This is a genomic window from Gilliamella sp. B3892 (assembly GCF_026536305.1).
Lineage (GTDB): Bacteria > Pseudomonadota > Gammaproteobacteria > Enterobacterales > Orbaceae > Gilliamella.
Map to the genome: position 1 here is coordinate 1 of NZ_JAFNOK010000002.1, position 57,671 is coordinate 57,671.

A 57,671-nucleotide genomic window follows, 5' to 3' on the forward strand; every position below is an offset into this window, starting at 1 on the left:
CCATTAGCCAAACAATAATCTTTAAACTTAATAAATTCGGTATCCAAATTGATATTTTCATTTAACGCTATATCTCGATGATGTTCGTTTGGTTTAAAATTATCTGGCAACTGACAGGCTCGTTTTGGCTTTTGCGGTTTAACCGTAATATTATTTGTAGTAGTCTCTGTAGTAGTCTTTGTAGTATTCTCTTGATATAACGAACTTGACTTTGTAGTCGCCCCGAACGCTACATTGTCGAGTTCGGGAGAATTACTTTCTTTACTTCGTGATGATTGATTAATAGATTCGGCGAACTTAGCTAAAATTTCATTAACTTTCCCATTATCAATTTTATAAAACGTTTTATGGTCTAACCGTTTTTCAGTCACAATTAAAACGCCTTTATCTTGTAGTTTTCTGATAGCTGTTCTCTGTTCGTTATGAGATAAACCAGTTTCTTCTTCAAGCTCATCACGGGTTTTATATACACCTAAATCAGATGTAGCTTTATCTTGCCAATAAAACAATTGTGAGAATAAAACAGCAGGATTAACACCGCCTAACAGTTTGGCTAATTTGGGGTAATAAGCGTTTGGACGCCCTATTAATTTTAATGTTTCAACTGCGCTCATGGTTTACCCTCAAAGAATATTCAGCGTATTTCTTACCGTTTTCAGCTCTAACTATTCGACTATCAATTGAGTAACCATCCTGTTTTAAATCATAAATACGAGCACCTAATCTGAAGCATCCGTATTGATTTAATGCTTGTAATGGATTAATTGATTTACCACTTAGTAAGTGTTGTAAAATATTGGCACACTGGCTTTGTGTGTTTTCATTGTTTAACGTGCTCATGGAGACCTCACTAATTAGATGGTTTATGCACTACAAATGTTTCTTGATGTGTTGTAAGTCGTCTTTTTTACTATTGATTTACATAAATTATTCAACACAGATTGTTCATCACTAGTAAAAAATCGAGTCCCTTTGTTCTCATAAAGACGATCTTTAAAAACAGGAAGAGAAATGCCTAAGTAAGATGCTGCTACAGCTTGGCCAGCTTTAATGTAATTGAGAATTTCAAATACAAGCTCTCTTTGGTTTGCCATCTTTTTTACCTTTTCCGTTGGGTTACTTTAAAAAACTTGTTGTATATATAGTGTTAATCAGGTTGATCGTTAAAGATATCAGGTCTAAGTTCACTTGCTTTTACCATTCCATTAGTTGCTTGAACTATGGAATTAACATATTCAGCAGAAACTCTCTGCCCTTTTAACCATTTACAAATAGCAGGTTGAGAAACATTACAAGAAATTGCTAATTTTCTTTGACTTCCTACAATCTGGATGGCTCTAGCAATAGGCTCACTCATATTCACCTTCCCCTTTAATAACTTTTATTATTAATAATAACCAAAGTTATTGAATAAATCAATAACTATTGTTATTTGATGAGTGATAACTTGAGTTATATAATTAATAAATCAATAAACCGAGAAGAAACTATGACTACATTTACAGATAGACTAAATTTAGCATTAAAAGAATCTGGGCTGTCTCAGCATCAACTAGCCGAGAAAGTAAAAATTAGCCAACCAGCTATTCAAAAATTGCTTTCAGGAAAATCCAGTACATCACGAAAAATATTAGAAATCGCTAACGCATTAAACGTTGATCCTATATGGTTAACAAAAGGCGTTGGCCAAGCCAAAGAAAACAAAAATAAATCTAATGCGACAGTACTAGGAACTATCGAAGATTGGGATAGTAAAACACCACTAGATGATGATGAGATTGAAGTACCATTTTATAAAGATGTACGGCTGGCAGCTGGTGATGGTTTCACTGATGATATCGAGGATTATAACGGATATAAATTACGCCTATCCAAATCAACAATGCGAAAATATGGAATTGATAAAGAATGCACTGTATGTCTAACTGTCTATGGAGACAGTATGGAGCCTGTATTTAGAGATGGAGCAACAGTAGCAATAGATCAGGCAAATAGACATATCCGTGATGGTAAAATTTACGCAATAAATCACGACGGATTATTAAGAATAAAGATTCTAGAAAAAATACCAGGCAACCAAGTTAAAATCAGAAGTTATAATATTGGCTATGATGACGAAATAGTATCTCAAGATGAAATAACTATATTAGGGCGTGTTTGGTGGCAGTCGTCTATATTGGATTGAGGATAAAGATATAAAAATAACCGCCTAGGCGGTTTTTTGAGAGTGAAATATAGATAACCGGAATAGGGTAGTAATATATCATGATAGAAGAAATTATAATTAGAAAGTACTTAAAATTACAGGATATTAGTTTTAAATTTTCAAATAACATCAATGTTATTTCCGGAGGGAATGGTACATGCAAAACGAGCATTTTATACATCATAAGTAATTCATTTAAACAACCAAAATTAAAAAATAATCCAAGTTTAAAAGTTATTAAATCATTAAACCAACTTATAAATCCAAAAATTGAATCTTTAGCCAAAGCGGGATTAGTAACAAAACAAGATAATAATGAAGGAAAAGTTTTTGATATAAAATATTACGACCGTTCCAATCCAATCCCTTTTAGAGTGAAGGATGATGGAATGTTAAATCGTTATAGAATTATCCCCAATTATGCAAAACCCAAAAAAGAAAACTTACCGGAAATACCTATAATTTATTTAGGGTTACCGAGGCTAATTCCAACTGGAGAAATTCCTGATGACACTGATGTAATCACTATAAAGAAGTTTTTACCACAAGAATATAGGGATAAGTACAATGAATTGTATAATGATTTATGTAATATTGAAATAGCCGAGATTTTACCTCAAGAGAACATTGCAAACATAAAAAAAAGGCCAACATTTAGAAGCAATATCAGAGGGATTGATTCAAACACAATATCAGCAGGGCAAGATAATATACAAATACTATTAACAGCATTACTGTCTTTAAAATACTATTATGAAAATAGTAACCAAAATAACAAATGCGAAAGCGTGTTACTAATTGATGAGCTAGATGCTACATTACACCCAACACTACAATATAAAATATTGAAAATAATTAATGATTTTTCGAGTAATTATAAAATACAAGTTTTTTTCACAACACATAGCTTGTCTCTTATTGAATATTCAATAAAAAGAGCATGTAATATTTTATATTTGATTGATAACACCACACCTAAAACACAAAATGGCTCTATAATACTGTTACCTGATCCGACATTACAGAACATATCATTATTTCTCCAAAATAAAATTGATGACGGGAAATACAAATTAAAAAAAATCCCTGTTCTAACTGAAGATGAAGAAGCTAGAATTTTTTTAAAAGAAATACTTAATTTCAAAAGAAAAGAAAATGATGATTTTTCAAAAATAGAAACCGCATTACACATGGGCCAATTTAATATTGGCGCACAAACACTGAAACAAATGAATAATGATGAGTTTTTTTTCCGTTCTTTAACCCCTTCAATAACCATTCTTGATGGAGATGAGAGGCCTTCTAATCAAGATCCTGAAGCTTATAAACAACTTAAAACAAGTTATAGCAAAAAGAACATTATTTTTCTCCCAAGTAATAAAAGTCCTGAAAAATTATTATTCGACTATTCATTAGATATTTATGACAACGATTCTGATTTTTGGATTAGTGATGATGTGTTAAATGCACAAATAACAAAAGAGTATTATAGAGAAAATATAAAAAGAGAAATAGAAAAAATAAATGAAATAGAAAAAAAATATAGAGAAGAAAATAAATCATCAAATGGAGAAATTAGAAAGAAAAGAAAAAGCCATTTTAATCAGAATGAAATATTTTTTAAATTATTACTTCGACACTGGCTAGCAAATGACAAAAATAAAACAGCACTAGATGAGTTTATCCATGATTTAGAATGTTCATTTAAACGAGTTTGTACACCTAATGGAATTAATCCAAATATTTGGCCAAATTAAAATTTAGTTCTGGCCAAGAAAATATAGTTGATATACACTAATAATCATATTCACTATTCGGATACCATCATGCACTATTCACCTTTAAGATATCCTGGAGGAAAATCTAAGTTTTCTCCTTATATTAAAAATATAATAGAAACCAACAATATTGTTGGTTGTGACTATTATGAAATTTATGCAGGTGGTGCTGGTGTTGCTCTTAATCTTCTAATTGATGGCATTTGCAAAAACATTCACATTAACGATGCTGACCCGGCTATTTATTCATTTTGGAAATCAGCTATATATGATACTGAAAATTTTTTACGTTTACTTAATGATACGCCTATAACAATGGATGAATGGTATAAGCAAAAAGAAATCATAAATAATCCATTAAATAACTCTGAATTAAACCTTGGATTTTCAGCTTTTTTCCTAAACAGAACGAACCGCTCAGGAATTTTAAAAGGTGGGGTTATTGGCGGTAAAAAACAAGATGGAATTTATAGAATAGATAATCGATTCAAAAAATTAGACTTAATAAAAAAAATTCAATTAATTAGCGGTTGGGCCAAAAATATTTTTGTTACCAATCTAGATGCATCGAAATTATTAACTCAAATAAATAAAACTAATAATAAAAATGTTTTTATTTACTTAGATCCGCCTTACTACATCAAAGGGCAAGGGTTATATAGAAATTTTTATAATCATGACGATCACGTAAAAATTAGAGAAATCCTTGATAAGGCAAGATTTCATTGGTTAGTTTCATACGATAATAATGAGAACATAAAAGATATATACAAGCAATATCGTCAAAGAGAGTATAGTTTAAATTATAGTGCTCAATTAAAAATGAAAGCTAAAGAAATTATTATTTACTGCGATTCATTAAAAATCCCCACTAACTAATCACTAAATTCTATTTAAGAGCGAGTTAATTCGCTTTTTCATGCCTAAAATCCATATCATCCCCTCTAGATACTGTCCCCAAATAACCACCGATAAATTCACTCTTACCAATAACTTTTGTTATTGACATTAATGATAACTTATATTATTATCACATCAAAACAAATCAACTTAACAACAAAGTTAAACAAGACTACGAGTTATTTAACAAGTTAAAAGGATTCAAGTAGCTAGCTGAGGCATATGAAAGTACAGCGGTTTTGGAATCACAGCAGTACGCATCGGGTGAGCGACTAAATCACTCCTAGCCTCGATAGAGACCGACTAGCCATCAAGTTCTTTAGTAAATAAGGATTGCGATTTAAGTTCAAATCAAAGCGCATTCACAGAGTGCGTTTGAGTTTGATGTTATTTACAACATCCACCTGCCAAAAATGCAAATGCTTTTTCTGGGCTTGTTAGTTTTATTTGTTGTTCTAATGGCACGTTTAAATTTTTTTGAGCTAGCAAAATTGCAGGATTCTCAAGTATTGACCATGGAGTTTTATCTTCCTTTTCAATATTTAACAAGTTATTTATAAGTTCATCATCACTATACTTATAAGCTAGCATTGATAATTTTTGATATTTATATTGTTGTGATAACGAGAAGGAAGATGTTTCACCGAATCGGTATTTACCTTGAATACCTGTAAGAAAAACAATGCACAAACCAAAAAAAGTTGGATGAAAATTAAAGACAATTGTCGAACCACAAAACAAACATCAGTAATAATATTAATTTATCTATTCTCCCAGTTAATCTTGCAAATAAATTTTCAAGATATAAAGAATAAGTAATTCTGTCGATGGTTTCTTCTCTTGTCATTTTAATCTCCTATTCCTTACCTCCACCATTATTTTGTGCTGGGGGTGGCGGCATTCTAACGCTTGTTGGTTGTTTATGGTTATTAATGATGTCACCGATGGGCTGCCTCACCATATTCGTTGGTTTGTGATCATTAAGAATAACTTTATTTTTTTCATTCATAATCAAATCCTTATATGTACGTGGTTATACATATTCTAAATCCTTGTACATGGTTGTCAAGGATGCACGAGCCTGAGCGTGTTGCAGTATTACTCAGGCATATTCCTAAGCGCTTTTACGAGAGTTCTTACGAATACTGATAACTCGGAAAGACGAGTACATCGTTACATCCTATGCCCTCACTTGAGTGCTTTTTTTTTCGAGGTGATTATGACAAATAAAGATTTTGTTAATGAGAAAATCAAAGATAGATTTCACTAGGATTATGATTTAACAGATAGCGAAATTAAGTTTGTCCTCTTTTGCACATACTTTGTGATTTTAGGTGGATTATTTGGCTTGTTCTACTGGATGCTACAGATTGCTACGAGGTGAGTTATGCAGTTACATAAATTGGTTGAAAATGGTTACGAAAGGGCATACTGCAATATGTTAAACAATATTGAAATGCAAGGCGCTAAAGAAGAATGGATTGAAAAAAGAGCAGAAGAACTAATCAAAAACTTTGGTAATGAAAATGATTGGCAAATTATAGAACTACTAAAAATCAAACTGGAAAGTAAGAGCATTGATGCTGATATATATAATCAATTTATTGTTGATATCTGTTATTCACAAGCTCAATTTGAGTATAACAACCAATTTTATTGAGGAATTAAATATGACAGAAAAAAACATTTTAAGAAAGCCTTTAAATCACCTTAGTTAAGTAGCGCCGATATTGTGGAAGGAATTAATCTAACAATTGCGTACGTAAAATTAGAAGCTGATAAAACAAAGTAAACAAAAGATTTATTTAACACAGCTTACTTTGTTGAAAAAGAAATAAGAAAAGGGGAGCCTTTAAAACCTATAATTTTAAATATAACTAATGGTAAACATGTAAGAAAAATCACTAATTCACCATTGATTGACGATTGGGTAAGTGTTCCAGTTTATGTTAATGTTGACACTAAAGTTCAAATGCTGACGGTTATAAAGATGTGACGGACTGGGCTAATTTACGAGCATTTGGTAAAATTGCTGAGAAAATACGTGATAAAGGCAAAGGCGCACTTATTCGTGTCACAACTCGATATAAGACAGATAAATGGCAAGACCAACAAGGGATTGCAATTTATTTTATAGTTGATAATTTTGAAGAGTTAACATTCGATTAAAACAATGATCAACAATCTAACCCAGTTAAATCGTCAACACAAACTCAATCCGAAGATTTAATAGATGGCAACATTCCATTTTTAAAATCAATTATTTATCAATGTAGCTGTCTAGATCTGTTTTACCCACTAACTCTGTTAATAACTCGTTTGATATCTACCCTATCCCATTAATTTAAATTCAATTATCACGCTGATTATTTGGTATGTAATGAACTAGTATCTAAAGGAAATGATTATGAACATCGAACCAGTAATTGATGTATGTTGAGGCTCTCGTATGTTCTATTTTGATAAACAAGATGATCGAGTATTGTTTTGTGGAAAAAGAAAAGAGAGTCACATTTTATGTGATGGACGAACATTAGAAATTAGTCCAGATGTTCAAGTTGATTTTACAAACTTACCTTTTTCTGATGAAACATTCTATCAAGTTTGTTTCGATCCACCACATTTAATTAAATATTGGCCCAAATAGTTGGTTAGCAAAAAATAGGGATAACTCGATAAAACAACGTGTCAAGAAGATTTAAGAAAAGGCTTTAGTGAATGTTTTCGTTTTCTCAAGAAAAATGGTACGTTGATTTTTAAATGGAATGAAACAGATAGACCAGTTAAAGATATTTTATTACTAACTGAAAATTAACCACTTTTTGGCCACATCAGCGGTAAATGCTCAAATCCAAATTGATATCGTTTATTAAATAAGAGTTAGGAAATGATTATGAAGCTAAATAAGACGCAAGATCATCTAAAAGAATTAGATGGAAAAGATGCTGGTGATACTGGCAAACGATGTAATCAAGTTTCTTTAACAGTTAAATTGCAACCTGACCCATACGCACACGAAATCCACGATGACAAGACCCTATATTTTATGTGTGATGATTGCGCATATAACAGTCTCAAGATATCTAATAAGGATTAAAAAATGACTAAATAATTAAAATCCTGCCCGTTTTGTGATAGCGCAGATTGAAAGACGAATGTATAAATAATATTGAGTTAGGAGATGAACTGTGACAAAAAATTACACAATTGAAGGTCATAGATACAGCAAGGCTCAAGCTTGTGCGTATATGGGTGGGTTAGATCAACTACGTTAGATAAATGGGTGGCGTTGGCAAAGATTCCAAAACCTAATTTATATCTCGGCAGAGATCTTATCTGGAAGCTATCCACCGTCAACGCATATCTATCTCAAAAAGAAGAACAATACCAATCATGCAATTAAACCATACATATAATCCGCATACCACTGCATCATCTCACGCCTCCCTACAAATATTGTGAGAGGTTATAAATTCCTCGCACACTTGCTTCCTCATGATTTAATTGTTTCTCTATCCAATCACGATTAAACCCATGCTCATTTAAAACACTCAAAAATTGATGCCTAAAACCGTGTCCGCTTGCATAGTTAGCAAAACCTAATCGCCGAATAACACGAAGTATTGCCCGTTCGACATCGGTTTTGATGGGTGATTTCTATTCGGAAAACAAATTTACCATGTCCTGTTATTGGCTGTAAAAATTTTAATATTTATATCGCCTGAGTAGCTAGTGGTATTAAATGTACCCTATCTTTTTTAACAACTTCTTCATCAATCGTTGCCAATTTCTGCTCAAAGTTAATATTAGACCATTTTAATGAAAGATGTTCTATTGTACGCGGGAAGGTATATATCAAAAGCATAGTTGCATACTGTGTTAAAATATTACCGGAATAACCCTGTAGAGCCGCTAAAAATTCTGACATTTCGGCATCAGTAGCTAAAAAAGGGAAATTTTTTGACTGAGTTTTAGCTATTGCGCTTGATAATCCAGCTGATGAATTAACCTCCGCCCGGCCAGTAATAATTGCATATCTAAAAACACCCCCTCAGCGCATTCTGGCTTTTTTCGCTATTTCTAAAGCGCCACGACTTTCTATAGCCTTCAATACCGTTAACATTTTCAGTGGTTTGATTTTACTAATTGGCTCATTACCAATATATGGGAAAATATTACGCTCATATATACTAATAATTTCATTTTTATATTTTTTACCGTGTCAATTATTAAGATGAATGCCATTCGCTTGCAATTGATTTAAAAGTATTGTCACTTTCAACATTAGAGCTAATAAAGCACTTTTTTGCGTTCAAAGCTTGTGTCTTTACCGTGAGCCAATAGTTGTCTAGCAAGTTCTTTTTCATTGCGAGCGTTGGACAAACTGATATAAGGATATTTGCCAATCGTATAGTTTTCCTTTTACTATAAAAAGGATAATCATAGCGACAAGATTTTGTGCTGGACATTGTAATATGCAAATACAGACTTTCAAAGTCTGGCAACTTGTAAGGTTTATCTTTGATTTTATCGGATTCAATAGCTTTAATAGTTAGTATAATTACGGTATTTTTTGTTGTGGCATTAAAATATACCGTATATATACCGTTTGCAGGTTGTCGTTATCTACCGTTTAAAATTGTACTAGGTGGGGTAAAAAACTCTAAAAATCCAGGCTGGAGAGACTTTTTTCGTTATCGGTCGTAACACGTCGTTGATGAAATGGCGTCCCCTACAGGATTCGAACCTGTGACCTACGGCTTAGAAGGCCGTTGCTCTATCCAGCTGAGCTAAGGAGACAAAGATATGATTTGTTGATTAGACGCAGAGTATTATATAAAGCTATTTCGATCCGTCAATGATTTTTAATCGTTTATCTGGTTAAACATACAAAATATCATCAATTTATTTTTTATTACACAATAAATTATATTTTCACGATTGTAGCTACTTTGAACAAAGTGCTTTTCGGATATTTATAATGTATTTTTTATATACCCATTAATCGATGATATTTGTTATAACCAGTAAAATTTAATTATTTCGCATTGGCAATTTGCGCTTTTAACATGGCGAGTCTGCTTTGCCCTTGTTGCATTTTCTTTTCTGGTGATAGTTCATTTCGTTGATCTTGCCACTCTAAATCATCTTGTGGAAGCTCCAATAAAAAACGGCTTGGTTCAACATAAACCGTTTCGCCAAATTGTTTACGTTGGCGACTAAATGAAAAAGTGAGCTCATGTTGTGCACGTGTAATACCAACATAAGCAAGGCGGCGCTCTTCTTCTATATTATCTTCATCGATACTCGTTTGATGAGGTAACACCCCTTCAGACATTCCCACCAAATAAACATAAGGAAACTCTAAACCTTTTGAGGCATGCAAGGTCATTAATTGCACTTGATCAAGCTCTTCTTCCGTTTCATTTCGTTCCAACATATCACGTAACGTGAATCTGGCAACGGCTTGCTCCAAAGTCATTCCTTCATCAAGATCGTCACCATTTAGCATATCATTCAACCAGCTAACAAGCTGTTCCACGTTTCGCATACGCATTTGACCTGCTGTGGGTGAAGCAGATGTTTCATAGATCCAACTTTCATAGTGAATACCATGCAACAGCTCATGGATAGCTTCCATTGGTTCTGATTGTGATTTTCGAATTAAACTATCAAACCACTGAATAAACTGTTGTAATGACTCCATGCGTTTACCAGATAATAACTCTGTCAGTCCCATATCATGACTTGCTTGATATAAACTCACTGCCCGATGATTTGCCCACTCGCCAAGCTTTTGAATTGTGACCGGGCCAATTTCACGTTTAGGGGTATTAATGATACGGATAAAAGCATTATCATCGTCGGGGTTGGTTAATAAACGTAGATAAGCCATGAGATCTTTAATTTCAGTTCGAGCAAAAAACGAAGTTCCTCCCGATATTCGGTAAGGGATGCGATACTGCATCAACATTTTTTCAATTAATCGAGCTTGATGATTACCTCGATAAAGAATCGCATATTGCCCAAATTGGCTATTATTGGCAAAGCGATGGCCAATCAAATCATTTACGACTTTTTCAGCTTCATGTTCTTCATTATCGGCAGAAATTACTTTGAGCGCTTCACCATATCCTAATTCTGAAAAAAGTTTTTTTTCAAAAATATGGTGATTGTTTTCGATTAGAATATTGGCAACTTTTAATATACGGCCTGAAGAACGATAATTCTGCTCTAACTTAATGACTTCAAGAGTGGGAAAATCTTGCTTAAGTAAAACTAAATTTTTAGGACGAGCACCTCGCCAAGAATAGATAGACTGATCATCATCACCAACCACAGTAAACTTAGCGCGATCACCGACTAATAACTTTATAAATTCATACTGGCTGGTATTCGTATCTTGATATTCATCGACCAATAAATACCGAATTCGGGTTTGCCATTTATCCCGTACCTCTTCATTATTTTTTAATAGCAAAGTTGGGAGTAAAATCAGATCATCAAAATCAAGAATGCTACAAGCTTTCAATTGTTTTTCATAGAGTTGATAACAGTGAGCAAACAATTTTTCTTTATTGGTCTGCGCTCTTGCCATAGCAACAGTTGCATCAACAATATCATTTTTCCAATTTGAAATTGTTGAACGCAATTGATTGATAAGATCTTTATCACCTTCTAACCATTGCTGAGTAAGCTCAGTGAGCAATGCAGTCTGGTCATGATCATCAAATAACGAAAAGTTAGCTTTTATACCAAGATGTTTATATTCACGACGAACGATATCAAGACCTAACGTATGAAATGTCGATATTTTTAGCCCTCTTGCTTCTTGTTTACTTAAAGAATGGCTAATACGCTCTTTCATTTCCCGAGCAGCTTTGTTGGTAAAAGTTACCGCAACAATTTGACGAGGCAAATACTCTTTTACACGAATCAGATAAGCTATTTTATTGATGATAACCCGAGTTTTTCCAGAGCCAGCACCGGCTAAAACCAGACAAGGCCCGGAAACATATTCAACCGCTTGTTGTTGACTTGAATTTAAACGCACAGTATCAAAACCATAATGAAAATTGCCCGATAGTATATACCGATTCGTAATCAGCGCGCAATTACGCACTGAAATTTGAACATTTAAAAAATATTTTATTGGATAAAAGTTAAAGCCTGTTCAACAATTTCTAATCCGGCCCCCTTTTTGTGCGCATTTTCGCTAAGATAACGCCGCCATTGTTTTGCGCCTTTCCTTCCATTAAATATGCCTAATGTATGACGCATAATATGATTTAACTGAGCGCCTTGTACAAGTTGTTTTTCAATATAAGGATAAAGAGCTAAAATGGCTGATTTAGCGTCAATAATTGGCGTTTGTAGGCCGAAAATTTGCGAGTCTATTTGGGTTAGTAAAAGAGGATTTTGATATGCTTCTCGCCCTATCATTACCCCGTCAACATAATTTAAGTGCTGTTTTATTTCATCAATCGTTTTGATTCCACCATTAATGGCGATAGTTAAATGAGGATAATCTCGTTTAAGCTGATAAACACGCTCATAATCGAGTGGTGGCACTTCACGATTTTCTTTTGGGCTTAACCCTGACAACCAAGCTTTGCGGGCATGTACAATAAAAGTATTGGTGTAACTCGATACTTGTTCAATAAATTGACATAAAAAACCATAACTGTCTAATTCATCGATACCGATTCGGGTTTTAACTGAGACTGGGATATCAACTTGTGCTTGCATTGCCGCTACGCAATCAGCAACCAATTTTGGCTTAGCTATTAAACAAGCACCAAACATACCATTTTGCACGCGATCTGAAGGACATCCAACGTTTAAATTGATTTCATCATAACCACGTTGCTCAGCTAATTTAGCACATTTTGCCAGCGCTTTTGGATCGCTCCCACCTAATTGTAAACAGACTGGATGTTCCTGAGAATTAAACTCTAAATAATCACCTTTACCAAACAAAATCGCACCTGTGGTCACCATTTCAGTGTAAAGCAAAGTTTGTTTCGTTAAGATTCGATGAAAATATCGACAATGCTTATCAGTTAAATCGAGCATTGGGGCTATAGAAAATTTATTTAAGGTTGAATTCATTGATACACCAGTGTTTTATGCTGTTTTAAGTGATTTTTAAATAATATTATTTTGGGTTATTTTATCCTATTTTGTTATATTTTTTCATTATCAGGATCCCACACAGGATCCCATGACGATAGGACAAAAATAATTTTGGTTTAAAGCTATGTCTCATTATATCATAGAAAAAGAGAGCAATTATATGCTTGTCACCTTTGCTAGGTGATGCATGGGCTATTGTGCAATCGCAACTAAAACATCATAAATTTATATTTCCGTTCATTTCTAGCTCAATTACTGCTGGCTTTCAACGTGTCTGAAACAGTTTAGGAAAAGCTAATTAAAGATATCACGATCTATGACAAAAAGATGCCAGGCAATTACTTGAGAAAAGTTTTTCAATTGAGGAAGTGGCGCAGATTACCGAACACAGAAATTTATTTGCTGATAAATATTGTTAGCGTGGAATTTTAAATTGATGATGTTGTTTGGTGTGTAAAACCTGAAGCCTTTCAACTGTTCGATATGAACATTCGTTTACTACCTGTTGGATTTACTGTTGTAGTCCCAGTGAGATTGTATTGGGGCATTGTGGTGCTACTTTCGGCATAAAATGATTACAAAGGTGATGAAAACATTCTAACTGATATTGTGCTAATTTCGCTCTAGTTTATGGCTTTACTCGATTAGCTTCAATACTTTTAAATGGTTTTCGAAATTTATGTTTAGGGATTGGGATTTAAATTGCTGTTTAATTATTGATGAACGTGTTAATTCATCAATAATTAAAAAACTCGTTATAGAACGAGTTTTATTCAGGTTCAGCGCTACTTGGCGGCGGCAAAGACTCGTTATAATCATCCGACTTAGTTTCAATAGGGTCGGAAATACCTTGTCTATTCATCTCTTCAAGAGTTTGAGAACCCTCTAAAGCTGATGTTTTAATATCAGTTACGATACCCATTTGGTCAAAATGAATAGAATAAGTAATTTGACTTAATTCACCATGTTGTGGTTGTTGACGGAAAACATAGTACCAAATATTATCCCCAAAAACTGAAGTTAACATTGGTGATCCCATTATAAAAACAACTTGATCTTTAGACTGACCAACTTGTAATAAATCAATGGCTTCTTTAGTTACATAATTACCTTGGTTAATATCCGGGCGATATACCCAACGATCAACCACAGAACAACCAGTTAAAAATATACTAGTGACAATTGCAAGTGCGGTAAATTTACGAAACGGCATCTAACATAATCCATCTAAAATAAAATATAGCCATATTATCGCCGATATTTTAGCTAAGCGCTAGCCAAAATAATAAATTCTTTCATAATTATGTAATCGTAAAGTAATTCCAGCCTGGAAATAATCATGATGACTTGACAATTAAACTCGCATCAAACACTTTAATAGCTTATTATTGATAAACACCACAATTCAACTTTTAAAAAGGTAAAAAATGAAATTAGAATCGATTGAGCAAAAAGCAAGTTATGCTATCGGGCTTCAAATTGGGCAGCAATTAAAAGAATCCGGTTTAAAAAATCTGGATTTAGATGCATTAAAATTAGCGATGCAAGATGTTTTGGCAGGAAATCAACCAGCATTACCATTACAAGAATTACATGATGCATTGCGTCATATTCATGAGCAAGCTGCTAAAGAAAAAGCGCAACAAGCGGAAAAAAATGCACAAGCGGGTAAAGATTTTCTAGCTGAGAATCTGAAAAAAGCAGGCGTTAAGTCCACTGAATCAGGTTTACAATATGAAATTATTACCGAAGGTAATGGCGCAATACCGAAAGCAACCGATCGCGTGCAAGTCCATTATACCGGACAGTTAATTGACGGCACTGTATTTGACAGCTCAGTCCAACGTGGACAACCAGCTGAATTCCCGGTTAATGGCGTTATTCAAGGGTGGGTTGAAGCATTACAACTTATGCCAGAGGGATCAAAATGGCGATTATATATTCCGCAAGAATTAGCTTACGGCGCCCAAGGTGCGGGGGCATCTATTGCGCCATATAGCACATTAATTTTCGATGTTGAATTATTGAAAGTGCTTTAAAAAAAATTGGACGCATTACTGCGTCCAACTTTATAAGCATCTGCCGTTAAGCAAGCAAATAAGCATTATTCACAGCAATTAGTCATAGAAAACATACCATATAAAAAATAAAAAACAGCAACACCAATTATTATAAGCCAATCCTGTTAATTAATATTCATTTATTGCCCCAATTTGATGACCCAAAATGCTAACACAACAAGCAAAACAATAATTTTTATCCCTTAAAACATAGCAGCAACTAGCTCAGAAAGTGACAATGCCCGTACTAAACCCCTTAATATACCAGCGTAACGATTACCATTTAATTTAATCAGCACTGATGCCATAAAAGCTAGCCTTTTAGCTTTAATAGATAATAAATAAAATATTTTTTTCCAGCAGTTGAGATAAATAGCCTAAAGTTAACCGACTAAAAATAGCAGCAACATTGAGCAAAAATACGCCATATTTAATACAGTTAAACGATTAAAAGTATATCAATTTAAACTTACGCAGTGTATAACTCGGCTAATTTCAGCTATAATTACTGCTTTTCGACAATGATAAAAGTGTAAGGAAAGAGATATGTCAACAAACATGATTCGAATCGCCATTGCGGGTGCAGGTGGCAAAATGGGGCGCCAGCTTATCCAATCAGTCTCCGAAATAGCCGGAGTGGAATTAGGTGCTGCATTTGAACGCAAAGGTTCTTCACTAATAGGAAGTGATGCAGGAGAACTTGCCGGTATTGGCGTTTGTGGCATAACGATTACTGATGAACTTGAACAAGCAAAAGACCAGTTTGATGTATTAATCGATTTTACTCGTCCGGAAGGCACGCTTGCACACTTAGCATTTTGTATTGAAAATAAAAAAATGATGATTATCGGTACGACCGGTTTTGATGATGCAGGAAAACAAGCAATTGTTGCAGCGTCAAAAAAAATTGGGATCGTTTTTGCGGCAAACTTCAGTGTCGGCGTCAATTTAGTCTTAAAACTGCTTGAAAAAGCCGCAAAAATTATGGGTGATTACAGTGATATCGAAATTGTTGAAGCACACCATAGACACAAAGTCGATGCGCCTTCAGGCACAGCGCTTGCTATGGGGGAATCGATTGCTGAAGCATTAAATTTTGATTTAAAAGATCGTGCAGTCTATTGCCGTCAAGGACATACCGGTGAAAGACCTAAAGGCGCCATTGGATTTGCAACAATTCGAGCAGGTGACATTGTTGGTGAACATACAGCCATTTTTGCCGATATCGGTGAACGTGTCGAAATCACCCATAAAGCTTCGAGCCGGATGACATTTTCTAATGGCGCTGTTCGAGCGGCATTATGGCTTGCCAAGCAACCGGTTGGCTTATATGACATGCGTGACGTACTTAATTTAAATAATTTATAATATTAAGCCATGTCTGATGAGTACTGGATGCAACACGCAATCAAGCTTGCTAATCATGCCGAATCTATTGGAGAGATCCCTGTCGGTGCAGTGATTGTTGATGAGAATAATCAAATTATTGGTGAAGGTTTTAATCAACCCATTTCAAAGCACAACCCTACTGCACATGCAGAAATGATTGCTATTGCACAAGCCGGCGAGTTTTTAAAAAATTACCGTCTGGTCAATACGACACTTTATGTCACGCTTGAGCCTTGTATTATGTGTGCTGGTGCCATTATCCATAGCCGTATTAAACGGGTAGTATATGGTGCGAGTGACTTGAAAACGGGGGCTGCCGGCTCCTTCACTAACATTTTATCACACGAAGGTATTAACCATTTTGCTCAGGTAACAGGTGGTGTGTTGGCACAAGAGTGTAGCACATTGCTAAGTAATTTTTTCAAAAAGCGTCGGCAACAAAAGAAGTTACTTAAAATAGATTGTAAAAAAGTTTCAGATTAAGTATACGTTTAAGTAGGAAGTCTAAAGATGATTTTCTAATCGACATTAATTAAATAAGCTTACTTATTCTTTTTATCAGGTAAAATTGTTAAAATCATACCTAATTTTAAAATATCAACTTGAGTTATTAGTAATGAAGAAACACACATTGGAAATGATGATATCAGCGGAAGATATACAAAAACGCATCATCGAACTAGGTCAGCAAATTAGTCAAGATTATGCGCATAGTCAAAATGAACTTATTTTAGTTGGCTTACTACGTGGGTCATTTATTTTTATGGCCGATCTTAGCCGAGCAATCACTGTCGGTCACGAAGTCGATTTTATGACAGCCTCGAGCTATGGCAATGCGGTAATCAGTAATCGAGATGTCAAAATATTAAAAGATTTAGATGAAGATATTCGTGATAAAGATGTGTTAATTGTTGAAGATATTATTGATACAGGTAATACTTTAAGTAAAGTGCTGGCGATATTAAAGTTACGTCACCCACGCAGCATTGAAATTTGTACGCTATTAGATAAGCCGTCACGCCGTGAGGTTTCTGTACCGGTTAAATATATCGGCTTTTCTATTCCAGATGAGTTTGTAGTTGGTTATGGCATTGATTACGCGCAACACTACCGTCATTTACCTTATATTGGTCATGTAACATTACTTGAATCTTAAAATTATCGAGGTGCCTGTGTCACGATTGTCCGGTTCATTGTGTTTACTTTTAGCGATAACCACAGCATCAAGTTATGCTGATATGAAGTTATCTATCAAAGGATTATCCGGCGAACTTGAAGATAATGTTGATGCTCGCATTTCATTAATTACCCCAGATCAAATCGATAATACCCCTAATTTCAAACGTTATTTTGAAAGTGAAACCAAAAAAGCGTTACGAGCTTTAGGTTATTATTCGCCAACTTTTCGATATGATAATCAGGATCCTAAAGTATTAGTTGTGCACGTCTCACCCGGTGAGCCGGTTAAGATTGAAAAACTCAATGTAAACATTACCGGTGAAGGACAAAATGATGCCGATTTTCAAGCTTTATTATCACAAGACTTACCTAAAATTGGCGATACATTAAATCACGGCGTTTATGAATCGTTCAAAAAAAGTTTACAAAGTATATCACTTAAAAAAGGCTATTTTGATGCCGATATGACCAAACATCAATTAGCTGTTGCCGATATGTATCATCAAGCATTCTGGAACATTGATTTCAACACCGGACAGCGTTACAAATTTGGTAAAGTTAATTTTCATGATGCCAAAATTCGAAAAGATTATTTAGATAACATCGTCCCATTTAAAGAAGGCGAAGCATATACTGCTGAGCAATTATCCTTGTTGAATCGACGTCTGGCATCAACCAACTGGTTCAACTCAGTGGTAGTTTCTCCGGATTTTCCACATCTTACGGCTGATAAAGCCCTACCCATTGATGTTGTCACCACTCCACGCAAAAAAAATTCAATGGATTTAGGTCTTGGATTTTCAACCGACAATGGCGTACATGGAAAAATTGGTTGGAATAAACCTTGGATAAATAGTAGAGGGCAAAGTTTTCAAAGCAATCTATCACTTTCATCCCCGGAACAACTCATTACCATGAGTTATAAAATTCCACTTAAAAAATCGCCGCTTGAACAGTATTATACAATTCAAGGTGGATATAAAAAGATTGATAATAATGACACCTACTCACGCTCCTACACTTTTGGAGCACTGCGAAACTGGGATAATTTCAAAGGTTGGCAAACCGCCTTGGGTTTTAATCTATTAAGAGACGATTTTACACAAGGTGACTCAAGTTTTAGAACATTTCTTTATTACCCTTCCCTCAGTATTTCGCGCATCCGTACAGACGGTAATTTATTAGCAATGTGGGGAGATTCCCAACGTTATTCTATCGAATTAGCATCCGAGTCACTTGGCTCAGATATTAATTTAGTTCGATTTCAAGCCCAACAAACTTGGATTCGATCCTTAAAACAATCACACCGATTTATTGCAAGAGGTAACTTTGGCATAATACAAGCTAGCAATTTTGATAGAGTACCACCTTCATTTAGATTCTTTGCTGGTGGTGATCGCAGTATTCGTGGCTATAGTTACCAATCCATTTCTCCTGAAGACAAGAAAGGCAAATTAAAAGGGGCATCGAAGCTCATCACTGGCTCAGCCGAATACCAATACAATTTTACCGGCGCATGGTGGGGAGCGATGTTCATTGATACCGGTGAAGCGATCGATAAAGTCGATAAAGCGAAATTTTATACCGGTACTGGTGTTGGCGTCCGCTGGGCTTCCCCTGTTGGCCCAATAAAAGTCGATTTAGCAACACCATTGAATAGAAAAGACACTGGCTCAATACATCTTTATATTGGTTTAGGAAGTGAATTATAATATGGCTAAAAATCCAATAAGAGTAAAGAAAGCTAACAAAATAAGAAAAAGACGCAAATGGAAAAAACGTAGTATTATTCTACTCTCCATTTTTGTTTTTCTTATTACCTTCATTATTTCAATCATTTACACCAGTTTAGGGGTAAAGCTGACAACGTTTGTGCTAAATAAATTCCTTCCGGAGCTTAAAATAGCGCAAATTGAAGGAACATTTCATGATCTGCATATCAAAGGTTTAACCCTTGAACTACCGGGTATCTATGTTCACGTCGATGATGCAACGTTTAAATTATCCGGTTTATGTTTACTGCAAACTAAGATATGTGTCGATCAATTTAACGCAAGTGACGTAACGGTATCGATAGACACCGATAAACTTGAATTATCACCCGATAAACCTATTCCGGAAAAGCGTGAAATTATCAAAACACCTTTACCAATAGAGCTTAAAAAAACCCATTTAACCAATATCAAAGTCAATGTAAATGATATGCAGTTTGGCATGTCAGATTTTACCGGTAATGGCAGATGGGTAAATGAAAAAATCTATGTATTTCCTTCCGTAGCAAAAGATTTAAGTGCAGTCTTTGCCGATAATCCGGCATTACCTCCTGCAACGCTATCGCAGCAAAATGCATTACCACTTAACGAACAAATTAATCAAATATTTAACCAGCCGTTAATTAGTTCACTTCCTCAAGTCAGTATTCCATTAGATTTTAATGTTATGAGCTTAAGCGGGAACAACTGGTTACTGCATATCGGTGGACAAGATTACCGTTTTAATAACGTCACCATTCAAACTGATATGGTTGACAATCATATCATGGTCAAAAAAGTCGATACCGATGTCTTAACGCCTTATGCTAATGGGCATGCATTTATCACTGGCGATATAACACTTGGCGATGATTGGCCACTTAAAGCATTAATCAAAGCTGATACAGAACAAAATCATTTAAATAGTCAGATTGCTGGTCATTTACTTGGTCAACTCGATACCAATACACAAATAGAAGGCTTGAATCAAATAAAATTAAATGGCCATATCAATTTTATTGAGAAATATTTACCGGTAATGGCTAAAGTAACCGGTAATCATATTCAGTGGCCAATTGAAGGTAAAGCACAATATCAATTAAATCAGTTTGATTTTGGCATTGACGGCAATGTCCAACAATATACTTTAGCAGCTAAAGCCGCTGTCGAAGGTGAAAACCTACCCGACACAAGTTTTGATATTGCCGGCAATGGTACTAATCAATCCGCTACCTTCGATCATGCGAATATTAAATTGCCACAAGGTGAAGTTACTGCATCTGGTCAGATTGATTGGCAACAGGCGTTGAAATGGGATGCAAATGTCCAAATAAATAATGTTGATTTAACCAAACAATACCCGACCTACCCTATTCGCATTGCCGGTCAAGTTAAAACCAACGGTATGTTAGCTGGTGATACATGGCAATTAAATCTGCCACAATTGCAATTAAAAGGCAGTATTAAACAAGCACCTTTCACCGCTAGTGGTGATATTTTTGCCAACTCAAATAATGCCATATCTGCCAACAATTTAGCAATTAATTGGGGCAAAAATCAGATCAATATCGATGGCTCATCAGATAAAGGCAATTTAAATGCTAAACTGAATTTGGCGTCATTATCGCTTTTGGTAGATGATATCAACGGCTCAATCGAAGGCAACATAAAAATGAGTGGTACCGCCACTGCGCCAATGATTACGACCAACTTAAATGTTAATAGCTTAAGTTTAAATAATCTATCTGTTGCTAAAGCTAACCTTATCGGTAAAGTACAATATCAAAATCAGATTAGTGGTGAGATAAAACTACTGGGACAAGGCATTGAACTCGCCAATGAAACGATCAAAAAAGCCACTATCGAACTTTCAGGGAATGAAAGCCGGCACACATTAACGGTTGATCTTAACGGAACGCCAGCATCATTTTCCACCTCATTAACCGGTCAAATTAATCATGAACGCACTAAATGGACAGGCGATCTACCACAGGCTTTATTAAAGTTAGGCGATAACAATCAGTGGCATTTAACCCATACATTACCGCTATCTTATGATTTAACTAAACAAGTACCAACGATTGGCGCGCATTGTTGGCGAAACAACAATTCAACAATCTGTCTGGATAAACCACTAATCATCGCCCCTAACACCGATACAAGTATTACTCTTAAAGATATCGACTTAACTCGATTACCCATCCCGAATGACGGTGAAACCAAATTAGAAGGCTATATCAATGGCACGGTAAAAATTAATTTTAACAACAGTAGTTCCATACCGAATATCAAAGCCAACATCAACAGCAATAAAGTTTTTGTTAAGCAAATGATTACCAATCAAGCACTACCTATCCCTTTTAATCTGTTTAACATCAATGCTGAATTTAATGAACAACAAGCGAAAGTCGATTGGAATTTTGGGTTAAATCAACTAGGTAAAATCAGTGGTGATCTCACCATTAGCGACCCAATGCAACAAAAAAGGCTTAGTGGTCAATTAGCGATTAATAATTTGGCTCTGGCGATTATAAACCCGCTACTTGATAAAAATGATTATGCCAAAGGTGCCATTAATGGCGTTGTTAAATTTTCCGGAACACTTAATGATCCTTACTTAAATGGTGGAATTAACTTAAAACATATCGAAATCAAATCCAGCCAACTACCTGTCGATGTTAAATCCGCTATTGTTGATATCGACTTTAACGGCAAATCATCAACCTTAAAAGGTCACTTAACCACAAAAGCAGGTAACATTAATCTTAATGGTCAAGCCAGTTGGAACACTTTGAATAAATGGCAAGCAAGCTTAGTTGTCAACGGTGCGGCTATGGAAGTAACCGTACCGCCAATGATTGTAATGACTGTCATACCAGATATAAAAATCAATGCTAATCAAGACGAGTTAACTTTACTAGGAAAGGTCACCATTCCTAAAGGAAAAATCACGGTTGAATCACTGCCACCGTCAAGTATTGATGTTTCACCGGATGAAGTCATGTTGGATAAAAACTATAAGCAAATCGAACCACAAAAATTTGGTATGAAAATTAATAGTCATCTTGAAATCAACATTGGCGATAAAGTAACCGTCGATGCATTTGGTTTAAATGCCTCGTTAAAAGGCAATTTAATTGCAACCCAAACCAATAAAGGTTTAGATTTACATGGCGAAATATTAGTTCCAACTGGTCGCTTTCATGCTTATGGGCAAGATTTGATTATCCGCAAAGGTATTATTACCTTCTCAGGCCCAACTGATCAAGCTATGCTAGAAATTGAGGCAATCCGTAACCCCGACTCTATGGACAATAATAATATCACTGCCGGAATACGCGTGACCGGCACTTCAGAAGATCCTAAAATTGAGGTCTTTTCCGATCCGTCCATGTCTCAACAAGAAGCCTTATCTTATTTGGTTCGAGGACAAGGGCTTGATAGCTCAGATCAAAGTGATAACGATATGATGACCGCATTATTAGTTGGTTTCGGAACTGCCAAAACAGGTAAGTTTATCGGTGATATTGGTAATGCATTTGGCATTAAAAATCTTTCGTTAGATACGCAAGGCGCAGGAAACAACTCCAAAGTTGTGGTGAGTGGTTATATTTTACCTAATTTACAACTTAAATATGGTGTTGGAATCTTTGATTCACTGGCAATATTTACTTTAAGATATAGACTTCTGCCTAGCTTATATTTAGAGGCGGCCTCGGGTCTTGCTCAAACATTGGATTTAATTTATCAATTTGATTTTTAACTCAGTAAAAATAAAATTTTAGTCAATCTTGAAAGTATACTTGGGATTGGTTGGACTGAAGATAAATGTTTTATCATTCAATCAAAAACATAGGCAAATCACAATTATTTACTATTATCTAAAACCCCATTAAACATGGGGTTTTAGATGAATCCTAGTTACTAATTTTCTCTTTAAAATTGGTATAGGACATTCCTCGCTTAATAGCAGCTTCTCTTATTTGACTACAAGGATAACTGTCTTTAATATTTTGATTTAATTCAATTCTCTTTGACCAGTCATCAACGGTAGAATCAATAGCCACGACTTTATCAACGCATGCATTATAGGTACTGATAAATTCCGCTTGATTATCAACAAAAAATTTCACAACTTCCTGATTTTGTTTTGCCCAAGCTTTTTGCCAGCTACTTCTACAAACTGATGAAAATCTCAAATCATCAGAACAATAAATAGATTCCTTTTCTTCAATGGTTTTGAGATCATCATTTGCTAATTCAGTTGTAGCCTTTTCTTCTAACGCTTGTTCAGCTACACGACAGTTAGATTTCGTTCTAGAATCGAGCTTACATAAAGACAGCATTTCACCTTTGATTTCATCAAATGATAACTGTTTTAACTGATCTTTACCCTCTTGAGCCTTTTCATCATAAATAATCTTCCAAGCTTGACATTTAGCACTACTAGTTCCAAACGTAAATTCTTGGCATTCATCATCCTTCAAATATTCGTTTATAGTTTGTTGCCAAGTAAGTCCTTCTGTTTCTTTTACTATAATGGCCTTCGCTGCATCTAGTGCTTGTTGCTTCTCAGCTTCCTCACGCTCTCTTTCCAATTGCGCCTTTAACTTTTTATCGTTAATAATTGCGTTTTTTGCAGCAATGCATTGTTCATCATTGATTAATTTATCATATGCTTTGCGATCCCCTTCTAACTGAGCTTTACTTAATCCATTGGAACACTCTTCTCTTTTTGCTTCAGCAGCATCGAGATTTTTTGAATAATACTCATAATCTTTTTTCTCACAACCGGCCAAACTTAATGCTATAGCAACAACAAATACAACTGTATTTAATATTTTCATCTTAACTCCTTATTATTTATTAATAATTAAGCTCAATTTATATTCCATTAATGATAAATGTTTATTTAAAATCGCAATATTGGCTAAGTTTACCGTAATTTCCGTAATCGTTATAGCATATTTTATAAAGACTTAACGCCAACTAACATTTCACGTTTTATACCAAAACCTTTACGCTTTAATACTTGAAAACCTGCATTGGTTAAATTACGGCGCACAAAACCTGCTGAAGTAAAAGTTGCAAAAGTTCCCGCTGGTCGGGTTAATTTAAAACAATCTTGAAATAAATGTTGTGACCACATATCAGGATTTTTTGCTGGTGAAAAACCGTCAAAAAACCATGCATCAACAAGTATATTAAATTTTGATAAGAAATCAGGATAGGCGCTAATATCATCATAACAAATCGCTAAACTGATATTCGCCTCAATCGGCTCAGATTGAAATAAATAAGATCTTAACTGCTTAGCAAGTAAGGCTAACGTGTCATTATCTATCACATTTTCATGCATCTGCAGCATCTCTTGTGCTGATAATGGATATTTTTCTACACTGAAAAATTTCAATTGTTGAAGAATGTGATTAGGATATTGTCTTTTAAACGCTAAAAACCCTTTGGATAGTACCAAAAAACTCAAGCCAGAACCAAAACCGGTTTCGCCAACAATAAATGTATCAGACTGATGCGTTAAAAAGCGTTCAACTAAATTATTTCCTTCAACAAAAACATAGTTTGTTTCGGCTACTGCGCCACGGGTATTAAAATAGACATCATTAAAATGTGTCGAAATTGCGGTTTGGTTTTCATCCCAAATAATTGTTGATTTTGGCATAACCGTCCTTTTAGCTGTTATCGGTAGCGGAAACTGTATATTAATGCTGATTACGTATATAATACGCTAAGTTAACTTATGAGGTAAATTATGGTTTTTCTTTTTCGCTTAATTAGTGTTGTTATCTTAGGAGTGATAATCTGTGTTTTAGGTATTATTTTTTGCCTGTTTAATCCGCGTAATCCAAAAAATGTTGCACGCTTTGCGCATCTATTTAGCTTTTTTTTCAAGCCCATTTTGGGCGTAAAAGTTGAAACCCGCCAATATTCCAATATCCAAAACATGGGAAGCTGTGTATTTATTGCCAATCATCAAAATAATTATGACATGATTGTTGCCGCTGACATCGTTCAACCGAAAACCGTCACCGTTGGGAAAAAGAGTTTGGCATGGATCCCATTTTTTGGGCAACTTTATTATCTAACCGGTAATATTTTAATTGATCGTAATAATAAATCTAAAGCACACGATACCATTAGCCAAGTGGTAAAAGAGATCAACAATCGAGGCATATCTATCTGGATGTTTCCCGAAGGGACTCGAAGTCAAGGTCGAGGATTGTTACCTTTTAAAACAGGCGCATTTAAAGCCGCTATAGCCGCAGGTGTACCTATTGTGCCAATCTGTGTGTCTGATACCAATTCAATTAAACTCAATCGTTTGAATAACGGACATGTGATTGTTGAGATGCTTGATCCGATTGAAACCAAAAACCTTCAAAAAGACGATACTCGTGCCTTAATGGAACAGTGTTATCAATTAATGTCTGAAAAATTATCGCAAATCAATGCGCAAGTACAAAAGCTGAATAATCAAAACTAACGTATGAATAAGCAAGATCGAAATTTTGACGATATCAGTGCTAAATTTGCACAAAATATTTATGGTACAACTAAAGGTAAAATACGTGAGGCGATAGTCTGGCAAGAACTTGAACAGATCTTAGCAGACTGTAGTGTTAAAAAACCACTAAAGATCCTTGATGCTGGTGGTGGGCAGGGACAAATTGCTTGTAAGCTTGCCAGACTGGGGCATCAAATTACCTTGTGTGACATTTCAGCGCAGATGCTTGAACAGACAAAACAAACCGCGATAGCGGAAAACTTACCGATAACGTGTATACATAGTGCCATACAAACGCTTGACCAAGTGACAGATGAACAATTTGATCTAGTGATTTGCCATGCAGTTTTAGAATGGGTAGCTGAGCCAATAACTGTCATTAACGCCTTAAAGAGACATTTAAAAGCTGATGGTTACTTATCGTTAATGTTTTATAATTATGATGCACTGTTATTTAAAACGGTGACACTGGGTAATTTTGGTTATACTCAAGCAGGTTTAGCTAAACGCAAAAAAAAGACCTTATCGCCGGATTTTCCAAGAAAGCCAACTGAAGTTTATACCTGGTTAACCGATCTTAACTTTACCATAACAAATAAAATCGGCATCCGGGTTTTTCATGATTATTTAATCAATAAAAGCAAGTCTGAAACACACTTTGACCAACTATTAGCGCTTGAAAAACAGTATTGTCAAACCGAACCCTATCTTAGTTTAGCAAGATACATTTTATTAACTGCAAAACATAATAATGAGTAATTTCAATGAAAGAGAGAGTTTTAAACGACAATCTCTTTACCCAACCCATTTTTCTACATTGCATCTATTTTTGATAAACATCGCTAAAAGCATGAATTAATCGATATAAAAAATAGCAATTAACCGCTTACTACCAAACAATGGTAATTAATTATTCTCAAAACGGATAAAAAACAATATGCATCTAAATGAACACTCGAAAATTTTGTCATAAATCGGTATTATAGAGGCATTAAATTTAATTCGTTTAAAGGTAGTAATTATGATTGTTGTCACTGGCGGTGCAGGTTTTATTGGAAGCAATATTGTTAAAGGTTTAAATAGTATTGGACATAAAGATATTTTAGTTGTCGATGACTTAACTGACGGAACTAAATTTGCAAACTTAGCTGATTTAGACATCGCTGATTACATGGACAAAGATGAGTTTATTTCTGCAATCATCTCTAATGAAAATCTTGATATCGATGTTATTTTTCATCAAGGCGCTTGCTCAGCAACCACTGAGTGGGACGGAAAATTCATGATGGAAAACAATTACAGCTATTCCAAAGATCTCTTACACTACTGTTTAGATTTCAATATCCCATTCCTTTATGCTTCATCAGCGGCAACTTATGGCGGTCGTAGTGATAACTTTATTGAAGAGCGAGCCTACGAAAAACCACTAAATGTATATGGTTACTCTAAATTTTTATTTGACCAATATGTCAGAGAGATTTTACCGCAAGCCACATCGCAAGTTTGTGGTTTTCGCTATTTCAATGTTTACGGACCGCGTGAAACGCATAAAGGCAGTATGGCAAGCGTGGCTTTTCATCTCAATGAGCAATTGAAAAAGGGTGAAAAACCCAAACTATTTGCCGGTAGCGATAACTTTAAACGTGACTTCATTTATGTTGGTGATGTGGTTGATGTCAATTTATGGTTCTGGAAAAATCAAGTATCCGGGATTTTCAATTGCGGTACCGGTCAAGCGGAATCTTTCCAAACCGTAGCAGATGCTGTTATGAGTTATCATCAAACAGGCGAAATTGAGTATATTCCCTTCCCTGAGCAGTTAAAAGGACGTTACCAAACCTTTACTCAAGCTGATTTAACTAAATTCCGACAAGCAGGTTGTCAAATAAAGTTCAAAACTGTGACCGAAGGCACAACCGAATATATGAAATGGCTCAATGAACAATAAAAAGGAAAAAAATGAAAACTCTCATTATTGGTCCTTCATGGGTTGGCGATATGATGATGTCGCAAAGTTTATATCGAACATTAAAACAGCTTAACCCCAATATTGAAATTGACGTTATGGCACCTTCATGGTGCCGAGCTTTATTAGCTAAAATGCCGGAAGTTAGCCAAGCTATTGCCATGCCGCTAGGTCATGGTGAATTTGCTTTATCTAAGCGTTATCAATTAGGCAAATCGCTACGGGAAAATCATTACCAACAGGCTATCGTTTTACCTAATTCATTTAAATCTGCTTTGATCCCCTATTTTGCCAAAATTCCTAAACGCACAGGCTGGAAAGGTGAAATGCGCTACGGATTACTCAACGATCTTCGTAAATTAAATAAGCAAGCTTATCCGTTAATGGTTGAGCGCTATGTTGCCCTTGCCTATCCAAAGCAAGAGATGCACTCAGCTAAAGATATCCCTCAACCTATACTGTGGCCTAAACTGCATGTCACCATGCCGGAAATTTTAGAAACGTTAACCGCTTTTGATATTCCGCAAGATGCCCCTTTGATAGGTTTTTGTCCTGGGGCTGAATTTGGACCAGCCAAGCGCTGGCCGGATTATCATTATGCAACGCTTGCTGATATGATCGTTAAACAGCATGCTAAAGTGTTAATTTTTGGTTCGGCCAATGATCGCCAAGTCGGTGAACAGATTATGGCAAAGATGACTCACAGCGATCAATGCATTAACCTAGCCGGAAAGACTCAATTAGATCAGGCCATAAATCTAATTGCTGCTTGTAAAGCAGTGGTAACCAATGATTCAGGATTAATGCACGTTGCCGCAGCCCTTGATAGACCGCTTGTAGCGCTGTATGGCCCAAGCAGTCCGGATTTTACCCCACCATTGTCAAATAAGGCTGAAGTGATTCGGTTAATTACCGGTTATCACCGAGTTCGTCGAGGTGATGCGGAACAGGGATATCATCAAAGCTTGATAGATATTAAACCCGATCAAGTGTTTGAAAGTTTAATGAAGCTAATTGTCCGCTGTGAAAAGAGTAATTAATTATGCGTGTACTGGTCGTTAAAACATCTTCAATGGGTGATGTGCTTCACACTTTACCCGCCTTAACCGATGCAGCAAACCATATACCCAATATCACGTTTGATTGGGTTGTTGAGGAAAATTTTGCCCAAATTCCTAGCTGGCATTTTGCGGTTGACACCGTCATACCGGTAGCAATCAGACGCTGGCGAAAGAATTGGTTTTCTCGCCCTGTCCGTAAAGAGCGTCATCAATTTATCCAGCAGCTTCGCCAGCAACAGTATGATTGTATCATCGATGCTCAAGGATTAATAAAAAGTGCTTTTTTGATTACTCGTAAAGCCCGTGGAATCAAACATGGCTTAGATCGTCAAAGTATCAAAGAGCCTATTGCCAGTTGGTTTTATGATGTTAAACATCATGTCCCAAAACAGATGCATGCCATTGAGCGAGTTAGGTTACTGTTTGCTAAAAGTTTAAATTATACCTTCCCTAACCACACTGGCGATTATGCTATTGCTCGTCATTTTACTCAGGTGCTACCAGAAGACGCTATGCAATATCTGGTATTTCTCCATGCCACCACTCGTGATGAAAAACATTGGACAGAAGATGCATGGCGAGAATTAATTAAACAAATTGAACCAACCGGGTTAACCATTAAACTACCATGGGGTGCGCCGCATGAAGAGCAGCGTGCACTGAGGCTGGCTAAAGGTTTTCAACATGTGCAAGTGTTGCCAAAACTCGCCTTAGATGAAATTGCAACGATCATCGCAGGTGCAAAAGCAGTAGTATCGGTTGATACTGGATTGAGCCATTTAACAGCGGCGTTAGATAGACCCAATATCACCTTATTTGGTCAAACCGATCCTAAGCTAATTGGTGGGTACGGTAAAAATCAACACAGCATAATTTCCGCTGATAAAAGCATGCAAAGCATTAGCGCTAATCAAGTTTATGAAAAATTGGCTCACTTTTTATGATCAATGCTTGAAAGACAAATTTACACACTAAAGGATAAAGTTAAATGAATCAGTATCATGAAACAATTCGTCAAAAATATGCACAAATTGGAAGTAACGAACTCGGTTATATTGATGATGCGCTAGGTGCCGTGATGCAAGTTCTTGATGAAGTAGTGCGTAACGAGCACGTTCCCCAAGAATTAAAAGATAAAGCTGCTTATGCAGCAGCTAATCTATTAATTAGTGATTTTGATGTTAAATAGCCGTTGGCAAATTAATCACAAAGCGGGTTGATTGATCGTCCGATTCCACATAAATCGAGCCTTTATGGGTTTCAATAATCGATTTAACGATCGCAAGCCCAATCCCCGCTCCGGATGAATCATTACCGCTACGATGACGTGATTCATCCACACGATAAAATCGGTCGAAAAGGTGCGGTAAATGGCGACTGTCGATCTTTTTACCGGGGTTAGAAATAATAATTTTTATTCGCTTTTGCGTTACTTGACTCAAGCTTATTCGGATTGTTTCGTTTTCAGGTGTATAACGAATAGCGTTGGATAGAATATTACTAATCGCTCGCCCTAACATCATCTTATCACCTTGAATATGAGCACACTGACCTTCCAAATCGATAGTGATATTTTTCTCGTCGGTTAACGGTTCAAAGTATTCACACATCATCGTCAACATCTGATGAATATCAATATCGATCAGATTTGGCACTAATTGGCGGTTATCTGCCTGCGCTAAGAACAGCATATCAGATATCATTTGTGACATTTTTTCATACTCTTCTAAATTAGAGTATAAAATCTCTCGATACTCTTCTGTAGAGCGAGCATTATTTAAAACAATTTGTGTTTGGGTTGTTAAATTAGTAATTGGTGTACGCATCTCATGAGCAATATCTGCTGTGAAATTACGTTGCCGATGAAATACATCTTCCATACGGCTGAGCATCTTATTAAATGCTTTCACTAAACTCACATATTTGGTTGGCACAGAGGCGGTAGAGATTCGATAATTAAGGCTTTTTAAGTTAATTCGCTCAATTTTCTTAATTAATCGGTTAATCGGTTTTTGGGTGTAATAAATAGAGATTAGCGATCCAATTAACGCCAAAACACACGCAATTGCAATAAGTATACCTAAACCAATGCGCAAGCGATAAATAAACTCGAGTTGCAAATCACGCCCAACGGCAACAATGGTGGTAAACTGTTTACCTTCATCTACCATAACCCTTGAAGCAGCAATGCGGTAAGATGATTTATCGACATTCCAAATGGCGGTACTATTTTCGGCAATAATCCGTTCGAATTCACGTTGTGATAAAGCGATTGCCAGATTAGGGCCGCGTGTTCGATAAACAATTTTTCCCGAATCATCTAAAATATAGACAAACAGATGATGGTGACCTGTCAAAATTAACAACAGATTTTGGAAAAACTCATCACGATTATCAGCGGGAGAATAGTAAGTCAATTCTCGCTCAACTGAAGTAATAACCGAATTTAATTCAGTCACATTTTGTTGAATCGAAAACTTCTCAAAAGAGCGTTCGATAAGATAACTAAAACAGTAAAGTAGCCCACAAGTAAGTAGGCATACAATAAGTGGTAAGCGAAATGATATAATTTTACTCTGCTTCATCCAATACATCTAATTTATATCCCATTCCACGGACAGTATGAATTAATTTAGGCTCAAAATCGGCATCGATTTTGTTACGTAAACGCCTAATTGCAACATCAATAACATTGGTATCACTATCAAAATTCATGTCCCACACTTGTGAGGCAATAAGCGATCTAGGCAATACCTCGCCCGGATAGCGTAAAAAATATTCCAATAGTAAAAACTCTTTATTGGTTAAATCAATTCGTTTATCGCCACGTGTAACGGTTCGTTTAGGTAGGTCCATTACCAAATCAGCAATACTTAATTGATAATTATTCACTTGTGGCACATTACGCCGTAAAAGTGATTTTACCCGAGCTAATAGTTCGGCAAATGAAAAAGGTTTAACTAAATAGTCATCAGCACCTAAATTTAGCCCTTTAACTTTATCTTCAACACTGCCCATGGCAGTTAGTAACATTATTTGAGTATCTTTACCCGCTTCTCGCAATGATTGAACGATTTTCCAACCGACGATATCCGGAAGCATCACATCGAGAATTATTAAATCATAGTCTTCTGTCATTGCTCGATGATAACCATCGAGACCGTTATTAGTCAGATCAACTATAAATCCAGATTCAACTAATCCCTGACGAAGATACTCTCCTGTTTTTTGTTCATCTTCAACAACTAACAATTTCATTTTGAATATTTCCTTTGTTGTTTTATCAGGTTATCGAATTTGCATAATGGGTTATAGGATATATGAAAAACTCAAATGCAATCATGACAATGTAATGACTATTTTGTAATGTTTGTGTCATTAATTCGTTTGTTTGTGTTTGTTATATTAGCACCACAATGATTCATGAGGCTAGACAGTATTGTTTCATTGTTTTATTTCCTTTCATCCATTCCTTGCAATTTAATGCAGCCCTAGTTTATCTAGGGTTTTTTTTTATCTAAAATAGCACTTATCTTAATAAAACAATAAAACAAAATATAAAGAGATTTGAAATCTCGCCTATTTTAACAAGATTTCTGCTTTTTTAATACGAATATCACGACTTTTTATGTAGAACAATACCCGTTTCAACATGATCAGTATAGGGAAACTGATCAAACATCGCAAAATGGGTAATATCGTGCGTTTGTGAAAACTGTTTTAAATTCTCTTTGAGCGTTTGAGGATTGCAAGAGATATAGATGATTTTGTCATAGCTTTTAAGAATAGTAATGGTATCGTCATCTAAACCGCTACGAGGCGGATCAACAAGTACCGTATTACACTGATAATCATCAAGATTAATGCCTTTCAAACGATTAAACTCACGCTCTTTCTTAATAGCGCTGGTAAATTCTTGAGCTGACAATCGGACAATTTTCAGATTATCTATATGATTGACTTTAATATTATGCTGGGCTGAATAAACCGAAGCTTTGGCAATTTCAGTGGCTAAAACCTGACGGAAATTCTGCGCCAACGCAATAGAAAAATTACCATTACCACAATAAAACTCCAGTAAATCACCGGTTGAATTTTTAGTCACCGCTAACGCCCACTCGAGCATTTTAATATTGATTGCCGCATTGGGTTGAGTAAAGCTATTTTCAACTTGTCGATAGGTCAGCGATCGATCTTGCAATGGTAAAACTTCGTCAACATAATCCACATCGAGACAAATTTTTTGATTACTGGCACGCCCGACTAAATTAGCCTCAATACCTTGTTCGGCTAATTGTTGCTTTAAAAGCTGGGCTTGCGCAAGCCAATTATCATCTAACTTTTTATGATATAAAAGTGTAATTAAAAGCTGACCACTTAAGGTTGAAAAATAATCTATTTGAAACAGCAAATGGCGTAAGGTTTCATTGTGTTTTAAAAGCGGTAAAATCGCTTGCATCGCTTGATTTATCAATACTGTCGCTATCGGGAAAGTATCAATTCGCACCCGTTTTTTGGTCTTTTTATCATACATAATATGATAAAGATCTTCACCATCATGCCATATTCTAAACTCAGCTCGCATACGATAATGACTGACTGGAGAGGAATGAACGACCAATTGAGGAAGGTTAAAATCAGACAATAATGTTGTTAATTGAGTAATTTTATTTTGTAATTGTACTTCGTAATTATCGTTGGTGAAATATTCAGTCATTTTGTTTATCAGATCGTTATAGTAAAAAACAGAGAGTTGATTTTTGGACAACAACATCCAACTAGTAAAGATAAAACTGAACGGTTAAGCATTTAATCAGACAACACAATAAATATTGTTCAAAGCTATACCTTCAAATTTGCCGCACATTCTATCACAAACTCTAAACGATGATAAGTTTCTACTTAAACATATACATTTTCTGAAACTTCTTGACAAAAAATTTAACCATTAATAACAAATCAAAGCTGTATGACAAAAAGTTGAAGTAGTTCATCGATATCCATAACCAACAGATAAACTTTACTAAGCGGTAATTAAATCAAATCAAAATATGTCACATGATAATGATTGTAGTTATAAACATTGTCGCTATAATACTTCTCAAATTTCTGATAAAAAGATAGCTATGACAACACAAACATTTTCCGATCTACAACTTGATGATATTTTAGTGGAGAACTTACAAGCACAAAACATCATCACCCCAACAGTCATTCAAGCGCAAACTATTCCGGCGGCATTAGAAGGCAAAGATATTTTAGGCTCAGCCCCAACCGGTACCGGTAAAACATTAGCTTTTCTCATCCCGGCTGTGCAACATCTATTGGATTTCCCGCGTCGCAAACCTGGGCCACCAAGAATTTTAATCTTAACCCCAACCCGTGAACTTGCCATGCAAATTGCTCAGCAAGCACAAAAACTTACCCAATCAACCCATTTAAGCATCGCAACCATAACCGGTGGTGTCGCTTATATGAACCATGCGGAGATCTTTAGCAAAAATCAAGATATCGTAATAGCAACTACCGGACGGCTTTTGCAATACATCAAAGAAGAAAATTTTGATTGTCGTGCGGTTGAAATGCTCATTTTAGATGAAGCTGATCGCATGTTAGATATGGGCTTTTCGCAAGATGTTGAAACCATATCGGCTGAAACACGTTGGCGCAAACAAACCTTACTATTTTCTGCAACACTAGAAGGTAAAGGCTTGTATGACTTTGCTAATCGCATATTAAATAATCCGGTTGAAATCAATGCCGATCCTTCACGCAAAGAGCGCAAAAAAATTCTACAATTTTATTATCGAGCTGATGATTTAACGCATAAAGTGGCGCTATTAACTCATTTGCTTAAACAAGAAGAGTTCAAAAAAACAATTGTTTTTGTGCGCAAACGTGAACGTGTTCATGAATTGGTATCAATGCTGCATCAAGCGGGGATCCATAGCTGCTATTTAGAAGGCGAAATGGTGCAAGCAAAGCGTAACGAAGCGATAAAAAGAATCAGCAACAATACCGTTAACGTATTAGTTGCAACCGATGTAGCGGCACGAGGAATTGATATTGATGATATCACGCATGTGATCAACTTTGATGCACCAAAAACAGCCGACGTCTATTTACATCGCATAGGTCGCACAGCTCGTGCCGGCAAAAAAGGCACCGCTATCATGCTAATAGAAGCGCACGATAACGAGTTATTACAAAAAATCGAACGCTACATCAATGAACCGATTAAATTAAGAACTATTGACCATTTACGCCCAAAAACTCGTGCGCCTAAACCGGTAACCAAGAAAAAACCTTCGCAGAAGGCAAAATCAAAAAGTATCAGTAAAAAACACGAAGAAACTAACAAGAAAAAGGTAAAACTGCGTCATCGTGATACAAAAAATAAAGGTAAACCCAAAAAATCGATAAAAAAAACCGAACAATAATACCTTTCTTGATAGTTTGTGCTTATGAAATTAATTGCTTATAACAACTGTGACCTCCCCGTTAAATTGTTATAATGCATACCAATTAGATTGATATTTGTTTGAAAAGGAGACATTTTATGACATTAGTCACCCGTAAAGCCCCTGATTTTACTTCTGCAGCTGTTTTAGGTTCTGGTGAGATCGTAAATAATTTTAATTTAGCTCAACACATTAATGGAAAATATGCTGTCGTTTTCTTCTGGCCAATGGATTTCACCTTTGTATGCCCTTCTGAAATTATTGCCTTTGATCATCGTTTAGAAGAGTTTAAAAAACGTGGTGTAGAAGTGATTGGTGTATCAATGGACTCTGAGTATGTGCACAATGCATGGCGCAACACGCCACAAGAAAAAGGTGGTATTGGCGAAGTGAAATTCCCTATCGTTGCCGATATTAAACATAGTATTATGCAAGCTTATGGCGTAGAACATCCTGAAGCAGGTGTTGCGCTTCGTGCATCATTCTTTATTGATAAATCGGGTATTGTTCGTCATGAAACTATTAATGATTTACCAATTGGCCGTAACATTGATGAAATGCTACGTATCGTCGATGCTTTCCAATTCCATGAAGAGCACGGTGAAGTATGTCCAGCTCAATGGACTAAAGGCAAACAAGGTATGAAAGCTAATCCAAATGGTGTAGCTAGCTTCTTAAAACAACATGCTAACGAAATTTAAATTAAGCAAATAATCGATTATAACTAGCCTAATTATATTTTGAAAAGCACTTGCCGGAGTTAAACTCCGGCTTTTTTATGTCCTAATACTAATCAACTCAACGAAATATCCCGTCAGATCACATTCAATGAGTATCAAAGCCAGTTATCAAGACTAATTAATAAAATTAATGTCCTGCAACATTAGAAAATAGGTTAATAATAACCACACCAAATATAATAAAGCCCATACCAATTAAAGCCGCTAGATCTAATGACTGTTTCATAAAGATCCAAGCGATTAAACTGATAATAATAATCCCAATCCCCGACCAAATCGCATAAGCAATCCCAACAGGAATGGTTTTTAAGGCTAAAGAAAGAATATAAAACGAAGCACTATAACCAACAATGGTAATGATTGAATACAGTAAATGAGTAAAACCATTTGACAGTTTTAAGGAAGAAGTTGCAATAACTTCACAAATAATTGCAAAAAAAAGTAATAGATATGAATTCATAATATGACTCATAAGTTAGTTGAAATAAAGAATGAAGACTCGCCATTAATTTTAGTGATAAAAATGATAAATAAAAAACTAAATAATCACTCAATTTAGGAAAAATAGAAATATGGTGGGTTGTGAGGGGATCGAACCCGCGACCAATTGATTAAGAGTCAACTGCTCTACCGACTGAGCTAACAACCCACTAAGACAGTGTGATTATTCTATATAAATTTAGACTGCAATGCAATTAATCAAAAGTTGAAATTAGAAAATAAGTTGATATTGAAAATAAAGAAAATTCAATAAATCAAATCAGCATAATAAAGGCAGAAATTTGGTAAGAATCTTAATGGTTGTATGTTGTATCTAAAATGATCTCGATATTTGATTAATCTCATCAATGTGAATAACGGTATATCACATGGTGAGATGCAAACCAACCACACCAATAATAATAATAGTCAGACCAATTAATCGCTGAATATTTTTAGGCTCATTAAACAAAAACATATTGGCTAACACCGCACCGGACGTGCCAAGGCCGACCCAAACCGGGTAAACGATACTTAAATCCAAATAACGTAACGAAAAATAGAAGAGCGCAAACGAAACAAAAAAGCCGCCCCAATACAGTACAATACGTAATAAGCTTTTTTGCTGTGAATAGAGTTTGAGCCCAACAGCACCAACTACCTCAAAAATCGATGCAGTAAATATTAATAACCAACCCATAATAAAGTTCCTAATTTAACGCTTTGACTATCTATAAAAACTAATTATCTAAATGCACTCACTGTTTATACGTGTTAACTGTTTGTACCTATTAACTATTAACTATCATTACATTTTAACTATCAGTACGTTTTAACTGCACAACACCAATAATGATTAACAATACAAAAAACAGTTGAAGAAGATTAAATGTTTGCCCGAAAAGGAGCACATCAATCGCAACCGATCCAATCGCACCCACACCCGAAAAGATTGCATATACAGTGCCGGTTGGTATGGTTTTACACGCTTTAGTCAGACAAGTAAAATCGACAATAATCACTAGCACAATGATGATCCAGTGCCAAAATTCGGTTGCGATAGTAAATCCAAGAACCCAACTCAATTCAAAAAAGCAGGTCAGTATAACGTATACCCACTCTTTATTCCTGCTATGCATAGCTACCTCACTGAAATTTATTACTTTTTCGCTTTGCTTGATTTTCTTTTTTCACCTTAACGCTTTGGATGAAAATAAAAAGACGGTTCGCAAATTAAACAAATTTGCCACCTAAAGATCGTGATGTTTAAAAGTAGAGAAACAACGCAATTTTTTACTAAAACGTAGGTAGTTTCTGAAACATTTTTACAAAAAATTTATTGCAAAATTCAACATACTCAATGATTTTATAGCGAAGAAAAATAAATATCAAGGCTAAAACTGTTATAAGTCAATGTTTAAGACTGTTGCTGCCATTATTTTTACCAATCAAACGAAAGTAAAACTTTTAAAAAAACGCTAGGATCAAAATGCCGACAATATAATGATGCCAACAGAATATAATTGGTTGTCTTATTAGTAATCATTATGGGAAAAACAGCCACCTTTTCAACGTTAATCAACTGTATAAAAACGATCACATTTTCAATTTAAACAAAATTCAGTATAAAATACCCAAAATAATTTCTGCTACTTTTGATAGCTAATATCGCTATTTAACACTAATTTGTCTATAACTGATTAGAAATAAAACAGAATATAACAGATTAAGTTGATAAAAGTGCAGTAATTATTTTTTTTATATTGAAATGAAAAGATTGAATAATCGTAAAAGGAAGATCGCATGTCAAAAAAATCTGACAATGAAGTAAAAGTCGGAATAAAAGCGTATATTTCACTTATTGTGGCTATACTGTTTTTTTCCGGCCTATTTTTTAATGTAGAGGGAAAAGAGTGGCTAGGTGCATTTGATTTTACCAGCCTAAGTGGTAAATTTGGTACGATGCTTCATCCGGAAAAAAATAGTTTTGTGGGTGAAGGCGGCATCAGTGCTCGAGCTGGTTTTATCTTTGCCCTTTCGCTCATACCCACAGTAATGTTAGCCCTGGGCGTTCTTGAAATATTTACCCACTATGGCACCATTCGAGCTGCGCATAAATTATTAACTCCGCTACTTAAACCTATCCTAGGTGTGCCGGGCAAAACGGGGCTTGCGCTTATCACTGATTTGCAAAGTACCGACGCCGGTGCGGTTTTAACTAAAGAATTATATGATGACAAGCAAATCACCAAAAAAGATTTAGTGATTATCAGCGCTTGGCAATATTCGGGTGCCGGATTGATTAATAATTATTTTTCAATCGGTTCCGCCCTATTCGCTTCGATGAGTGTTGCCATTTTTATTCCTTTAGTACTGATGATTGTACTTAAGTTTGTCGGTGCCATTTTAGTGCGTCTGGTTCTAAACTCAGTTTATAAGAAGGATTTTAGTAATGAGTAATTCACAAAATCAAACCAACAATCCATTAGATATTTTTGTTATTGGCGCACGTAAAGGCTTCAATATTGCCATTAATAACTTAATGCCCAATATCATCATGGCTTTTGTTATTACCGAAATCTTAAAACGCTTAGGGTTAATGCAGCTAATTGGTGATTATTTTTCACCGGTAATGGGGCTTTTTGGTCTACCGGGCGAAGCCATTACGGTCTTACTCACAGCTTGGTTATCCGCTTCAGCAGGTACCGGTGTGGCGGTTAATTTAATTACGCAAGGCTTACTTAGCGCAACCGATGTTACCATTTTGGCACCCGCTATTTTCTTAATGGGCTCACAACTGCAATATATGGGGCGATTGCTGGGCGTTGCTGATGTGCCGAAAAAATACTGGCCATTACTTATGGTAAACAGTATTGTTAATGGTTTAATTGCCATGATTGTTATGCGGTTTATTGTTTGATAAAGGAGATATCAATGTCTACTGTTTTACAACACTATAACCATTTGCATCAGATCCCTGAGCTTGGTTTTCAAGAGCATCAAACAGCGGCTTATATTGCAAACGAGCTTGAAAAAGCAGGTTATAAAGTGACTCGTCATATTAATAATACAACCGGAATAGTGGCGGAGTATGACTCTGGCAAACCCGGACCGGTACTTGCCTTACGGGCTGATATGGATGCGCTTGGGCATATTATTGATGGCGTACATTGTGCAAGACATACTTGTGGTCATGACGGACACTCATCAATCTTGTTAACGGCAGCAGAAGAGCTAATAAAAGAAGGCAATATTAAGCAAGGCCGTTTAAAGCTTATCTTTCAACCCGCTGAAGAGCTAGGCTCTGGCGCTTTAGCGATGATTGCCGGTGGCGCCATTGATGATGTTGATATGATTATTGGTCTTCATCTTCGTCCTAAAGATGAATGTCCAAAAGGTTTCGCATCGCCGGCAATGTATTATTCGGCTTCTACCACTGTGGAAGTTAATATCCATGGTATACCTGCGCACGGCGCACGGCCACATCTAGGCGTCAATGCACTAGATGCCGCTATGATGTCTATTCAAGCAGTAAATACCATTCATCTTGCGCCTAGTTTAACTTATAGCGTAAAAGCGACACGCTGTATTTGTGATGCTGGCGTCACCAATGCCATTCCGTCAAAAGCCTATGTCTGTTGGGATTTAAGAGCACCGACCAATCCGGCAATGGATGAGTTAAAAGCCAAAACCTTACAAGCAATTAAACTCAGTGTAGAAGCGATCGGCGCTAAAGCTGATATTGAAGTATCAAAAGAGATCCCAGCAGCTGAGATCGACAACGAAGTTAGCCAAATCATTACTGAGGCTATCGTTGATGTGTTAGGTAGTGAAGGATTAAAAGATCCTATCTTCACCCCGGGTGGCGAGGACTTTTTTAATTACCCAAGAGAACGTAATGTTAAAGCAGGATTTTGGGGATTAGGTTGTGATTTAACACCGGGATTACATCATCCGGAAATGAAGTTTGATTTATCTGCTTTAGAAAACGGTGTCAAAATTACTAAAGCTTGTGCACTAAAAGTTTTAGGTTAATTTAACCATAACTATGTCGATAATGGTGCCAATCACAACACCAATAACTACGCTAATAACTATGCCGACATATTCGGCATAGTTATCTTCCACCATTTAGCAAGATCTTAAGATTCACGATATTGAACAATATCCTCAATAGTGACCACTGGTAAATGGTGTTTTTTAGCAAACTCAACCACTTGTGGCGCTCTTGCCATAGAGCCGTCATCATTGGTTAATTCACAAATAACCGCAGCAGGTTTGAATCCGGCTAAAGTCACTAAATCAACAGAAGCCTCAGTATGCCCACGACGTGCCAGTACGCCACCTTGTTGAGCAACTAACGGAAACACGTGACCGGGATGATTTAAATCACTGGGTTTTGCATTATCCGCAACGGCTGCTCGAACAGTGGTGACGCGATCGGCGGCTGAAACACCGGTTGACACGCCTTCAGCCGCTTCAATGGTAATCGTGAAAGCGGTATGATTTTTACTGGTGTTATTTGCCACCATCATCGGTAATTGTAATTTTTCACAATAGGCTTTTGGCATGCATAAACAGACAATCCCACTACCATAACGAATGGTCAACGCCATTTGCTCTGTGGTAATTGTTTCTGCTGGCCAAATAATATCGCCTTCATTTTCACGATCTTCATCATCTAACACTAATACGCCTTGACCGGCTTTAAGTGCAGATATCGCATTTTTCACACGCTCAATCGGTGTGCCAAACTCATTTAAATTAAACTGATTCATGGTAGTTACCTATCCTGTTATATACAATTAATTGTATTTACACTTAAATCCAATTTGCAACGAACATGCCGTAAATTTAGCTGACTCATTGCCATATGCGCATTTAGGGCTTTGTCTTCGCTTTTTTATCAATTAAGTATAAATAAATTAAATACCAGAATCAGGGCAAGTGCTTGACCATAGTGATTTTACCTTTCGGTAAATATAGAAAAGATAAGCTACTCTCTTTCATCCAGACTTTAACTGTCGGCTTTGGAATCACACCAAATCTGCTAGACCTTAATCGATTAAAGATATTGAGTGTTTAGTCGGAAACATACCGCACTAAACCAACAAAATAAACGATTAAGCGCTCGTGGGCTATAACCACCGGTGGGGAATTACACCCCGCCCTGAGAATTTTGTCAGAAAACTGACTTAAAACACTATAATACAAAATGCATTAAAAAACACGGACATTTTAAAGAAAAATTGCCGCATATAGCGGCAATAATTAATAAAAGCAATATTGAGCAAAAGCAATAAGTTATTGCATACGAATTTCCCGCATTTTACGTCGCTCAGCTTTACGCATCCACAGCCATGATATAAAACCAATAATGCCGACAATCAATAGAATAATTGTTGCCAGTGCATTGACTTGTGGATCGACCCCTAACCTAACTTTTGAGAAAATTAGTTTAGGCAAAGTCATTGCGCCCGGTCCGGTGACAAAATTCGCAATCACCACATCATCCAGTGATAAGGTAAATGCCAGTAACCAACCCGATACTAACGCTGGGGCGATCATAGGTAAGGTGATAATAAAAAATACCTTAAGCGGATTAGCACCTAAATCGAGTGCCGCCTCTTCTATCGACTTATCTAATTCACGTAAACGGGCACTAATGACCACGGTAACATAAGCGGTACAAAATGTGGCATGCGCCATCCAAATGGTAATTGCGCCACGGTCTTTAGGCCAACCTAATACTTGTCCCATGCCAACAAATAGTAATAACAGTGCCAAACCCGTTATAACATCAGGCATAACCAACGGTGCAGTTGTCATAAATGAGAACAAATTAGCGCCACGGAAACGTCTGAAACGAATAATAGCATAAGCGGCTAATGTACCTAACAAAATAGCCAGCGTTGCTGCGCCAGCGGCAATCGATAAGCTCAATCCGACAGCTTTAAGCAACGTATCATTGTGAATAAGCTCAAAGTACCATTTGGTTGAAAAATCTGCCCATACTGTCACTAAGCGTGAACTATTGAATGAATAGATAATCAATATAATCATTGGGATATACAAAAAGGAAAATACCACCAATAAAATTAGCCCTTTTAAGCAACGACAAACTAACGCAATAGTCACTAGCGTTGTTACAATCAAGCTAAATGTTAAGCAACCAATATAGTAGCTCCCTGAGCCTAATAAACTCAGTCCGGATGATGATATCAACAGCGTTAAAATCATCACACCAAGTAGCGAAGAGATAAAGACGATCAAAGCAGATCGTAGAATAAGTGATGAATTATTCATTTATTTCCCCCCCGTTTGGCTGTTCTGAAATTTGTTGAAATAATATATTGGCACAATTAATATCAGAAGCATCACACTGGCAACTGCCGATGCCGCTGGCCAATCATGGTTATTGAAGAATTCAGTCCAAAGCTGGGTACCAATCATAATACCTTCTGAAGGCCCTAATAGTTCCGGAATGACATATTCACCCACTGCCGGAATAAAGACCAGCATTCCCCCTGCAATAACGCCATTTTTAGTTAATGGCACAATAATTTTGAAAAAGGTCTTAATCGGTTTACAACCTAAATCTAACGCTGCTTCAATTAAGGTCGTATCTACTTTACTTAGTGATGTATAGATTGGCAGAATCACAAACGGCAAGTAAGAATAGACAATACCGATATAAACGGCGAAATAAGTTTTCATAATGATCAGCGGCTGATCAATCACGCCTAACCACATTAAAAAGTGATTAAGTAAGCCATTTGGATTTAAGATACCAATCCATGCGTAAACCCGAATCAAAAACGAAGTCCAGGAAGGCAATATAATCAAAAGTAACAAAATGTTACGGGTTGACGGTTTACATTGTGAAATTGCCCACGCTAATGGATAGCCAATTAAAATACATAATATTGTTGAAATCGCCGCAATTTTTAGTGATTGCAAATAAGAATCAAGATAGATAGTATCCGTGATTAAATTGACATAATTACCGAAGTTCAAAACAATATTGAGCAGTCCGTCATCATAGCTAAACAGATCAGTATAAGGCGGAACAGCCGAAGCTATCTCGGAAAAACTGATTCTAAACACAATTAAAAATGGCAGTAAAAACAGCAATAACATCCATAAATATGGAATAGCAATGACAGTTAACCGACCATAAAGTGTCATCAAATCGGATTCATCCCGCTGTTGGCGCATTTTTTTATAAGCAAAATAAATGGCAACTAACCCAGCAGGAATGAACAATATACTTCCGGCAATAATTAAGCGATAAGCAAATTTAGATGGTTTGTAATTTGCTAAATATAATCCTAAGCATGACAATAAGAAGCTTAATGTCATTGCCGTAAAGAGCGCATCTAAAAATAAGTTATCAAATGCATCAGTTGTTTGAAAACGCCAATAAACATTAAGCAAGACAAATGCATTTAACAACAAACCCAATAAAATGGATCGCATTACTTTATCCTCTTTTGTCTATTCGGTAAGCACAACACAACTATCAACTTCCCAACTTAGGTTGATCACATCCCCCCAAGTTGGCATGCCTTTACGATAGCGATGCTCATTTTGTAACTGTGCAATGATAATTTGTCCGCTAGCCAGTTTAACGTGATAAATCGACAAATCACCAAGATAAGCAATTTCCACCACTTCACCGGTCGCAACGTTATACCCTTCTTCCGGTATTTCATCACATAATTTAATTTTTTCCGGACGTAAGGCAACTTGAATTGGCACACCTTCGACGGCTGGCGAATCATAATCAACTTTGATTGGATGCTTGATCATCGGGCAATTGATAATTAATCCGTCTTCTAAGGTTTCTTGCAAAATACCGTCAAAAACATTAACTGAGCCGATAAATTCAGCACTATAACGGCAATTTGGATGCTCATAAATCTCTTCCGGTTCACCAATTTGGACAAATTGCCCTTTGTTCATAATCGCAATTCGCCCTGCCATTGTCATGGCTTCTTCCTGATCATGGGTCACCATAACGCAAGTGGCGCCCACTTGCTCTAAAATGCTGACCACTTCCAGTTGCATACGATCACGTAGCTGTTTATCCAGCGCTCCCATTGGCTCATCTAATAACAGGAGTTTCGGCCGTTTAGCTAAACTACGTGCTAAGGCAACACGTTGGCGTTGACCACCGGATAATTGGTGCGGCTTGCGTCGGCCAAACTGTTCCATATGAACTAGCGCGAGCATCTCTTCAACACGATGTTTGATCTCTTTAGGATCTAATTTGTCTTGCTTTAAACCAAAAGCAATATTTTGCTCAACCGTCATGTGAGGAAATAGAGCATACGATTGAAACATCATATTAATTGGTCGGTTATAAGGAGGCACTTGTGATAAATCTTTACCATCAAGAATAATCTGCCCCGAAGTTGGCTGCTCAAAACCAGCAAGCATACGTAATAACGTAGACTTACCACTACCTGATGCGCCCAGTAATGCAAAAATCTCACCTTTATAAATAGTTAGATTCACATCATCAACCGCATAATAATCATCATTAAAAACTTTGGTTAAATTTTTGATCTCCAATAATGGAGTTATCATCTTTTTTTTAGGCTGTACCTGATTTGTTGTTTTATCGTTCACTCTTTTTTCCTCTTAACAACAAGCCAAAAAAAACGAGACGGAAAGACTCAACAATCTCTCCGTCTAGAATATATCGTGTAAATAACGCAATTTTTCAATTGACGTTTATCTACCAGTTTTGAGTTTTGTCCATGTACGTGTGATCACACGTTCAAGCTTAGGTTCTTTAACTGTTAAAGTAAATAGTTTTTCCATAACTTCCGGTTTCGGATAAACAGCAGGATCGTTTTTCACTTCCGGCTTAACAAACTGATCATTTGCTACCTTGTTTGCACTAGCAAAATTAACATCGTTAGTGACTTGTGCAGCAATTTCAGGTTTCATAACAAAGTTTAAGAACTCGTGAGCTTCTTCTACGTTAGCGGCATCTTTTGGAATGGCAAAGGTATCAAAAAAGACTAATGCGCCTTCTTTAGGAATTTGATAACCAATATGCACACCGTTTTTAGCTTCGTTAGCTCTATCACGTGATTGTAAAATATCGCCAGACCAACCTAAAATGACACAGATATCACCATTTGCAAGATCGGTAATATATTGTGAAGAGTGGAAATAACGAATATTAGGTCTAACTTTCTCTAACAACTCGTAAGCGGCACCTGTATAATCTTTCGCATCGGTACTATTTGGGTCTTTACCTAAATATTGCAATGCACTGGCAAAGATTTCGGTCGGCGCATCTAAAAATGCCACACCACAATCTTTAAGTTTTTCCATATTTTCAGGTTTAAAGACTAAGTCCCAGCTGTCGACCGGTGCATTATCACCTAAACGCTCTTTAACTTTATCAATATTATAACCAATACCGGTTGTCATCCATACATACGGAATAGCATAAGTGTTATCCGGATCGTGATTTGCCATTAATTTCATTAGATTTGGATCAAGATTTTTCCAATTCGGTAATTTACTTTTATCTAATGGTAAATAGATACCAGATTTGATTTGTCTTGCTAAAAAACTATCTGACGGAGAGACCACATCAAACCCAGAATGACCAGCCATAAGCTTGCCTTCGAGCGCTTCATTGGAATCATACACATCATAAACAAGTTTAATACCGGTGGATTTTTCAAAATCAGCAATAGTTTGATTACCGATTTGACCCGCCCAGTTATAAAAATGCACGACACGATCTTTAGCGATAGCAGATTGAGATAATGCTAGTGAAACACCAGCGATGATTGAAAGAATTGTTTTACGTTGAGTAAACATGCTCACCACTTCTCCTCTAGTTAGGGATATTACATGTTAGACACAAGCCCGTTGTTAACTGACAACGAACCCCCAAATTTTACCATAACCTATTTCTAAATCGTATGGCGAAACCGAGGTAATCAGGTAATCACAAGTCATTAATAATAATGAACAAGTAGAGCTAACCTTGCATTACGAGGGATAAAATACCTTTTTTTTGCCAGATGTCTACATAAAATATCAAATATCTTGAGAATCTGGGCTGAATGATTACATTTTAACCGATCAGCCCGATTTTAGCAGTCTCTTAACAAATAATTTAACGTAATTATTCAGCGGAAGCCTGCAAAGGTTTGCTAGTTGGCTGCCAAACACGGTATTTGACAGTGAGATCACTTGGAACATAAAAAACAATTGGTAAACGGCTGTTATAACCTAATAAACCAATATTGTGATACATAGTGACAAATTGATTATGGTTAGCGCTTTGCGGGCAAGCCATTAAAGTTGAAATGCCGTCATTGACTTTATCAACAACATAATAAGAGTAACCCCAGCCTTTGAGCTCTTCTTGCTTAACCGTGCCGGTTAAACTGCGTGAATTACAATCGACACTCATCTCTTTGCCGATCATAACTTCAACTTGTGCACTGTTTTCATCAGCAAGGCTTGGTAAACGAATAACATAACGAGTATAGCCCGTTTTAGCCTCTGGATAAGGCGCAATTTCATTGATATTTTGTACTGCTTGGGGGACGTTTGGTGATTTTGCACAAGCAGATAATGCAACACCCATTAACATTAATAACATTAATTTTTTCATATTATGCCTCCAACAAAAAATTGAATGTATTGACCATTAACACCTTATCATATGCTTTTTAAAGCATAAAGCGTATAATAACACTATCTTACTCAAATAACATGGTACAAAAATGCCAGCTGAAAAAAATACTTATGATCTATTAAAGTTAATTCTTAACTTACTGCTAATTGGATTATTAATTATTGTGACTTATCGGGTCATTGAGCCTTTCTTATTTGGTTTCTTTTGGGCGGTAATGGTTGTCATTGCAACTTGGCCATTAATGATAAAAATACAACAAAAATTGTTTAACAAACGTTGGCTATCAATTTTAGTTATGGCATTGATATTAGCATTTGTTTGCGTCATTCCGTTTATTTTAATCATTAGTAGCATTGCTCAAAACGGGCATCATATGATTGAATGGGCAAGGACGTTACCCTACAAAGAGTTACCCACATTTGACTGGTTAGAAAACATACCGACGTTTGGTACTGAATTGCATCAAAAATGGTTAGAGCTTAGAAAGACCGACGGCTCAGAATTAATCTCAGATATTCAACCCTACATTGGCACCGTCATCGGTTGGCTGTTAGAACAAGCAACCAATATTAGCGTCTTTATTTTTCATGCCGGAGTGATGATTATTTTTAGCCTTTTACTTTACCTTAAAGGCGAAAGTACCACAAAATATGTCTACCTTTTTGCCAATCGTTTATCTAAACAATACGGAAAAACAACGGTCACCTTAGCGGGTCAATCCATTCGAGCAGTAGCTTTGGGCGTTGTGGTCACCGCTATCACGCTGGCTTTAATTGGTGGCTTAAGCTTTATTGTAACTAAAATGCCATTACCGGGTATTTTAACCTTAATTTTATTTATCTGTTGTGTGGCTCAAATTGGACCTGTCGTTGTCATGCTAGGCTGTATTATTTGGCAATTTTGGGATGGACACACCGTTTACGCTATCGTGCTTATTGTGGTGGCTATCATTTTAACCACCCTTGATAGTGTGATGCGAGCTTATCTAATTAAAAAAGGGGCTGATCTGCCTTTCTTACTGATTTTATTTGGTGTGATTGGTGGTCTACTTGGTTTTGGTATTATGGGACTGTTTATTGGTCCAGTAGTACTTGCGTTAACTTATAAAATTATTCAAACATGGGTTGATGAACAATCTTAAATGATCTGTTTATTAATAAACAATAATGATTAGTGATTTAAACCTTATCCCACATAAAAAGGAGTGTTATTTTCTGATGTAAATTGTGTTATTCTACAATCTATACCAGTTATAATGATATATGAATCATGCGAATACCATTTATAAGATATAATCATCGAAAGCATCTTGATGAATTAGCCAAACTTTCTCAAAATGCTGAACAATATCAGATATTATATGATCCACAAAGTTATCGGTCTGCGTTACTTGAACATATTCAAAAAGCCCAATATCGAATCTATATTGTGGCACTTTATCTTGAACAAGATGAAGCAGGTAAAGAGATCCTTGCCGCACTTTATCAAGCTAAAAAACTCAACCCTAGTCTGGATATTAAAGTCTTTGTCGATTGGCATCGGGCGCAGCGTGGTCGATTTGGCGAAGATAAATCAAACACCAATGCACGCTACTATTATCAGATGAAAAAGCAACATCCGGATATTGATATTCCGGTCTATGGCGTGCCAATTAATCGACGGGAAGTGCTCGGTGTTTTACATTTAAAAGGATCAATCATTGACGACACGGTCATTTATAGCGGTGCCAGTATTAATAATGTCTATCTGCATAAGCTCGATAAATACCGTTATGATCGATATCACTTTATTACCAATAAAGCGTTAGCCGATAGTATGATCAAGTACATTGATGACAACTTTTTACCGTTTGAAGGTTTGCAACGATTAGATATTGAAAATCATAAAACCCGTAAGCAACTGAAATCGGCAATTAAATCGTTACGCCAGCACCTTTCCGGAGCCAATTATCAATATTCCGGCAATGCTGACAACAAATCATTATCAGTTGCGCCTATTGCAGGGTTGGGACGCAATAATGCGTTAAATAAAATTATTCATCATCTGGTTAATATTACTCAGAAGAAAATTATATTTTGCACCCCATACTTTAATCTACCGAATATTTTAGTACGCGACATTATTCGTTTACTACGTAAAGGTCGACAAGTTGAGATTATTATTGGTGATAAAGTAGCAAATGACTTTTATATACCGGAAGATCAACCATTTAACATTTCCGGCGGGCTTCCTTATTTATATGAAATCAATTTAAGACGCTTTATCGAACGTCTGCAATCGTATGTTGATAAAGAGCAATTGATTATTCGTTTATGGAAAGATCAAGATCAAACCTATCACTTAAAAGGGGTTTGGGTCGATAATGACTGGATGCTGGTAACCGGTAATAACCTTAATCCGAGAGCTTGGCGTTTAGATCTTGAAAACGGCATTTTAGTTCACGATCCAAAACACCAGCTAAAACATCAACTACAACAAGAACTTGATACTATTCGTGAAAAAACCACATTGGTTACGCATTTCCAACAAATTCAAGCTAGCCAATTTTACCCTAAGCAGGTACACAAGCTGATTAAAAGACTTAGTCGTATTCGGGTTGATAGAATTATCAAGCGCTTACTGTAGCCAATAAAATTGCTGATTTTGATTTATCAAATTAAGTTATGTTTGATAACAATTATCCAAACCAGCAATAGTATACCAACCATGCTCCGGTAGCCAATCCTAACCGGGGCATAAATTTTCAAACTTATTATTGCTATTTCAATATGTTGATAGCGCCAAAAGATAAATTATCTTGTCAAAAACTTTCAGAAAACACCTATGTTTAAGTAAAAAACATAAATATCGATTTAGAAAGAGATCAAAGGCTTTGTCGGCTTATAAAAATCTATAAAGCTAAGCTTTGCCAAATCATCCAAAGAATAACGACTAGGGTTAGTCATCAGTAAAAGTTAAAAACCCTTGTCAAGAACTTTCAGATAATACCTATGTTTTAGTAAAAAACATAAATATCGATTTAGAAAGAGATTAAAGGCTTTGTCGGCTTATAGAAATCTACAAAGCTAAGCTTCGTCAAATCATCCAAAGAATAACGACTAGGAACTAGTCATCAGCAAAAGTTAAAAACCCTTGCCAAGAACCTTCAGAAAATACCCATGTTTAAGTAAAAAACATAAATATCGATTTAGAAAGAGATCAAAGGTTTTGTCGGCTTATAAAAATCTACAAAGCAAAGCTTTGTCAAATCATCCACAGAATAACGACAAGGAACTAGTCATCAGCAGAAGTTAAAAACCCTTGACAAGAACTTTCAGAAAATACCTATGTTTAAGTAAAAAATATAAATATCGATTTAGAAAGAGATTAAAGGCTTTGTCGGCTTATAGAAATCTACAAAGCTAAGCTTCGTCAAATTATCCAAAGAATAACGACTAGGAACTAGTCATCAGCAAAAGTTAAAAACCCTTGTCAAGAACTTTCAGAAAATACCCATGTTTCAGTATAAAATTATAAACATCGATTTAGAAAGAAATCAAAGGCTTTGTCGGCTTATAAAAATCTACAAAGCAAAGCCTAGTCAAATCTTCCACAGAATAACGACTAGGAACTAGTCATCAGTAAAAGTTAAAAACCCTTGCCAAGAACTTTCAGAAAATACCTATGTTTAAGTAAAAATATAAATATCGATTTAGAAAGAGATCAAAGGCTTTGTCGGCTTATAGAAATCTACAAAGCTAAGCTTCGTCAAATCATCCAAAGAATAACGACTAGGAACTAGTCATCAGCAAAAGTTAAAAACCCTTGTCAAAAACTTTCAGAAAATACCTATGTTTTAGTAAAAAACTATCGTTTTCTTATTCACTTTCTTATTTATTGGTATTTTGTTGCAGGCTTAAAACCATTCTGGCATTTGATGCGCTGGTTGCAATAATATCGATAACACCGGAGCGAAGCGCCCCTAGAATGGCGGTGGCTTTGGTATTTTCTGAGGCGATAGCAATCACACACGGAATATTGCGTAGCTCTTCGATACTTAAGCCAATAACGCGATCATTCATCACTGTATCGACCGGATTACCTTGAATATCGAAAAAGCCATAACCGGCAATATCACCAATCACCCCTTGATTTAACGTGGCGTAGGTGATCTCTTGTGGGGTAAACCAACCGAGTTGAACCATATAACAATTTTCGTTCATATCACCCAGACCAACCAAAGCAATATCGGCTTTAGAGGCTCTTTCTAAGGTATCTTTGATCACTCGATTTTGCATAAATGCACGTTTTAACTCACGGTTTTCAACATAAGCTGGCGCATATAATGTTTCGCTGGTGGCGTTAAATTTTCTGGCAAGGCTTCGACTAATATGGTCAGCATCGATAATCTCGCCAACTCGTTGTGTACCACCAATTCCACAAATAAATTTACACTGTTTTTCGGGAAATACACCAATATGGCTGGCAATGGCAGCCACATTACGACCCTGCCCCACGGCAACAGTCATGCCGTTTTTTAAGGTGCTTGATAGGTAATTAGAAACTAGCGCAGCAACTTGCCGGCGTTGTTCATCTTCATCTTGATGATCTAAAGCAATCAGTGCCCGTTTGATACCAAAATTATTAACAAATTGCTGTTCTATCCGTGAGCTAAAGACAGGATGATATTTAACATTGATTTCAACAATCCCTTCAGCTCTCGCTTTTTTTAATAAACGACCAACTTTAATCCGTGATATACCAAATCGCTTTGCAATCTCTTCTTGAGTCTGTTCATACTCATAGTAGGCAACTGCGATTTCGGTAAGTAGTTCTGACTCTTGTTTATCATTGAATATATCCATTGGTGCGCCTTGTGTTTTATCTTAGCTTTGCTGATTAATAGCGGATAATATATTACAAAAACCTTTAGCTTGCCATGCACTGCGTCCAATAAATAAGCCATCGATGTTCGGTTGCGCAATCAATAAAGTTGAATTTTCAAGGTTTACGCTGCCTCCATACAATAAAATTATTTTATTCGCTATCTCGGTGCCATACATTTCAGTTAGGGCAAGTCTGAGTCGATGATGAATAGATTCTGCTTCTTCCGGTGTAGCCGGAACGCCATGTTCACCAATTGCCCAAATAGGCTCATAGGCAATGATAACTTGTTCAACTTGCGTTTTGTCGACGCCATGCAGGGCAATTTTCATCTGTTTAACTACGGCTTCATGCGACACGCCCCACGCTTTTTCTTGAGCACTATCACCAATGCATACTAAAGGGGTGAGCTGGTGCTTTAATGCCGCATGTACCTTTTTATTGACAGCCATATCGGTTTCGCCAAAAAATTCCCGCCGCTCTGAATGCCCCATTTCCACCAGTTTAGCACCGGTATCTTTTGCCATAATCGGCGAAATTTCACCGGTAAAAGCGCCTGAATCTTCAAAATGCATATTTTGTACGCCGGTTAAACAGTTCAGATTATGGCGCTGTATATAGTCAGATACTTCACGAACGCAGGTAAAAGGCGGAATAACAAAAGGTTGGATTTGTTTTTTTAAATTTTCCGGATAGAAGGTTCTTAACTGTTCACAATACAATAGCGCATCAGCTAATGTTTTATTCATTTTCCAGCTAGTGCCAATATAGATTTTTTTCATGATTCATCCTGTAATTAAAAATAGTTGGGCGGTAAATGGCAACGCTCAATTTTAATCAGAAACAACAAGCTTATACATAAGCGAAAACAGACTATTCAGTTTGGTATCTATTGCTTAATAATTTATGTAATTAGATCAATACTTAGCGTTATTAAAAATGACGTTTAAAAATTAAAAAAACACTTCATACAAGTAACAATACCGGTATGAAGTGCAAAATGAATGACTAGTTAAGACCTAACCGTTTTTTGTAATTTTTAACGTGATAATCTGTTGCTTTGATCGCTTGAATCACATCATCAGCCGTCACCTCAAAAGGCATGCTATGAATAGTTTCAACCGGATCTACCGCTTTTTTACCGATAAGTTCAAACTCTTCATCGGTAATTTTATCTAAGTGAACTTCCTCGAGCGTAATAGGTAAACCGAGTTTAAGATAGAGGTCGATATAACGCTCCAATTCAGCAATCGGTCGCCCTTCTAAAACCAATTGAGCTATTGTGCCATACGCCACTTTTTCACCGTGGGTTAAATGATGCACATCACCCGGTACCGCAGTAAAGCCGTTATGAATTGCATGAGCGGCGCCTAATCCACCATTTTCAAAGCCAAGACCACTTAATAACGTATTGGCTTCAACCACGGCTTCTAAAGCTGGGGTAACCAATTTCTTTTCATTTGCTTCTACTGCTAAAAGCGCATATTCAAAAATGGTTTTTTCACACTCTCTGGCAATAGCTTCACCGGCTATGGTGGCAATGCCGCCAGCATCAGTTTTATGACAGCTACGAATTGAAGTTCGTGCTTCAACCCATGTAGCTAAACCGTCAGCAATCCCCGATTTTAATGAGCGAACTGGCGCATTAGCAATCACTCGAGTATCGACTAATACCAAATCCGGATTTTTATAATGGTGCCATAGGAAATCAAACACGCCGTCTTCGGTATAGACCACTGACACTTTAGCCGTTGGCGCATCGGTCGAGGCGGTGGTTGGTACGCACACTTTTGGAATGTTATATTTTGCGGCTAAGGCTTTTGCAGTATCTAACGTTTTACCGCCACCGACACCAATAATGGCATCAAATTTTTTATCTTTATACTCATCGAGCAGTCGATTGATTTCAACCATAGAGCACTCACCATTAAACACAGCTTTGGTAATGTCTAATCCTGAGTTGGTTAATGAATCTGCCAGTTGATTTGCCGCTATATTCCAGATGTTTTGATCGGCAAGAATTAAAAAATGCGTTCCAAAAGGTTTAATATACACATCTGCTCGTGTAAGTAAATCTTTACCCTGTACATATCTGTTAGGACTAACAAAAACCTTATCCATAATTACTACCTCTTTTTATGACTTTTTACTCACATTTCATCATCCAAAAATCGAATGATGATTAATACATTGCTTAGGCATTTTGTTGATTTTCTAGTTTTAATTGCTCCAAAAATTGATTTAGGATCATCCACGATGATTCAGAACCGGCATCACGATGACCGATCGCCCTTTCACCTAGTCGCATTGAACGCCCTTTTTTAGCTATCAATGCAATGGTATTATCTGACCCTTTTTTCATTTCATCTACGCAGGTTTGTAGTGTCTTTACCGGATCGTCCCCTTCCTGATAATTTTTTAATACATCTAACCCGGGGATCAGGGCATCTACCATGGTTTTATCACCTACTTCGGCCTTGCCTCGAAACTGCACCGCTTCAACGCCGTCTTGATACATTTGACAAAATTCTTTAAAGGTGACCTCTTGTTTTCCAACGGTATGAGTCGCCATTTTCATAAAGAAACTGCCGTATAAAGGCCCTGATGCACCGCCAACTTTACTTAACAAAATCATGCCGACTTTTTTCATCAATTCAGCAATATCCGCCGTTGTTTCAGACAGTGTCGGTAACTGTTTTTCGACCTCCCGAAAACCAATGGTTAAATTAATACCATGATCACCATCACCGATATCGGAATCCAATTTACTGAGATGATCACGATTTTGTTCAGCCATTTCGGCAAGTTTTTTAAATGTTTCGATAAAATAGGACTTGGTTAGCATCAGCGCGCTCATTTCTACTCTCCTTGGTTATTTATAGGCAACTTTGAAATACGGGGTGTCACATGGATGATCTAATAACTGCTTAAGTTCATCATCGAGTTTAATGACAGATATAGACATCCCCACCATATCCATGGAAGTGACATAATTGCCAACCAATGGGTTGTAAATTTTAATGCCCTTTTGCGCCAATAGCAGATGAGCTTTACGATAACAGACATACTGATCCATTAAAGCTAATCCCCCTAGCCCATTAATGAGTAATTGGACTTCATCACCTGATTTGAGTTGGGAATCTTGTAAGATATGATCAATGAGTTGACTAACAACATAATCGGCTTTTTCAAGTTTTGTTCTTTCAATACCCGGCTCACCATGAATGCCCATACCAACTTCCATATCGCCGTCTTGCATTTCAAAAATCGGCTCGCCAGTTACAGGGAGTGTTGATGATGAAAGTGCTACACCAATTGAATAAGTATTGGCATTTGCTTTTTGGGTTAATGCTTTAACTTTGTCGAGATCATATCCTTTAGCTGCGGCGCTACCGGCAACTTTAAAGACAAAAACGTTACCTGCCACACCACGACGATCGGGTATGTTTTTAGAAGAATAGATATCATCGGTTGTGGTGACTGTTTCAACACGAATACCGTCTTGAGCAGCGAGTTCAGCGCCCATATCAAAATTCATTACATCACCGGCATAATTGCCGTAAACAAACAAGCAACCTTTACCGGCATCAACTGCTTTAACCGCTTCATAGCAATATTCTGGCGAAGGTGAAGTATTGACATTGCCCACTGCTGCTGCATCAGCAAAATCTTTACCGACATAACCTAAAAAAGCCGGTTCATGACCTGATCCGCCGCCGATGATAATTCTGACTCTTGGTTCAGCGCTTATCTTTTTACTGACAATAACCCGATCACAGTCATCTTTAAGCTTGACATAATCACTGTGCGCTAAACAGTAGCCTTCTAACATCTCTTCAACGACATCATAGCCATCATTAATTAATCTTCTCATTACACTACCTCTACCTTTTTTACTTTTAACCTAACACTTAACCTACCAGGAAAAGTGATAACACATATCCACCGACAATACCTGCACTCACAGCAGCGACGATATTTTTAACTGATTTACGTTTGCTTCCACCAGTTAACGCCGAGGCAACCCAGACACCGACACCTGCCGCAAGTCCCTGATCGACCCAAACTGATCCACTTTGGGTAATCATCGGCGTTGCAATACCATGATTAATGCACCAAACTGTGCCAACAATAAAGGCTGCGGCCATCCAACCACCAATTGGACCCCAATTATCAACCATTCGCCCCCACGCCATTCGGATGACGAAAGGAAAAATAAATCCCCCAATTAATGTTGCAATCGCTAATTTTATTGACATGATTCACTACTCCTTATTCGGTAACTTATCTCTTCTTTTGAAAAACTTTGATTTGTTTATTGCGCAAAATCTTCTCTTTTGCCTCTTTCAATTTTTCAAAATCAGTGCGGCGTAAGCCTGGCTCTCTTGGATTTTCATTAGTAAACTCTTTCTTCTTCGCCATGTCTTTTTCAATATAGGCTGCGGTAATTCCCCCTAAGGTTGCGCCGCAAGTCACCAGAATGATTGTTGGCATTGAAGATACAAACGCTTCTCCACCTTGAATAAAGGTATCTCGCATAATCCCGCATACAGCAATCGCAAGCCCCATATCAACAAAGGCGGCATCATCTTCGTTGCCGGTTAAATTAATGTAGTGATTCATATACCACATAGGTCCAATGATGATAACTGCCGCTAAAAATCCACCAAAAATCCCGTAAGTCCCTAATTGAGACCATACCGACATAACGATCATTCCAGCAATACAATAACCAACAAAACTACGAAAAAATTTCATCGCTATGCTCTCTTCTTAAATATTTTGTAATTCAGCTAAAATACCTTCTACATCGTCATCTACCATTGCTTGTATAGACGCAACAAACGCCCCTTCTACCAAAGGCGCATCGACTAAAGTCACTTTACTTTTGAGCTCTTCATCTTCGATTAGGTCAATAGCGGTTTCAGTACTTAGTATCGCACTGCCAATATCAGCAAAAATTAGGATGTTTTTGTGATTTTTAGATTGTTCAATAATGTTGTAAATCGCAACTGCATCGGTTCCCAAACGCCCGTCATCAGTTCCGCCTGCGGAATGAATTTCTACATCTCCGGTTGAATCAACCATCTCTTCTATCATCTCCTTTAAACCATCGGTAATTTTTCTACTATGCGATACTAAAACGATACTAACCATGAATCCTCCGAACAAATGTTTACCTAATAATCTTTTGTTCAATTATATCGAATAAAGTTTTGGCGAAAATGGTTTTATAATAAATTTGTGACTAAGATCTAAATATTTATTCATTTTGTTTTTCAGATGAAAATCACGGTGAAAATGCCAATAGTCAAAATTTCACTATTGTTATTGTGATCTTTTAACAAAATGAACGCTTTTTAGAATGTCAGACAAATGTTCATAGCATTGACTTAATAACAACAAAAATCGCCCTAATGGATTGGGTCATGTTAAAAAACAAAGTGATAGACACTTGTTTATCGTTAATCGACAAAGCAATGCACTGATTTTTGAGAAA

Annotated in this window: 58 protein-coding genes, 2 tRNA genes, 3 pseudogenes and 1 riboswitch; of the genes and pseudogenes, 26 read left to right on the forward strand and 37 right to left on the reverse strand. The window is 36.4% G+C overall.

All coding sequences use genetic code 11. From position 1 onward, the window contains the following. The 4 genes and pseudogenes from J3U74_RS02670 to J3U74_RS02685 all read right to left on the reverse strand — a co-directional run. Positions 1 to 614 (reverse strand): annotated as a pseudogene (locus J3U74_RS02670) (hypothetical protein); the annotation flags it as partial. Continuing rightward, positions 601 to 840: a helix-turn-helix domain-containing protein gene (locus tag J3U74_RS02675; protein WP_267328850.1), complete on the reverse strand. Its 240-nt coding sequence runs from the start codon at positions 838 to 840 to the stop codon at positions 601 to 603. The pseudogene J3U74_RS02670 and the gene J3U74_RS02675, both read right to left, overlap by 14 nt. Before the next feature lie 23 nt (positions 841 to 863). After that, complete coding sequence (locus J3U74_RS02680) at positions 864 to 1,094, reverse strand: hypothetical protein (protein ID WP_267328886.1); 231 nt, start codon at positions 1,092 to 1,094, stop codon at positions 864 to 866. Between the two features lie 53 nt (positions 1,095 to 1,147). Further along, positions 1,148 to 1,357: a transcriptional regulator gene (locus tag J3U74_RS02685; RefSeq protein ID WP_267328887.1), complete on the reverse strand. Its 210-nt coding sequence runs from the start codon at positions 1,355 to 1,357 to the stop codon at positions 1,148 to 1,150. Between the two features lie 132 nt (positions 1,358 to 1,489). Between J3U74_RS02685 and J3U74_RS02690 the strand changes: the two genes are divergently transcribed. The 3 genes from J3U74_RS02690 to J3U74_RS02700 all read left to right on the forward strand — a co-directional run bounded on the left by J3U74_RS02690 (position 1,490) and on the right by J3U74_RS02700 (position 4,863). Beyond that, positions 1,490 to 2,185 carry an XRE family transcriptional regulator gene (locus tag J3U74_RS02690; RefSeq protein ID WP_267337935.1) on the forward strand — a complete coding sequence of 232 codons (696 nt, stop codon included), beginning with the start codon at positions 1,490 to 1,492 and terminating at the stop codon, positions 2,183 to 2,185. Between the two features lie 80 nt (positions 2,186 to 2,265). Further along, a complete protein-coding gene (locus J3U74_RS02695; RefSeq protein ID WP_267328936.1) occupies positions 2,266 to 3,963 on the forward strand; it encodes an AAA family ATPase in 1,698 nt (565 codons plus the stop codon). Between the two features lie 69 nt (positions 3,964 to 4,032). After that, positions 4,033 to 4,863, forward strand: a complete 831-nt coding sequence (locus tag J3U74_RS02700) for a DNA adenine methylase (RefSeq protein ID WP_267328937.1) — start codon at positions 4,033 to 4,035, stop codon at positions 4,861 to 4,863. A gap of 408 nt (positions 4,864 to 5,271) precedes the next feature. On the opposite strand, the gene J3U74_RS02705 is transcribed toward J3U74_RS02700, so the two are convergent. Both J3U74_RS02705 and J3U74_RS02710 read right to left on the reverse strand, forming a co-directional pair. Next, positions 5,272 to 5,625, reverse strand: coding sequence for a hypothetical protein (locus tag J3U74_RS02705; RefSeq protein ID WP_267328938.1), 354 nt, complete (start codon positions 5,623 to 5,625; stop codon positions 5,272 to 5,274). A gap of 115 nt (positions 5,626 to 5,740) precedes the next feature. Next, entirely contained in the window at positions 5,741 to 5,893 is a 153-nt protein-coding gene (locus J3U74_RS02710) for a hypothetical protein (protein WP_267328939.1), read from the reverse strand. Positions 5,894 to 6,271: 378 nt separating this feature from the next. Here J3U74_RS02710 and J3U74_RS02715 point away from each other — a divergent pair, with 378 nt between their 5' ends. The 4 genes from J3U74_RS02715 to J3U74_RS02730 all read left to right on the forward strand — a co-directional run bounded on the left by J3U74_RS02715 (position 6,272) and on the right by J3U74_RS02730 (position 7,981). Continuing rightward, a complete protein-coding gene (locus tag J3U74_RS02715) occupies positions 6,272 to 6,544 on the forward strand; it encodes a hypothetical protein (RefSeq protein ID WP_267329749.1) in 273 nt (90 codons plus the stop codon). A 332-nt stretch (positions 6,545 to 6,876) separates the two neighbouring features. Then, on the forward strand, positions 6,877 to 7,053 hold the full coding sequence (locus tag J3U74_RS02720) for a single-stranded DNA-binding protein (RefSeq protein ID WP_267329748.1): 177 nt from the start codon (positions 6,877 to 6,879) through the stop codon (positions 7,051 to 7,053). Between the two features lie 280 nt (positions 7,054 to 7,333). Further along, positions 7,334 to 7,531, forward strand: coding sequence for a hypothetical protein (locus J3U74_RS02725; protein ID WP_267329747.1), 198 nt, complete (start codon positions 7,334 to 7,336; stop codon positions 7,529 to 7,531). A gap of 246 nt (positions 7,532 to 7,777) precedes the next feature. Further along, on the forward strand, positions 7,778 to 7,981 hold the full coding sequence (locus J3U74_RS02730; protein ID WP_267337936.1) for a hypothetical protein: 204 nt from the start codon (positions 7,778 to 7,780) through the stop codon (positions 7,979 to 7,981). A gap of 350 nt (positions 7,982 to 8,331) precedes the next feature. On the opposite strand, the gene J3U74_RS12505 is transcribed toward J3U74_RS02730, so the two are convergent. From J3U74_RS12505 to bamE, 8 genes and pseudogenes are all read right to left on the reverse strand, one after another. Further along, positions 8,332 to 8,532: a tyrosine-type recombinase/integrase gene (locus J3U74_RS12505; RefSeq protein WP_416379796.1), complete on the reverse strand. Its 201-nt coding sequence runs from the start codon at positions 8,530 to 8,532 to the stop codon at positions 8,332 to 8,334. Between the two features lie 64 nt (positions 8,533 to 8,596). Beyond that, entirely contained in the window at positions 8,597 to 8,812 is a 216-nt protein-coding gene (locus J3U74_RS02735) for a tyrosine-type recombinase/integrase (protein WP_267329746.1), read from the reverse strand. Positions 8,813 to 8,935: 123 nt separating this feature from the next. Further along, positions 8,936 to 9,088: pseudogene (locus tag J3U74_RS12510) on the reverse strand (phage integrase central domain-containing protein); the annotation flags it as partial. Between the two features lie 86 nt (positions 9,089 to 9,174). After that, a complete protein-coding gene (locus tag J3U74_RS12515; protein WP_416379791.1) occupies positions 9,175 to 9,291 on the reverse strand; it encodes an integrase arm-type DNA-binding domain-containing protein in 117 nt (38 codons plus the stop codon). Positions 9,292 to 9,607: 316 nt separating this feature from the next. Then, positions 9,608 to 9,684 (reverse strand) — tRNA-Arg (locus J3U74_RS02740). Positions 9,685 to 9,922: 238 nt separating this feature from the next. Then, the gene (gene rep / locus J3U74_RS02745; RefSeq protein ID WP_267329745.1) at positions 9,923 to 11,938 is read right to left on the reverse strand and encodes a DNA helicase Rep; all 2,016 of its coding nucleotides are present in this window, start codon (positions 11,936 to 11,938) and stop codon (positions 9,923 to 9,925) included. Positions 11,939 to 12,033: 95 nt separating this feature from the next. Then, positions 12,034 to 12,996, reverse strand: a complete 963-nt coding sequence (dusA, locus tag J3U74_RS02750; protein ID WP_267329744.1) for a tRNA dihydrouridine(20/20a) synthase DusA — start codon at positions 12,994 to 12,996, stop codon at positions 12,034 to 12,036. A gap of 793 nt (positions 12,997 to 13,789) precedes the next feature. Then, positions 13,790 to 14,233 carry an outer membrane protein assembly factor BamE gene (gene bamE / locus J3U74_RS02755; protein ID WP_267329743.1) on the reverse strand — a complete coding sequence of 148 codons (444 nt, stop codon included), beginning with the start codon at positions 14,231 to 14,233 and terminating at the stop codon, positions 13,790 to 13,792. Between the two features lie 214 nt (positions 14,234 to 14,447). Between bamE and J3U74_RS02760 the strand changes: the two genes are divergently transcribed. The 6 genes from J3U74_RS02760 to J3U74_RS02785 all read left to right on the forward strand — a co-directional run bounded on the left by J3U74_RS02760 (position 14,448) and on the right by J3U74_RS02785 (position 23,162). Continuing rightward, positions 14,448 to 15,059 (forward strand): FKBP-type peptidyl-prolyl cis-trans isomerase, encoded by a 612-nt coding sequence (locus J3U74_RS02760; protein ID WP_267329742.1) that lies wholly within the window; start codon positions 14,448 to 14,450, stop codon positions 15,057 to 15,059. A gap of 567 nt (positions 15,060 to 15,626) precedes the next feature. Next, the gene (dapB, locus tag J3U74_RS02765; protein WP_267329741.1) at positions 15,627 to 16,448 is read left to right on the forward strand and encodes a 4-hydroxy-tetrahydrodipicolinate reductase; all 822 of its coding nucleotides are present in this window, start codon (positions 15,627 to 15,629) and stop codon (positions 16,446 to 16,448) included. 9 nt (positions 16,449 to 16,457) lie between these two features. Next, positions 16,458 to 16,952 (forward strand): tRNA adenosine(34) deaminase TadA, encoded by a 495-nt coding sequence (tadA, locus tag J3U74_RS02770; protein ID WP_220219417.1) that lies wholly within the window; start codon positions 16,458 to 16,460, stop codon positions 16,950 to 16,952. 133 nt (positions 16,953 to 17,085) lie between these two features. Then, complete coding sequence (gene hpt / locus J3U74_RS02775) at positions 17,086 to 17,625, forward strand: hypoxanthine phosphoribosyltransferase (RefSeq protein WP_220219416.1); 540 nt, start codon at positions 17,086 to 17,088, stop codon at positions 17,623 to 17,625. 10 nt (positions 17,626 to 17,635) lie between these two features. Further along, on the forward strand, positions 17,636 to 19,360 hold the full coding sequence (locus tag J3U74_RS02780; RefSeq protein ID WP_366518693.1) for an autotransporter assembly complex protein TamA: 1,725 nt from the start codon (positions 17,636 to 17,638) through the stop codon (positions 19,358 to 19,360). Position 19,361: 1 nt separating this feature from the next. Further along, positions 19,362 to 23,162 carry a translocation/assembly module TamB domain-containing protein gene (locus J3U74_RS02785; protein ID WP_267329740.1) on the forward strand — a complete coding sequence of 1,267 codons (3,801 nt, stop codon included), beginning with the start codon at positions 19,362 to 19,364 and terminating at the stop codon, positions 23,160 to 23,162. Between the two features lie 154 nt (positions 23,163 to 23,316). Here the strand turns inward: J3U74_RS02785 and J3U74_RS02790 are convergent, their stop codons facing one another. Then, complete coding sequence (locus J3U74_RS02790; RefSeq protein ID WP_267329739.1) at positions 23,317 to 24,246, reverse strand: hypothetical protein; 930 nt, start codon at positions 24,244 to 24,246, stop codon at positions 23,317 to 23,319. A 122-nt stretch (positions 24,247 to 24,368) separates the two neighbouring features. Continuing rightward, complete coding sequence (gene mnmD / locus J3U74_RS02795) at positions 24,369 to 25,079, reverse strand: tRNA (5-methylaminomethyl-2-thiouridine)(34)-methyltransferase MnmD (protein WP_267329738.1); 711 nt, start codon at positions 25,077 to 25,079, stop codon at positions 24,369 to 24,371. Positions 25,080 to 25,169: 90 nt separating this feature from the next. Between mnmD and J3U74_RS02800 the strand changes: the two genes are divergently transcribed. The 6 genes from J3U74_RS02800 (at position 25,170) to J3U74_RS02825 (ending at position 30,138) form a co-directional block, all read left to right on the forward strand. After that, the gene (locus J3U74_RS02800) at positions 25,170 to 25,901 is read left to right on the forward strand and encodes a 1-acylglycerol-3-phosphate O-acyltransferase (RefSeq protein WP_220219412.1); all 732 of its coding nucleotides are present in this window, start codon (positions 25,170 to 25,172) and stop codon (positions 25,899 to 25,901) included. 3 nt (positions 25,902 to 25,904) lie between these two features. Then, positions 25,905 to 26,681 (forward strand): methyltransferase domain-containing protein, encoded by a 777-nt coding sequence (locus J3U74_RS02805; protein ID WP_267329737.1) that lies wholly within the window; start codon positions 25,905 to 25,907, stop codon positions 26,679 to 26,681. A gap of 262 nt (positions 26,682 to 26,943) precedes the next feature. Then, positions 26,944 to 27,870 (forward strand): ADP-glyceromanno-heptose 6-epimerase, encoded by a 927-nt coding sequence (gene rfaD / locus J3U74_RS02810; protein WP_267329736.1) that lies wholly within the window; start codon positions 26,944 to 26,946, stop codon positions 27,868 to 27,870. Between the two features lie 11 nt (positions 27,871 to 27,881). Then, positions 27,882 to 28,928: an ADP-heptose--LPS heptosyltransferase RfaF gene (gene rfaF, locus J3U74_RS02815; RefSeq protein WP_267329735.1), complete on the forward strand. Its 1,047-nt coding sequence runs from the start codon at positions 27,882 to 27,884 to the stop codon at positions 28,926 to 28,928. Between the two features lie 2 nt (positions 28,929 to 28,930). Beyond that, positions 28,931 to 29,893: a lipopolysaccharide heptosyltransferase RfaC gene (rfaC, locus tag J3U74_RS02820; protein ID WP_267329734.1), complete on the forward strand. Its 963-nt coding sequence runs from the start codon at positions 28,931 to 28,933 to the stop codon at positions 29,891 to 29,893. 44 nt (positions 29,894 to 29,937) lie between these two features. Further along, a complete protein-coding gene (locus J3U74_RS02825; protein WP_220219407.1) occupies positions 29,938 to 30,138 on the forward strand; it encodes a YaeP family protein in 201 nt (66 codons plus the stop codon). On the opposite strand, the gene J3U74_RS02830 is transcribed toward J3U74_RS02825, so the two are convergent. The 3 genes from J3U74_RS02830 to trmA form a co-directional block, all read right to left on the reverse strand. Next, the gene (locus tag J3U74_RS02830; protein ID WP_220219406.1) at positions 30,131 to 31,534 is read right to left on the reverse strand and encodes a heavy metal sensor histidine kinase; all 1,404 of its coding nucleotides are present in this window, start codon (positions 31,532 to 31,534) and stop codon (positions 30,131 to 30,133) included. The two genes, J3U74_RS02825 and J3U74_RS02830, sit on opposite strands and share 8 nt — an antisense overlap. Then, the gene (locus J3U74_RS02835) at positions 31,521 to 32,207 is read right to left on the reverse strand and encodes a heavy metal response regulator transcription factor (RefSeq protein ID WP_220219405.1); all 687 of its coding nucleotides are present in this window, start codon (positions 32,205 to 32,207) and stop codon (positions 31,521 to 31,523) included. Before J3U74_RS02835 ends, J3U74_RS02830 begins: the two co-directional genes overlap by 14 nt. A 358-nt stretch (positions 32,208 to 32,565) precedes the next feature. Further along, complete coding sequence (gene trmA, locus J3U74_RS02840; protein WP_267329733.1) at positions 32,566 to 33,666, reverse strand: tRNA (uridine(54)-C5)-methyltransferase TrmA; 1,101 nt, start codon at positions 33,664 to 33,666, stop codon at positions 32,566 to 32,568. A gap of 409 nt (positions 33,667 to 34,075) precedes the next feature. Between trmA and srmB the strand changes: the two genes are divergently transcribed. Both srmB and J3U74_RS02850 read left to right on the forward strand, forming a co-directional pair. After that, positions 34,076 to 35,389 (forward strand): ATP-dependent RNA helicase SrmB, encoded by a 1,314-nt coding sequence (gene srmB / locus J3U74_RS02845; RefSeq protein ID WP_220219403.1) that lies wholly within the window; start codon positions 34,076 to 34,078, stop codon positions 35,387 to 35,389. 119 nt (positions 35,390 to 35,508) lie between these two features. Further along, on the forward strand, positions 35,509 to 36,111 hold the full coding sequence (locus J3U74_RS02850; RefSeq protein ID WP_267329732.1) for a peroxiredoxin C: 603 nt from the start codon (positions 35,509 to 35,511) through the stop codon (positions 36,109 to 36,111). 166 nt (positions 36,112 to 36,277) lie between these two features. On the opposite strand, the gene J3U74_RS02855 is transcribed toward J3U74_RS02850, so the two are convergent. The 4 genes from J3U74_RS02855 to J3U74_RS02870 form a co-directional block, all read right to left on the reverse strand. After that, on the reverse strand, positions 36,278 to 36,610 hold the full coding sequence (locus tag J3U74_RS02855; RefSeq protein ID WP_220219401.1) for a DMT family transporter: 333 nt from the start codon (positions 36,608 to 36,610) through the stop codon (positions 36,278 to 36,280). A gap of 113 nt (positions 36,611 to 36,723) precedes the next feature. Next, positions 36,724 to 36,799, reverse strand: a tRNA-Lys gene (locus J3U74_RS02860). A gap of 216 nt (positions 36,800 to 37,015) precedes the next feature. Beyond that, on the reverse strand, positions 37,016 to 37,330 hold the full coding sequence (locus J3U74_RS02865; RefSeq protein WP_220219400.1) for a DMT family transporter: 315 nt from the start codon (positions 37,328 to 37,330) through the stop codon (positions 37,016 to 37,018). A 115-nt stretch (positions 37,331 to 37,445) separates the two neighbouring features. After that, positions 37,446 to 37,769 carry a DMT family transporter gene (locus J3U74_RS02870; protein WP_220219399.1) on the reverse strand — a complete coding sequence of 108 codons (324 nt, stop codon included), beginning with the start codon at positions 37,767 to 37,769 and terminating at the stop codon, positions 37,446 to 37,448. Between the two features lie 664 nt (positions 37,770 to 38,433). Here J3U74_RS02870 and J3U74_RS02875 point away from each other — a divergent pair. From J3U74_RS02875 to J3U74_RS02885, 3 genes are read left to right on the forward strand one after another with little or no spacing between them, the layout of a single operon-like run. Continuing rightward, positions 38,434 to 39,090 (forward strand): nucleoside recognition domain-containing protein, encoded by a 657-nt coding sequence (locus tag J3U74_RS02875; RefSeq protein ID WP_220219398.1) that lies wholly within the window; start codon positions 38,434 to 38,436, stop codon positions 39,088 to 39,090. Further along, entirely contained in the window at positions 39,083 to 39,550 is a 468-nt protein-coding gene (locus tag J3U74_RS02880; RefSeq protein ID WP_267329731.1) for a YjiG family protein, read from the forward strand. The genes J3U74_RS02875 and J3U74_RS02880 overlap by 8 nt, the downstream gene beginning before the upstream one ends. Positions 39,551 to 39,564: 14 nt before the next feature. Beyond that, positions 39,565 to 40,665 (forward strand): M20 peptidase aminoacylase family protein, encoded by a 1,101-nt coding sequence (locus tag J3U74_RS02885; protein ID WP_267329730.1) that lies wholly within the window; start codon positions 39,565 to 39,567, stop codon positions 40,663 to 40,665. Positions 40,666 to 40,772: 107 nt separating this feature from the next. On the opposite strand, the gene ribB is transcribed toward J3U74_RS02885, so the two are convergent. From ribB to eco, 6 genes and pseudogenes are all read right to left on the reverse strand, one after another. Beyond that, positions 40,773 to 41,408, reverse strand: a complete 636-nt coding sequence (gene ribB / locus J3U74_RS02890) for a 3,4-dihydroxy-2-butanone-4-phosphate synthase (protein ID WP_267329729.1) — start codon at positions 41,406 to 41,408, stop codon at positions 40,773 to 40,775. A gap of 216 nt (positions 41,409 to 41,624) precedes the next feature. Next, positions 41,625 to 41,812, reverse strand: a riboswitch (FMN riboswitch). A gap of 122 nt (positions 41,813 to 41,934) precedes the next feature. Then, on the reverse strand, positions 41,935 to 42,693 hold the full coding sequence (locus J3U74_RS02895) for an ABC transporter permease subunit (protein ID WP_366518694.1): 759 nt from the start codon (positions 42,691 to 42,693) through the stop codon (positions 41,935 to 41,937). A 243-nt stretch (positions 42,694 to 42,936) separates the two neighbouring features. Next, positions 42,937 to 43,809: pseudogene (locus tag J3U74_RS02900) on the reverse strand (ABC transporter permease subunit); the annotation flags it as partial. A gap of 318 nt (positions 43,810 to 44,127) precedes the next feature. After that, positions 44,128 to 45,264: a putrescine ABC transporter ATP-binding subunit PotG gene (gene potG, locus J3U74_RS02905; RefSeq protein ID WP_267329727.1), complete on the reverse strand. Its 1,137-nt coding sequence runs from the start codon at positions 45,262 to 45,264 to the stop codon at positions 44,128 to 44,130. Between the two features lie 105 nt (positions 45,265 to 45,369). Next, positions 45,370 to 46,479 (reverse strand): extracellular solute-binding protein, encoded by a 1,110-nt coding sequence (locus J3U74_RS02910; RefSeq protein ID WP_220219392.1) that lies wholly within the window; start codon positions 46,477 to 46,479, stop codon positions 45,370 to 45,372. A 310-nt stretch (positions 46,480 to 46,789) separates the two neighbouring features. Continuing rightward, on the reverse strand, positions 46,790 to 47,284 hold the full coding sequence (eco, locus tag J3U74_RS02915) for a serine protease inhibitor ecotin (RefSeq protein ID WP_220219391.1): 495 nt from the start codon (positions 47,282 to 47,284) through the stop codon (positions 46,790 to 46,792). A 112-nt stretch (positions 47,285 to 47,396) separates the two neighbouring features. Between eco and ydiK the strand changes: the two genes are divergently transcribed. After that, positions 47,397 to 48,449, forward strand: coding sequence for an AI-2E family transporter YdiK (gene ydiK, locus J3U74_RS02920; RefSeq protein ID WP_220219390.1), 1,053 nt, complete (start codon positions 47,397 to 47,399; stop codon positions 48,447 to 48,449). 128 nt (positions 48,450 to 48,577) lie between these two features. Further along, positions 48,578 to 49,933, forward strand: coding sequence for a CDP-diacylglycerol--serine O-phosphatidyltransferase (pssA, locus tag J3U74_RS02925; protein WP_267329726.1), 1,356 nt, complete (start codon positions 48,578 to 48,580; stop codon positions 49,931 to 49,933). 1,244 nt (positions 49,934 to 51,177) lie between these two features. Here the strand turns inward: pssA and J3U74_RS02930 are convergent. The 8 genes from J3U74_RS02930 to dhaM all read right to left on the reverse strand — a co-directional run bounded on the left by J3U74_RS02930 (position 51,178) and on the right by dhaM (position 57,328). Continuing rightward, positions 51,178 to 52,152 (reverse strand): sugar-binding transcriptional regulator, encoded by a 975-nt coding sequence (locus tag J3U74_RS02930; RefSeq protein WP_220219388.1) that lies wholly within the window; start codon positions 52,150 to 52,152, stop codon positions 51,178 to 51,180. A gap of 21 nt (positions 52,153 to 52,173) precedes the next feature. Then, the gene (locus J3U74_RS02935) at positions 52,174 to 52,953 is read right to left on the reverse strand and encodes a triose-phosphate isomerase (RefSeq protein ID WP_267329725.1); all 780 of its coding nucleotides are present in this window, start codon (positions 52,951 to 52,953) and stop codon (positions 52,174 to 52,176) included. A 226-nt stretch (positions 52,954 to 53,179) separates the two neighbouring features. Further along, positions 53,180 to 54,295: a glycerol dehydrogenase gene (locus J3U74_RS02940; RefSeq protein WP_366915701.1), complete on the reverse strand. Its 1,116-nt coding sequence runs from the start codon at positions 54,293 to 54,295 to the stop codon at positions 53,180 to 53,182. A gap of 70 nt (positions 54,296 to 54,365) precedes the next feature. Next, positions 54,366 to 55,028 carry a dihydroxyacetone kinase subunit DhaL gene (gene dhaL / locus J3U74_RS02945; protein ID WP_267329724.1) on the reverse strand — a complete coding sequence of 221 codons (663 nt, stop codon included), beginning with the start codon at positions 55,026 to 55,028 and terminating at the stop codon, positions 54,366 to 54,368. A gap of 15 nt (positions 55,029 to 55,043) precedes the next feature. Next, positions 55,044 to 56,045 carry a dihydroxyacetone kinase subunit DhaK gene (locus J3U74_RS02950; RefSeq protein ID WP_220219384.1) on the reverse strand — a complete coding sequence of 334 codons (1,002 nt, stop codon included), beginning with the start codon at positions 56,043 to 56,045 and terminating at the stop codon, positions 55,044 to 55,046. A gap of 37 nt (positions 56,046 to 56,082) precedes the next feature. Next, positions 56,083 to 56,430, reverse strand: coding sequence for a Lin0368 family putative glycerol transporter subunit (locus tag J3U74_RS02955; protein WP_220219383.1), 348 nt, complete (start codon positions 56,428 to 56,430; stop codon positions 56,083 to 56,085). Between the two features lie 25 nt (positions 56,431 to 56,455). After that, positions 56,456 to 56,929 (reverse strand): Lin0368 family putative glycerol transporter subunit, encoded by a 474-nt coding sequence (locus tag J3U74_RS02960; protein WP_220219382.1) that lies wholly within the window; start codon positions 56,927 to 56,929, stop codon positions 56,456 to 56,458. A 15-nt stretch (positions 56,930 to 56,944) separates the two neighbouring features. Continuing rightward, on the reverse strand, positions 56,945 to 57,328 hold the full coding sequence (gene dhaM / locus J3U74_RS02965) for a dihydroxyacetone kinase phosphoryl donor subunit DhaM (RefSeq protein WP_220219381.1): 384 nt from the start codon (positions 57,326 to 57,328) through the stop codon (positions 56,945 to 56,947). Positions 57,329 to 57,671: the final 343 nt, after the last annotated feature.

Excerpts from the sequence above, each read along its gene's own strand:
- J3U74_RS02675 (WP_267328850.1), bottom strand. The coding sequence starts at position 840 with ATGAGCACGTTAAACAATGAAAACACACAAAGCCAGTGTGCCAATATT.
- J3U74_RS02680 (WP_267328886.1), bottom strand. The coding sequence starts at position 1,094 with ATGGCAAACCAAAGAGAGCTTGTATTTGAAATTCTCAATTACATTAAA.
- J3U74_RS02685 (WP_267328887.1), bottom strand. The coding sequence starts at position 1,357 with ATGAGTGAGCCTATTGCTAGAGCCATCCAGATTGTAGGAAGTCAAAGA.
- J3U74_RS02690 (WP_267337935.1), top strand. The coding sequence starts at position 1,490 with ATGACTACATTTACAGATAGACTAAATTTAGCATTAAAAGAATCTGGG.
- J3U74_RS02695 (WP_267328936.1), top strand. The coding sequence starts at position 2,266 with ATGATAGAAGAAATTATAATTAGAAAGTACTTAAAATTACAGGATATT.
- J3U74_RS02700 (WP_267328937.1), top strand. The coding sequence starts at position 4,033 with ATGCACTATTCACCTTTAAGATATCCTGGAGGAAAATCTAAGTTTTCT.
- J3U74_RS02710 (WP_267328939.1), bottom strand. The coding sequence starts at position 5,893 with ATGAATGAAAAAAATAAAGTTATTCTTAATGATCACAAACCAACGAAT.
- J3U74_RS02715 (WP_267329749.1), top strand. The coding sequence starts at position 6,272 with ATGCAGTTACATAAATTGGTTGAAAATGGTTACGAAAGGGCATACTGC.
- J3U74_RS02725 (WP_267329747.1), top strand. The coding sequence starts at position 7,334 with ATGTTCTATTTTGATAAACAAGATGATCGAGTATTGTTTTGTGGAAAA.
- J3U74_RS02730 (WP_267337936.1), top strand. The coding sequence starts at position 7,778 with ATGAAGCTAAATAAGACGCAAGATCATCTAAAAGAATTAGATGGAAAA.
- J3U74_RS02735 (WP_267329746.1), bottom strand. The coding sequence starts at position 8,812 with ATGTCAGAATTTTTAGCGGCTCTACAGGGTTATTCCGGTAATATTTTA.
- dusA (WP_267329744.1), bottom strand. The coding sequence starts at position 12,996 with ATGAATTCAACCTTAAATAAATTTTCTATAGCCCCAATGCTCGATTTA.
- bamE (WP_267329743.1), bottom strand. The coding sequence starts at position 14,233 with ATGCCGTTTCGTAAATTTACCGCACTTGCAATTGTCACTAGTATATTT.
- J3U74_RS02760 (WP_267329742.1), top strand. The coding sequence starts at position 14,448 with ATGAAATTAGAATCGATTGAGCAAAAAGCAAGTTATGCTATCGGGCTT.
- dapB (WP_267329741.1), top strand. The coding sequence starts at position 15,627 with ATGTCAACAAACATGATTCGAATCGCCATTGCGGGTGCAGGTGGCAAA.
- tadA (WP_220219417.1), top strand. The coding sequence starts at position 16,458 with ATGTCTGATGAGTACTGGATGCAACACGCAATCAAGCTTGCTAATCAT.
- hpt (WP_220219416.1), top strand. The coding sequence starts at position 17,086 with ATGAAGAAACACACATTGGAAATGATGATATCAGCGGAAGATATACAA.
- J3U74_RS02785 (WP_267329740.1), top strand. The coding sequence starts at position 19,362 with ATGGCTAAAAATCCAATAAGAGTAAAGAAAGCTAACAAAATAAGAAAA.
- J3U74_RS02790 (WP_267329739.1), bottom strand. The coding sequence starts at position 24,246 with ATGAAAATATTAAATACAGTTGTATTTGTTGTTGCTATAGCATTAAGT.
- mnmD (WP_267329738.1), bottom strand. The coding sequence starts at position 25,079 with ATGCCAAAATCAACAATTATTTGGGATGAAAACCAAACCGCAATTTCG.
- J3U74_RS02800 (WP_220219412.1), top strand. The coding sequence starts at position 25,170 with ATGGTTTTTCTTTTTCGCTTAATTAGTGTTGTTATCTTAGGAGTGATA.
- J3U74_RS02805 (WP_267329737.1), top strand. The coding sequence starts at position 25,905 with ATGAATAAGCAAGATCGAAATTTTGACGATATCAGTGCTAAATTTGCA.
- rfaD (WP_267329736.1), top strand. The coding sequence starts at position 26,944 with ATGATTGTTGTCACTGGCGGTGCAGGTTTTATTGGAAGCAATATTGTT.
- rfaF (WP_267329735.1), top strand. The coding sequence starts at position 27,882 with ATGAAAACTCTCATTATTGGTCCTTCATGGGTTGGCGATATGATGATG.
- rfaC (WP_267329734.1), top strand. The coding sequence starts at position 28,931 with ATGCGTGTACTGGTCGTTAAAACATCTTCAATGGGTGATGTGCTTCAC.
- J3U74_RS02825 (WP_220219407.1), top strand. The coding sequence starts at position 29,938 with ATGAATCAGTATCATGAAACAATTCGTCAAAAATATGCACAAATTGGA.
- J3U74_RS02830 (WP_220219406.1), bottom strand. The coding sequence starts at position 31,534 with ATGAAGCAGAGTAAAATTATATCATTTCGCTTACCACTTATTGTATGC.
- J3U74_RS02835 (WP_220219405.1), bottom strand. The coding sequence starts at position 32,207 with ATGAAATTGTTAGTTGTTGAAGATGAACAAAAAACAGGAGAGTATCTT.
- trmA (WP_267329733.1), bottom strand. The coding sequence starts at position 33,666 with ATGACTGAATATTTCACCAACGATAATTACGAAGTACAATTACAAAAT.
- srmB (WP_220219403.1), top strand. The coding sequence starts at position 34,076 with ATGACAACACAAACATTTTCCGATCTACAACTTGATGATATTTTAGTG.
- J3U74_RS02850 (WP_267329732.1), top strand. The coding sequence starts at position 35,509 with ATGACATTAGTCACCCGTAAAGCCCCTGATTTTACTTCTGCAGCTGTT.
- J3U74_RS02855 (WP_220219401.1), bottom strand. The coding sequence starts at position 36,610 with ATGAATTCATATCTATTACTTTTTTTTGCAATTATTTGTGAAGTTATT.
- J3U74_RS02865 (WP_220219400.1), bottom strand. The coding sequence starts at position 37,330 with ATGGGTTGGTTATTAATATTTACTGCATCGATTTTTGAGGTAGTTGGT.
- J3U74_RS02870 (WP_220219399.1), bottom strand. The coding sequence starts at position 37,769 with ATGCATAGCAGGAATAAAGAGTGGGTATACGTTATACTGACCTGCTTT.
- J3U74_RS02875 (WP_220219398.1), top strand. The coding sequence starts at position 38,434 with ATGTCAAAAAAATCTGACAATGAAGTAAAAGTCGGAATAAAAGCGTAT.
- J3U74_RS02880 (WP_267329731.1), top strand. The coding sequence starts at position 39,083 with ATGAGTAATTCACAAAATCAAACCAACAATCCATTAGATATTTTTGTT.
- J3U74_RS02885 (WP_267329730.1), top strand. The coding sequence starts at position 39,565 with ATGTCTACTGTTTTACAACACTATAACCATTTGCATCAGATCCCTGAG.
- ribB (WP_267329729.1), bottom strand. The coding sequence starts at position 41,408 with ATGAATCAGTTTAATTTAAATGAGTTTGGCACACCGATTGAGCGTGTG.
- J3U74_RS02895 (WP_366518694.1), bottom strand. The coding sequence starts at position 42,693 with ATGATTATATTGATTATCTATTCATTCAATAGTTCACGCTTAGTGACA.
- J3U74_RS02910 (WP_220219392.1), bottom strand. The coding sequence starts at position 46,479 with ATGTTTACTCAACGTAAAACAATTCTTTCAATCATCGCTGGTGTTTCA.
- eco (WP_220219391.1), bottom strand. The coding sequence starts at position 47,284 with ATGAAAAAATTAATGTTATTAATGTTAATGGGTGTTGCATTATCTGCT.
- ydiK (WP_220219390.1), top strand. The coding sequence starts at position 47,397 with ATGCCAGCTGAAAAAAATACTTATGATCTATTAAAGTTAATTCTTAAC.
- pssA (WP_267329726.1), top strand. The coding sequence starts at position 48,578 with ATGCGAATACCATTTATAAGATATAATCATCGAAAGCATCTTGATGAA.
- J3U74_RS02930 (WP_220219388.1), bottom strand. The coding sequence starts at position 52,152 with ATGGATATATTCAATGATAAACAAGAGTCAGAACTACTTACCGAAATC.
- J3U74_RS02935 (WP_267329725.1), bottom strand. The coding sequence starts at position 52,953 with ATGAAAAAAATCTATATTGGCACTAGCTGGAAAATGAATAAAACATTA.
- dhaL (WP_267329724.1), bottom strand. The coding sequence starts at position 55,028 with ATGAGCGCGCTGATGCTAACCAAGTCCTATTTTATCGAAACATTTAAA.
- J3U74_RS02950 (WP_220219384.1), bottom strand. The coding sequence starts at position 56,045 with ATGAGAAGATTAATTAATGATGGCTATGATGTCGTTGAAGAGATGTTA.
- J3U74_RS02955 (WP_220219383.1), bottom strand. The coding sequence starts at position 56,430 with ATGTCAATAAAATTAGCGATTGCAACATTAATTGGGGGATTTATTTTT.
- J3U74_RS02960 (WP_220219382.1), bottom strand. The coding sequence starts at position 56,929 with ATGAAATTTTTTCGTAGTTTTGTTGGTTATTGTATTGCTGGAATGATC.
- dhaM (WP_220219381.1), bottom strand. The coding sequence starts at position 57,328 with ATGGTTAGTATCGTTTTAGTATCGCATAGTAGAAAAATTACCGATGGT.